Raw genomic sequence first — 57671 nt, 5'->3', positions numbered from 1 at the left:
TTATGGTATCTATATTATCGCATTCTATTATTTCTTTGATGGTAGCAATATTAAACCCCATAGCTTTTAACATTTGAATTTGATTTACTTTTTTTAATTGGTCTGCTGAATAAAATCGATATCCACTCTGCTCATCGACTTTTACTGGTTGTAGTAATTCCACTTTATCGTAGTGTCTCAACATTCGTATACTAATGGAAGATAGTTTTGAAAAATCCCCTATTTTAAACATGATTTCCTCCTATAAGTTACATCTACTTTGAAGCTCAACTTTATCTTAAACAATGACATTGTGTGAGGGTCAACTATTTTTAACGATTTAAATAACAATTTAACATGTTATATTTATATAATTAAAAACCTATATTCCTGTTTTTATGACTACTGCAATTGACAATCCATCACTAGTTATTTTTCTCAAGACATTCATAAACCGCTATCATATCTCGTTTATCCAACTCACGTATGCGATTAAAAATTGGTATTTGTCCAACAGCTTCTGTTAATAAGCTTTCATTCACAACATCACTTACTTTTCCAGTTAACCACGTTTGTACATCCACGCCCTCAACAACTTCTTTTAACCCTTCGTCATTAATACCACTTGCATTACAAGTTACACATGGAATTGTTAGTTTAAAGACACCATCATGTAGATTATCTTCGGTTATCACTTTCTTACCTTTACAAAATGGACATGGATTACTCTTTTTAATTTTATTAATTTGGGTAACTAATTTTTTGTATCCAAACGCTTCGTATACATACGTAAGTTTTTTATATTTACCATTTGTGAAATACTTATCTATAATGGTTTCTCTCGTTTCATAAACATTAGGGAAATCACAAACAGTTACTTGATTATTAACACTAATGGATTCGATATTTCCTTTTATTTCACTCCAGAATGGTAAGACATTTTGTAACACCATTTCATAGTTTGAAAAGCTTGCTTGTTCTAATTCAAACATTTTCAATGCAACTTGTGCTTTTCTTGGCAATAAAGAAACATCTTCCGTCAATACCATATCGCCACCAACAATAGACTTCAATTTAACAAGTGCCGGTAAATCACCAACTGTTTTCAATACTTTATTAATAGGCTGATTGATTATTTCACGAATATCTACGTTACCAAATTTAAGTGGCTTATGATGATTTAAAACCGTCCCCTCACAAATTGGACATTTCATCATTTTTTTTGAACTCTTAATTTCTTCTTTAATAGGTGCTTTTGAAATAACAATATATCCACCAATAATTGTATTAAACCCTACCCATGTTCTGCGTGTCTTTCCTTTTTTATCATAAAATGATTTTTCAAAATATCCGTACCAAAACGTATGCTTTTCTTCTTCTGACATATCATTATAGCTCTTTGACAAATCGTGACCAAGCTCATTTTTTATTTCTTCGAATAGAAATTCTATTTTTTCATGCTGATAAAACTTTAATACCTTCATGATTTCTGGATCGAATAGCCCATCCCAAAATGGAACACTTTTATCTTGAATGGCAATATCTTTATCAAAAACTTCAATTTGAAGACGTCCAGAACAAGATGGACAATGATTGTCCTGTGAATAGAAATCAAAACTTCTCGTATCTTTATTAATTGGATGAGCAGCTACAATATGATTAATTAATCCACCAATCTCATATAAGAAACTATATTGACTATATAAATGTCTTTCAAGATCAATAGCAATAACAGGTGCGATTGTATCAGATTCATATTCACCATAAATTAACCTAGCCATTGATGATAAACTTTTTAAAATACCGCCCTTATAAACATTTTCGGCATTTTTAAAATAGTTAATATGATTTTCTTCTAAATAGTGAACTCCTTTTTTCTGCTTAAGCATTGAAGAGATATTTATTTTCTCTGTGCTATTCACATTACTTTTTTGACGATAGTAATCCTCATGATTAACAACATCCAAATGCTCTACAGATTCATTCTGCCTTTTTCCAAAATCAACTATATAATCAGAGCTTTCTAACATGTAACGATTATGCTCAATCATAATGATAGAAACTGATTCATCTTGCAGAATACCTCTAATACTATCGATAAATTGATTTAAAATATTTTGTGATAAACCTTTTGAAGGCTCATCAAAAATGAATAATGTATGTGGATTTCTAGTGTTTGCAAATAATTCCGAAACTAAATGAACACATTGAAACTCACCTGTCGATAATGTTTGTGTTTTTCTCTCTAATGTTAAATAGCCAAGTCCTAATTTAATTAGTAGGCTCAAACGTTTATAAGCGATATCTTCATTTGGAAGTTCATCAATAATATCCTCAATCGAGCGCTCAAAAATATCATCAATGTCTTCACTATACTTTGTTAGTTTCTTTTTAATATCTAGGAAAGTTGCTACAGTTGATCGACTTGTAATTGATTGATTTCGGTCTTGTCCCACCATAACTAATTTATCTTTTGGATATCTTTTCAAGAAATCTGTAGCTAGACATTCATTGACAAGTGTAGATTTCCCACATCCTGATTCTCCTGTAACCGTTACAAGCCTGTTTTTAGGAATTTGAAACTCCTCCATTTGGATATTACGGCAATATAAATCATAGAATGTATAATATTCTGTTGGTATTTCTTTATTTCGATCCCACAGTATTGACTTTGGTCTTGGTGATTCTTTCACAATTTTCCCGCCATATTTTCCGCTACCAGGTCCAAAGAACAATTGCTCATCAGTTGTATCTAGTACCGTATCTGAATGATCAATAAGCCAAATTTGATTTTTACACCCTAATCGTTTTATCTCTTCTAAAATTTGTAATAATGTTTCATGATCAAGTCCAACTGAAATCTCATCAATAATAATTACAGCATTTTCACTTACTGCCATGAATTCAGCCAAATAAAGTCGTGTTAACTCTCCACCTGACAACGTACCCATAATTCGATTTAATGTTAAATAACCAATGTTCATATTAATAATATTTTGCAGTATATGCTGTTTTTCTTCACTAATATTTAATTCTTTTGCTAGTGAAAGAATAGATTCAACACTTAAATCATTAATATTTGAAATTGAATGTGGCTTGGCCAACAAATCAATTTCATGTTGTTCAATTTCTTCACCATAACGTTTTCCCTTACATTTTTTACACTCAACATTTTTTGTAGTACCACGGCCTTTACAACCAGTACACCAGCCTAATTGATTATTAAATGAAAAGACCTCTGGAGAAAGATTAAATACTTCAGCAAGTTTTTCCCGAACCTCTGTAAAAACACCAGTATGAGTACCAATCGTTGAACGCGGATTAGACGAAATCGATGATTTTCCTAGAAAAAGTACTAAAGGCATTTCTTCCATCTTAATGGCACTAAAATTTGTTTCCATAATGTTAGGAAATAAATATTGATATTCAGCCTTTGGTAATAAAGAAACTAATCGTTTTTTTGATTCTTCACCAATTGTTTGGCAAAAAGTTGTTTTACCCGATCCAGATAAACCAGCAATTCCAAACGATTTATTAAACGGTATAGTTGCATCTAATTTATTTATGTTATTAGCAATTAATTGATTTACTTTCATATTAACCTCTATTCTTATTTATTCACAAAAGCATTTTTACAATATAATAATTACATAATGAATATTACCTATTATGCAATTATCCTCTCACTTCATGAATCTTATCCTTGTATATTTCAAACCATTGTTGCCATTCATCTTTAGAAAATCCTTTCTCTTCTCCTTTTAAAACGTAAGAAAAAAGATTTAAACAAATATGCCAACCAGCTATATCTCTCGGTGTATGATCTGTTAATTCATGAATGTACTCTTTAAGAAGTAACAAAGTACCATTCTCCTCTTTATGTATTTCAAATCGGACACGGTCTTTATCCCAAGTAAATTCAAGTACTGAGTTTAGTTTACACTCTAAAATATCAATGTTTATGAATGAACCGTCCATCATGTCGAACTTTATTATTCCACCAGTTTTAAGGCTTTCAATCTGTAAATTGGACATCCATTTTTTCAGCTTACTGTTTTCTGTTAATACAGACCAAACTTCCTCTACCGTATATGGAAATTCGCGTTCAAATTTTACAATATATCCATCAGTTAGTTTCCCAATTTCAGCTATCATTTTGATTGCCTCCTTATATAGAATGTATGTTCTCACTTCATTTTACACGAATATAAATATAAAATAAATATTTATAACAACGAAGTGTTAATTTAAAGTGAATGGTGCTGAGAAAAACTTAAATATTTTCTAAATCGAGTTATATAATATTGAAAATTAAATATAGATTTACGTACAAATAAAAAAAGACGCATTTGCGACTTATGAAATCATAGGATTAACTCCTTTTTTTGTTGAATGATTAGCGCTTAATCGCATCGACAATTAGCGATGGAAAACCAAGTTTATCGCCTTTATTTCTAGAATCATACCTTTTCGAACGGAAAATAACACCGTCGTTTGCATCCCATTCGTTGTAATAAAACCGACCATTTTCATCACAATATTCAAGTAAAACTACCTCGAATCCAGCAGTTTCAAACATTTTCGTTAATGTTATATAATTATGAACGATTTTATGACTTGCTGCTGGATGATCTTTCGGACCGGGGCCCCCTATTTGAACTATATTTTGATATGCCTCATCCTGAAAGAATGCATCAGGGACTCCGCACCGAATATGACCAGATGGTTTTAAAAATTCATAACAAATTTCAGCTGCTCTTACACCTTCTTCAAAAGTAAGGTGTTCCCATACATGCTCAGCTAAAATAGCTGAAATAGAGTTGTATTCAAATCTTTCTTCCCACGTAGCTTTATCTAGTAAGTTAAGTTCATCTTCTTGCGTTTGAATCCAACCTGGATTATTATTAAACACTCCAGCTCCGACAACTACTTTAATTTCGTCTTGTTTTATTGCCACCATGTTCACCTCTTAAATATTTTAATTCATTAATATATTCTATGTTTACTATTATCCTTCCTCCTTTAACAAATTTAGTACCATGAGTCCAGTACAATACCGAACTCATGTCCTAAAAACTCTCTAACGTAACGATCTGTCTAACTCTATAAAATTAGTTCATAATATACGATTTTTCTTACAGAAATATAGCACAGCAAACATTAGCATAATACCAATTACGTAAAAAATTGTTGTTCCGCTCCCACCAGTATTAGGAATTACCCAATTATTCTTCGCATTTTTCACTGTTATTTTTTGTGTCTTTACTGCTTCTGTAATTTCTATTTCTATTGGATCCCTAAGTAACATGTATCCGTTCGGTGCTTTTATTTCTTTAATCGTATACTTTCCAATTGCTAATTGGTTGGAAATCACCTTTCCTTTTTCATCCGTTATTAATCTACTAACTTCTTTCCCTTCTTTATCTAACACTTGAAATACAGCGCCTTTTAGCTTTAATTCACTATCCATATCATCAACTTTCTCAATTTCAAATTGTCCAGTCGGATCTGGTAATTTCTTATTTCCTATTTTAATTTCTACTACTGCATCTTTTTCTACTTTTACAGTTATTTTTTCTTTTAATAATTCGTAACCTTTAGGTGCTTCTACTTCCACTAAGGTATAGTTTCCTATTGCTAAGTCTTTTGATATTACTTCTCCTTCTTCATTTGTTACTAGTTCTCCAACTATTTTTCCTTTTGAATCTTCTATATGAAACTTTGCTCCCACCAATTTTTTATTATCATTATTACTATCAACTTTTTTTATTTTTACTTTTCCAGTACTAGGCTTGTTCCAATGTTGCCAGTTAAATTTGAAATTGTGAAATTCAAATCCACCAGTTTGTTGTACAGCGCCGACAAATGCTTGTCCGTTAATCGAGCCGCCTTTTGTTTCTAATACAGCATTTGGGGCAAACACACTCCCAACGACACCATATCCCTCTGTTGTAATTTTTTTCGCATTTGGAAAAACCCAAATCACTTTCCCGTATAGCTCAGTAAACGGGGAATTAGAAGAATATGGTTGTGATGTAGGAATTATATCCGTAGCCCTTCCAATATTGTTCGTGTCATATAGAATAGCCCCATTTTTAAATGTAACCTCTGTTGCATCCGAATACATAACAATAAAATCTTTGTCCTTAGCACTCGGTAAAAATACATCTCTTATATCTAAATTAATTTTCCCTGTCAATTCTGATGAAACATAAATATTAGGATTGTTTATATCTTTTCCGATTCCATGACTCATATTTGGAATTGGGGTATTTGTTTTATATTGACCTGCATTTTTACTGACTTGGTTCACTATATTGCGAAATTCATTAAATTTCGCATCAATTTCTAGTTTTTCTTTATAAACGATACGATCATAAGAGGATTGTATGATGCGATCTGGATCACTCTCTTTTGTCATTACGACTATTCCGTTTTGAATGATAAAAGATTCTTCTCTTGATTTCTTAAATTTTCCAGACAATAACAAGGACGGATATCCCTCATCAACCCATTTTTCACCTACTATATTAGATGTTCCCGCTGCAGCACCTACAATTGTATACCCCGATGCATCCATATCACCTTGAACTGCAATTGCTCCTTCAATGTCGCCACCTATTGCTTTATGGTTACCAAAGACAACAGCATTATAGCGCGATATATCACCTAGACCTTCTAAGTTTGTCGTGGATCCATATACTTCTTTTGGTACATATATGACAAAACTTACACTTAACATTAACAAAACAATAAAATGAATACTTACCAGCTTTAATCGTAGCCTCAATTCCTTTGTTCCCACCTTTACCGTATTTTTTCTATAGTCGAATAAAATGAAATTTTTATTAATGATGATTTACTTCAATCCCCTATATACCTTCTTTACTTATCTCTGAATTTACGGTCCCACTTCCCATTAATGCAGGATAAATACATACATTCTATCGAGTAAACCTTTTCTTATAAATTACGACTAGAAACACACATAACAATAGGATTGGAACTATTACAGTCCACTTATTAAATATAAATATCTCTGTACTCACTTTTTGTTTTTCTTTCTCGTTTAACTCAACACGCACACCTCGAACTAGCAATCTATTGGTGTTTACTCCATAAGGCGTACACGTAATTAAAGTTGTATAATCTTTATTTTCTACAATTTGTAGATCGTCCGTTTCGTGTGGTAACACTACTTTAATTTGATCTACTTTATAAGCAAGAACTTTGTCTAAAGAATGAATATAAAAAAGATCTCCTTCGCTCAACTTATCTAAATCTGTAAATAATTTTGCTGATGGTAAACCACGATGCCCTGTTAAAATAGTGTGCGTATTTTCTCCACCTATCGGGAGCGAAGAAAAATCTAAATGACCTATCCCGCGGCTCAATACTTCCTCAGATGTCCCTTGATAGATTGGCAGTTTTATATTAATTTTGGATATTTCAATATACCCCATTACATCTCCTAAATTTAACGCATCAGCATATGCTTGATGATTACTTTTTTTTTCAGAAAATGGATCAGTAAATGTTTTCGTGGAAGTGTGAACTTGTTTATTATATTCGGCTGCTTCTTTTTCCCTACGTTCGACTTCTTTCTTTTGTAGCGCTTTGATCTTCTTATCGTAAGAGCTAATCTCAGAATAATGTGCACGAGTCGCCAACCAATTACTAATAGTAGGATATAAAAAAACACCTAATCCAAATAAAAAAATACCTCCCAAAACAAGATTTCGTTTCATATTTCCACCTCTGTATATGCTTAAATATCGAAAAGAGGGAAGCATTTTGCTTCTCCCCTTTTCCCATAGTTACATGTTTCTAAAATCTTAATTATTAGCAAACTTTTTTCTAAAGAAAACAAATGCCGCTGTAACCATTAACGTAAGGCCTATTACAGTAAAAAGAGTCGTTCCTATGCCACCCGTTACCGGAAGAACCCATCCACTTTTATTATTTTCAATCGTTAATTTAACCGTTTGATTATTTTCGCTAATCTTTACATCAATGGGATCTTTTAATAATTGATAAGAAGCTTTTGTACCATCTTCTTTTGTATATGTTGGTGCTTTCGTTTCAAAAATTTGATAGTCTCCATATGGAATGTTAGACCATTTAATAACACCATTTTCATCTGATACACCTGTTACTTCTTTTCCTGCTACAACAACTATTTTTCCATTTTTATCTTTAAGTACAAACTCTGCACCTTTTAATTTATTCTTATTAGCACCATCAATTTTTGTTAACTCAATTATTCCAGTTGTCGGAACAACAACTACAGGTTTAGATTCCTTTTTTCCAATTACGTCATTTTTATTTGTAAAATCAATTTTTGCTGTATTTAAAATTTCCGAACCAGATGGTACTCCTTCTTTTACTTGAGATTTAATTTGCAAATGAAATTCTTTTTTACCATCTAATTTTGTGAAATCTTTTACTGTAGCTGTTACTTTTTGACCTTCTATAGCTACCTCTACAATGCTTGCATTTACTTCTGCTCCATCAATTTTCACGATTGGCTTTCCTTGAATCACTAAACGATTATCCAAAGTATCTGTTACCACATATTTTTTGTATTCCTTAATGTCTTCTGGAATTAATATTTTAATATCATAATTATAATTAGTTAACGGATTGATTGGTAACGCTTCCAATTTTCCGTTAATCTTTTTATCAATTATTGGTTCTTCATAGTTTTTCACTTCTAATTTAACTACTGTACCAGAAGTAATAGTTCCATCTTCATTAATTGTTCCGGAGTTCTTAACAAAAAACTCACGTTTAGTTGGATCTATTACATAGCCTTTCGGAGCTTTTGTTTCTTGGAAATAGTATTCTCCATACACCAATCCTTGCACGCGAATATGACCATTAGCATCTGTTGCTAACTCTTTTTTCACTTCTGTACCGTCTTTTTTAAATAAAGAGAATACTGCACCTGCTAATGCTTTTTCATTTAAACCAGTTTTTATTAAATCCACTGCACCACGTTTAATCTCATTTTTTGGATACATGTGAACATCATAGTTTAGCACCTTACCCTCTTTATTCGTTAATGGAATATCCACTGTATACGTATTGGGATTTAGATTCACATGTGGAGGTCCTGCCACTTCTTTCACCTCATAACGTCCTAGCGGAAGATCTTTTAATACAGCTTGTCCGTTATCATCTGTTACTACTTGATTTGGAGTGGCTCCCAATACAGGTTTCACGTCTTCTTTTACGATTTTCCCATCGTTTGAAATTTTTTCAAAAGAAGCAACCCTTTTTACTTCAAACGTTACACCTTTTAATGGTTTCGCATCTTTTGGCACCTCTTGATTTGCAGAACCGTCACCTTCTAGTCCCTGTGCTCCATCTTTTTCTTGTTCATACTTATGAATCGTTAAAGTACCTTTAGATGGTGAATCCGCCTTTACTAATACACTAGACCATGTAGAAAATGTTAAGAAAAACAATAAAAGCACACTAAATATTTTTTTCATTTCTCTTATCCCCTTTACTACTTCTATCATTTTAAAAATCTCTTTATTACTATTACCTTCTTAAAAGCAATAGTGTGCCAAGTATCAGATTTAAACGAATAACATAAAACATAGTCGTCCAACAATCCATTGTTTACAATCACTTATTCACTTTTCTTATCTTCTATTATTACGTTGTCTCTCCACATGATATATGTAATTTTCTCCCCTAAATTACACGTATATCCCTATTTCAAGAATCATTACATTTGTTACATAATAGCTTTCACCGCTAATTTCGACTATTCACTTACTGTCAATCTATTCATTTCTCACTTCCTATCCCTATTTAAAATCCAATCTTAATCATTTTTTAATACATATAAGTAATAACCAACAAATAAGTGTGACGATTCATATTTTACGTTACTGTCCAAAACTATTACCTGTATATTCAAATAATATGTGCTATTCATGTTAAATTATGGTATTATTCTTAGAAGTTTATAACTTTTATTTATATTTTTTATTGATAAAGGTTTTCCGTATCTACTTATGAAAAAGGAATATATGTTTATTTAACTATTACGCATAACTGTAAGGAGGAAGAATATGACTAAAAAACTCAGTCTAGTTGAGATAGAGTACATTTGCAATATGTTTTTTCAATCTTTCGAAATTCCAGTTTGTTTTTTAGATTGTAACAAAAATATTCTTTTAGAATTTAAATCAAAAAATGATTCACATTCGTTATATACATCAAAAATAGAAGAGTTACATATGCTTTTTCAGAGAAATGATACATATAATTCCCCCATCTTCAGAACTCACGAATATCTAGGGCACTTTATTTTAATTCACATAAAGAGCGATTATATGGTGAACGGTACTCTTATTATTGGGCCCTTGACACATGTGAATTCTTCTACAAGTAAAGCGGATAGTAACCTTAATTTTATTCCAAATTATAAAAGAACAAGAGACCATTATTTTTCATTGTCAGTCAAAGATCAAAATTTCTTTGTAAATATAGCGATATTGTTCTATAACATTCTCTATAAAAAAAATTCAGATGTAAGCACCTTTTCAAATAACAGTGACTCACTTCATATAAGTCATAGCAGCATCTTAAACGAAGATGTATATATTTCAATGCAAAAAGACGAATCCATTTATCATAATTTATATATAGAGCAGCAACTACTTAGTTCTATAGAACACGGGGATAAAGAAACCGTACTCAAATATTATTACGAATTCCAACAAGAGACTCTTTCATCTTTATCTTCATTCCATCAATTAAGACGTCATAAAAACATTTGTATTTCATCCATCACGCTCGCTACTAGATATGCGATAAAAGGGGGACTTCCATCTGGGATTGCTTACAAAATTTATGATTTACATATTCAAAGAACAGAAGATTTAAAAGACAAAGAATCTGTTTGGGATTTATTAAAAAATGCTTTTTGTACCTTTGCAGACCGTGTAAAGGCACAAAAAACACAGCAACATTCACAGACTATTGCTATTTGCAAAAACTACATTTTTAAAAATATTTACAATCCAATATCTGTTAAACAAGTTGCTAAATTTGCAAATGTGAATTCAGATTATTTATCTATATTATTTAAAAAAGAAGTCGGTATTTCATTAATTGAGTACATTCAACGTGAACGAATCGAAGAAGCAAAGAAATTATTAACTTTCACCACCTATCCTTTATCAGACATATGCGCTTCGCTTAATTTTAGCGATCAAAGTTATTTCACTAAAATTTTTAAAAAATTCACCAATGAAACACCTGGTAAATATCGGAAATCTCATGTTGTCATTTAGAGTGAAACTTCCATTAAAACAAAATGTTTTCAGTAACTCATCAATGGCAGATTAGAAGCACTCCCAGATTCATGAACTATAGGATTTATGCTTTTTCCAAACCAAAAAACACGTTACCATTCTTTTATTTTAATGAGAATAGTAACGTGTTTTTTATGTAATGTAGTTTTGTAGACAGAACATGATTCAACTACAAATTTTTATAGAAGCCAAATGCACCGCTTAACTACTAAAATCTTATTAAGTAAAAAATCCATATTTTGTTTTACTTACTTTCTACTTTATTTCTTTTGAATAATGAACTCTTTTCTTCAAACGAATGATCCCTACTATTATTTTTGTATCTTTCTAAATTTGCGAACAAAAGTGAGTACTGTGCCTGTAATAATCATCAATATGCCGATTGCTGCACTGTTAGTTGTACTTACACCCGTCTTTGGAAGCTCCTTATATGTATATTCTTTTTTATCGCTATTACTGTTGTTTGAGATATTACTCTTATTTTCCTTATTAGCAAGGCCATTAGCTTTGCTAGTTTCTTTATCTTTCACTAATACTTTTTGTATTGCATTTACCTCATTACCCACGGAATCTCTAACACTATATATTATTTCATAAGTCCCAGCTTTAGTTGTATCTATAGTTCCTTCATACGCTACTTTAGAAATAAGGTCACCATCCTCTTTATCCGTAGCTGATACCCCTACCAATGGATCAAATTGATCACCCTCAGTAATTGAAGTTGTAGCAGGTACTTTTAGTATTGGTTTATCATTTTTAACTTCTTCTCTAACTTTGACCGTTACAGTTTGCTTCGCCGTTACTTCATGACCTTTAGAATCTGTAACCGTGTACGTTAATACGTAAGTACCGGCTTTAGTTGTATCTACTTCACCATCAACTTTGATTTTAGAAGTGAGATCACCGTCTTCTTTATCGATAGCTAATACTTCTGCCATTGGAACAAATGAATCTCCTACATGAATTGTCGCTCCAACAGGCACTGTTAATTTAGGTTCTAAATCTGATGTTTCTCCATTTCCCTCTACAATTACAGTCTGTGTTGCCGTTGCATTCCGCCCTTGAGAATCAACAACCATGTATTCCACAATGTATGTACCTAGTTTTGAAGTATCTACATCGCCTTTATGCTTTACTTTATTTGTTAAATCACCATCTTCTTTATCAACAGCTTTTACATTTCTCATTGGATCAAACGTATCACCTACACGTAGTGTAATCGTAAACGGTACAGTTAACTCTGGAGCTTGGTTTTCTGCTGTTTTTTCGTTCTCTTTCACCGTTCCTGTAATTTTTGCCGCATCAAAAGCATTTTGGACTGCTTGAACTTCAATTGAGTTCGCTCCATATTTATTAGTTGCCACTTTAAGGCATGCCAATTTCAATTCAGAGAAATTAGAAGTCATATTTAATTCATCAGTATTTGCATAATAGAAAATATCAAACATTCTATCTTCACCAATACCATTTACATTTACACCGTTATGAGTACCACCTTGTGCCATTAAATACGCAACTTTATTAATAATACTTGAGTTAAAATGAACGCCTCCATAATCCTCTCCATTTAAATCATTATATTTACTATAATCATCCGGATACGGTAGTCCTTCTGAAAAATTAATTGCAGTTGGATTTTTCATATTACGAAAAGTCGATCCAGTTTGTTCTCCTATTGTCCAGTTAAATTCCCCATTATTTATGTATTTCTCTATAGCCGTTCCCATAATATCAGATAATGCCTCGTTAATTGCCCCAGATTCTCCTGAAAATTCAAGGTTAGATTCACTTGATGTAACTGCGTGTGTAAATTCATGACCGGCTATATCGAACGCTTTTACCATGGGATCTCCATATAAAAGCATACTAATGTTATTAATATTAGTACTAAATGCATTCTCCCAATTTTCAGGATCATTTGTTCCTCCAGAATCCCATGCATGTACAACTGAAACTACTTTTTTTCCTTTATTATCAAAACTATTACGCTTATATTTTTCTTTATAAAAATCGTATACCTTTGTTGCTAAGAAATGAGCGCTTACCGCCTTTGGATCATTAAATGTTGTTGAAACACTAGTTGCTAGTATACCAGGATAATAACTTTCTTCATTTGTAATATCTCTATAATTTACATCATATGTCTCAATTCCTTGTCCTCTTGTGTAATCAGCAAGCGCATAATTCCCACTGGTCTGTTTAGAAATACCAAATGTACGAGTTACGCCTAAATCATCTTTTCCTGTTCCAGTTAATGATGTAAAATTGCTAGTTTTATTTTCCTTAACGGATTCAACATACTCTTCACTTATTTTCAAACTTGATTCTTGTACCATATCTTTTAACATTTCACCATTATGAGCATTCACTAAATAAGTTCCAGATACATAATTTGGTGTTGTAGCAGCAAATGTAACTTGATATGCATTGCTAGCCTGCCCATGATTTTCATCAACAAAAATAACTGCCTTAACTTCTGGCTCAGAAATAAATTTAGTATCGTTTCCGTACTTTTTATAAATATATTGTTTTGCTTCTTCTTTTGATAAATTAATAGGTTTCTTTAAATCTTCTTGTGTTAAATTTTGTGCGCTAGCTCCTGAAATGCTTTTAATAATACCTTTTTTATCTACGTGAGCAGTCAACTGGTGGCCATATACTTCTTTTCCTTCATATATTTGTTGCATGCGCACAAGTGTAGTTCCATCATAAGAACCACGTTTTTGAAGAACCTTGTAATCTACTCCTGTTTCTGCACTAACTTGTTTTGGAGACAAAGCATGCTCCGTATTTTCCTTAAGTGCATCTTTCACTACATTCTCTGGTGCCTTTTTTGATGGTTGTGTCAGATCACCTGTACGGAACGAATCCTCTTGAATTTCAACTTGCATTTGACCAGGTTCCTCTGCATGACCTACTCCATATGGTGTTACACTTGTTAAAACGAATCCTGTTGTTAATGCAACTATAGCTATTTCTTTTTTATTTCCCATGATATTTACCTCGTATAAATTTCTATTATTTATATGAAACTGCTAAAATGTATACAATCTATTCCTAACATAAAAAGATGACTTTTGTAATCTACAAAAGCCACCTCTTCAATATGTAATATCCCTAAAATGTTTTTAATACATAATTTCTATACAAACAGAAAAAAGCATTCATTAACGAGCATTTTGCAATACTTTTATTAGGTCATTTATATTTTCAACTTTCTGCTGAAACTGATTAAGTCTGCTATGTAACAATGAAGGATTTTTATCTTCAGTTGAAATAACTTGTTTTAATTCGTTTTCTAATTTATCATACATATCAAAGAAATTATCAAATTCTACACTTACAAGCTCTTCATTTTCGCGATAGAATCTTTTTGCTTCTATATAAGTCATATATGATTTATTTAAAAATCCTAATGAAATTAAATATTTAGAAGTGTTTTCTTGATAAATAGCAATATCACACGCTATTTTAATATCAGAATAAGTCTTTTGAACGAGACAATGCAATTCAAAAATCTTAAACTTTAATCCATTATTCATTTCATCCCCTCCCATCGTATCTATTCTACATAAAATTAGAATATTATACAAAGAAAATTATTAGCATGAAATTGACAATTTAAAAAATAACTTAAGGATAAACAAAATCCCTCTCATTATAAATTATAGTTGCGGAGCATTTACCAACATAACAGCAAAATAAAAAGCGAAAAGAATAAATCTTTCCGCTCTTAGAGTAATAAATACATTTCATATTGCGCTAAAGAATTCTTTTCAAATCCACATTTCTTAAGAAAACCTTCCAGTAAATTATTGTTAGGAAACCCAATTGATAAACTTGATAAATTTAATTCTTCTCTTGCTACTTGTAATAATTTCATCCCAACACCAATATTTCTATAATCTTTGTCTACGAAAATAAAACTAATTTTACCTTGTTTATTTACACATAGAGAGCCTTTTAAGTCATTATCGACATATGCACCATAAAATACATTATTTGTTTTTTTGATATAATCAATATCATTTTGCCAATTTATATGGAAGTTTAACCATTTCTGAATTTCATCTTTAAAAGTTGGAAATTCTAATTGTTTTACTTCACTATCCTTACAATCTTTATTCATTATTTTAGTCAAATCATTTAAATTATAATAAGAAAGATCGTACACTTTTTCATAGCCCAACTTATTATAAAAATGAATCGCTCGGTCATTTCCTACAATGACTTCGAGAAAAAGTTGCTTACATCCATGTTGAATCGCCTCTTCTTTATGCAGTTCAAATAATTTTTGACTTACACCAATACCGCGGTAATTAGGATGAACCGCTAATGTTCCACAGCGCATAGTCTTTATACTTTCATAATCCTTTATACCACCTAGTATTACGCCAACAGGTTTGCCTTCTTCTAAAGCAAGAAAAGAATGTTCTAGCAAATTACCTTCTGGTCCCAAAAAACGTTGTATAAAATCCCCTTTTGAAACTTCCATCTTAATAATGTAATCTGAAAATCCATCTTTAAAAGCTTCATATACTAAATCAATATTTACTTCACTACACCTTTTATATTGAATCATATAAAATTGCCCTCCAACTGCTTATATTAAACTCAACGTGTACCCATATAATATATTCCATCTATTATAAATTTCAGCTCTTAATTTGAAATGAGCGGACATTTCCCTACATATAACTCACTATTGATTTGTTTTATAACAAACTATCTATTATTTACTACATTAACCTCATAAACACGTAAAAAAGCAATTAAATGCTCACATGCTCTTTCACATGCTAGCATTTTAAAGATTTTTTGTTCTTCTTTCGTTTTATCATTTACTTGATCTGAAGCAGCTTTTAAACAGAGAAATGGTTTTTTATTTATTTGGCATACATAGGCGAAAGCTGCTACTTCTTGATCAACTGCCAATGCTCCATATACAGTATGGAGTAAATATCTCATTTCCGAACTACGAATACGTTGATCTCCGGATAAAAATGTACCGAAATGTATCGGATCATACGATCGTATTTTTTTTATTCTTCTTACAAGTGATTTTGTTGTTTCAATAGGTGCTGTTCTACCGTTATATAAATTAAAAACATCTTCCCCTGAACCAGCAGCAGTAACATCATGTTGTATTGCGTTTAGTGCGACTACAATATGACCGTTTTTCACCTTGTTTGATAAACTTCCGCATATTCCTGTCATAAACAACTCATCTGGCTGAAACTCACTAATTAACAATTGTACACAACTAGCGCAGCTTACTTTACCGACACCAGTAACAACTGATATAATTTCCAGCTCATTAATAGTATGAAAATGAAATTCCCAAGCTGCCCTTTTTTCAACACGTTCACTTGGATAATGTTGATGCAAATACGTCAGTTCTGGTTCCCATGCAGATACAATTGCAATACGTTTCATTACACGCTTCACTTCCCCTATTGTCATTTAAATAAGTTATCTATACTTTCTCGTTCATAATCTGGAATCCATTCTTTGTATTTCTTATATGAATCTCGTATTATTTCTTTATTCTTCGCAATTACTTCACATCCTCTATCATCATACATAAACATCACAATATCTTTCTTTGCATTTATGAGAAATACATCTGGATAAGAGATTTCTTTTTTTCGTCCAAATCGAAGATACAGATCAGAAAAATCCTCATGATTAGCAGCTTGTATCAGCGGTTCATATTTAATATCTTCCGCAAGACATTTAAAAGAAAATTGATATGTACAATATAAAGTGAAACTTTAATCAGTGGGGGGTCTTACTGCCCGGCAAATAGCGGGATAAATCTGCTTCTTCATCTTCAAATAAAAACGGTAACGTTTCTTATCTTATATGAAATCTTAAATCTCTTTTCTTAATATATTTATTGTATATATTTATTTTCTGTGGAGTTTTTATGTTTTCCTTTTTAAATCTATAAACATTTGTCACTACAAACACTACATCTTCTTTTGAAAATATGTCTTCAAATAAAAATTTATTATATGTATATAGTTGAGAAAAGTATTCCATATTTAAATCGTCGGTTCCTTCTACAATTTGATATTTATCTTTTCCGAAATCAAAATGTAAATGATTTTCCCACTGAGAATATAAGTAGGGTCCTAATGTAACTCCTGGAAATGTTTGATTCATATATTCTTTTAATTGCATTTCCTTGTCCTTTCTACTGTACAATTCCTTTTAAATCCCAATATGCTTCTTCTAGCCACGGATGTATAACTTTCAATGTATCTTTCCTTTCCCACAAATATGAAATATATACAAAAGCTGCTTTTTCCAAAGATTTTCCCAATCCTTTTTTTATTTCTATTAAATATGGTGGTGTCCCTTTTTGATCCCATTCTATTTTATCTGCAACAAATAATACTAAATCCATCTTCGTTGTATGTTTACGCAACGTTGTATGGCAACAAATTGCATTTAAAATCTCTTCATCTTCGACTTTAAATATTTCTTTTGCGATTACCCTCGATAATTTTTGATGAATAATCATAGGAAACTTTCTTTCCGCTTCCACTATTTCTACACCAAATTCTTCAGCAACTGCAATCCGCTCCTCGTTTGGAAAAATGCCACTAATATCATGTAAATATCCTGCAATTGCTGCTTTTTCTTTATCTACGTGAAATTTTTCTGCAATCTTTTTTGCCTCATTTGCCACACGAATTGAATGTTTATATGTAAACTCTTTATTATATTTTAGTAGAAAAGCTTTAATATCATTGTCTATTTTTCCAGTTGGAGTAAATGAATATATATCATTACATAACATAGAAAATCCCCCTTATAACTAACTTTCATTATAATGTAGAATCTAAATATCCTTGTTATTTTATATTCGTTATTAATCTTTTTACTCCTTTTTAATACGTTACATGAAATTTTATACAGAATCATCGCTACAAGTACATAAATGTTTGATATTATAGTAATGTTGATGATTTGTAAGGAAAGGAACTACACAATGAATAAAAATATATTAATTATTGATGATGATAAAGAAATTGTTGAATTACTTGCTGTTTATTTGCGAAATGAAGGCTATAACATTTATAAAGCTTATGATGGCGATGAAGCATTGCAAAAGGTTTCTACATATGAAGTTGACCTTATGATTTTGGATATTATGATGCCAAAACGAAACGGATTAGAAGTTTGTCAGGAAGTGCGTGAAAATAATACTGTACCAATTCTAATGCTTAGTGCAAAAGCAGAAGATATGGATAAAATATTAGGCCTTATGACAGGTGCTGATGATTATATGATCAAACCATTCAATCCATTAGAATTAGTAGCTAGAGTGAAAGCTTTATTACGAAGATCCTCTTTCCAAAATGCTACTTCGCAAAAGAATGAAGATGGTATTATTCGTATTCGCTCTGTTGAAATACACAAACATAATCATACAGTTAAAGTAAATGGAGAGTACATTAAACTAACCTCTATTGAATTCGATATTTTATATTTACTTGCGAGTAATACAGGAAGAGTATTTAGTTCAGAAGAAATTTTCGAACGCGTTTGGAATGAAGATGGTTATGGTTCAAATAAGACGGTAATGGTCCATATTAGCAACTTACGAGATAAACTTGAAACAGTAATAAATGGAGAAAAATTTATTCATACTGTTTGGGGAGTTGGCTATAAAATTGAGAAATGAAGCATTTGATATATTAAAAGATATTCCTAAATGGAAACTTATTTTTTGGCTTTTATTAGCTATCACACTCACTCCTATTACTGAACTAATTATTTATCGCCTCGTTACGAGTGTAATTGAAAGTTCACTTACTCTAACCGAACTCGGTAAAGAATTCATTCGAATTTTTGGTTATGAAAAGTATAAAGGGATTAAAGAGTCTTTATGGATGATGATTGTATCTTATTTGTTTTTATTTTCTATTTTTTCATCCTATCTTTACATTTTTTATCGTCACGAGAAAAAACTTTATTATGAAACTTGTATAAAAAAAATGATAGAAGAAATTCGTTATATTGCAAATGGAAACTTCAATCATAAAGTTTCTATTGTAAATCATAATTATCTAGAAGAATTAGCAATCGGGGTCAATGAAATTGTTGAACAATTAAAAGTCTCAATTGATGAAGAAAGACAAGCGGAACAAGCAAAAAGTGAACTTATTACAAATGTATCACATGACTTACGCACTCCCCTTACTTCTATAGTTGGATACGTAAATTTAATCCATCATGATAATTATAGAGATGAAGTGGAATTGCGATACTATATTCAAGTCATTTACGATAAAGTAACTCGTCTTAATGCATTAATGAATGACTTGTTCGAATATACACGTGTTCAAAATAAAGAATTAAGCTTGTATTCTGTTCCTATTGATATTGTAGAGTTACTTGGACAATTAACTGTTCAATTCCGCATACAGGTTCAAGAAGCTAATATAGAATGTCGGCCTTCTTTCCCGTCTCAAAAGCTCATGGTATTAGCTGATGGTGACAAATTAGTGCGTGTGTTTGAAAATCTTATTATAAACGCTATCGCTTATGGAAGCGAAGGTCGCTATATTGACCTTACTGCTTATGAAAGTAATAATATGATTACAATTGATATAACAAATTACGGACAACCTATTCCTAGTACGGATTTACCTCATATTTTTGAACGTTTTTATCGCGTTGAGAAATCTCGCTCTACAAACACTGGTGGATCTGGACTTGGATTAGCAATTGCAAAAAGTATAGTCGAATTGCATAAAGGAACAATTGAAGTATATAGTGATGACGAAAAAACAACATTCACTGTAAAACTACTCCCATACAAATGTTAATATTACAAATAAAAAGTTCAATTTCTTACCATATAAGAAATTGAACTTTTTCCATAATTACCCTAAATTTAATAATCCTTTATAATTCTTTAGAAATTCTTTACCTTTTCTTTCTTCCTAATTAAGCATTCCTTTTTACAATACTATTATTGATGTCATAATAGGAGGATCGCTTATGCAATTCTTAAAGAAATTCGCTATTTTATTATTATCTTTTTTTATTACTGCACTTATCGTTTTATATTTTTATCTTTATGTAAATGGTCCGATTATTCAAGCTAAATCAGCTATTTTAATAAATGCTAATTCAGGTGAAATTGTTTACAAAAAAAATGAAGAAACCCCAGTACAATCAGCTGCTTTATCTAAATTAATGACAGAATATATCGTATTGGAGCAACTAAATGATAAAAAGATACAGTTAGATGACTTCGTACAAATAAGTAACGAAGTTTTCCGAGTAGAAACAAGCCCTATACAAGTAACATCGAATGATAAAACAACGGTTCGTGATTTACTTCATGCATTGCTACTGGCAGGGAATAATCGTTCTGCACTCGCTCTAGCAGAACACATTGCTGGAAATGAAGATAACTTTACAGTATTAATGAATAAAAAAGCAAAAGAACTAAAGTTATTACAACCATCTCCATTTCTAAACTCTACTGGAATTAATAATAATACAAATAAACAATCAACTACAACAGCGATAGACGCAGCTAAACTAGCAGCACGATTAGTAAAAGATTTTCCAGATGTATTGAATATTACGAAACTAACCTCTTACCAATTTACCTTCAAAGATTCCCAGGTTTTCAATACGAATAAAATGATATATTCCCTTAATGAAAACATTAAACTTCAAGGTGTTGATGGCTTACAAACTAGTTTTTCAACTAACGGTAATTATAGTTTTGTCAGTACAGCAAAACTTGGAGATACTAGACTAATTTCAGTAATATTAGATGCAGATGAAGAAAACATTTCATTTATTGAAACAAAAAAGTTGCTACAGTATGGTTTTGATCCTTCCTCGTACTCTGCACTCCAAGCTTTTAAAGACGCCCTTACATCTTGGACAATATTGCTTCAGTTTAAAAATTTAATTATACAAACTATAATGATTTTTTTAATCATTACCACCTTAATGTTTTTACATATACGTCAGAAAAAATCCGAGGATTTCAATTAAGAAATCTTCTTATATATAGAACCGACTTGCGCTTGAGATGCAAGTCGGTTTTTAATTCTATCATCCTCTTCCAATCAAATTTGCTGAAACAGGTTGCAAGTTTAACTCCCTCGCCCATATAGATAACTGACCAATATGATGAATTTCATATCCCATTACATGTCTTAAAACCTATGTTTTTTGAGACATACATCCATCTCTGTTTCCTTTCGTTGTATTCGTTTGTTTAGTTTAAATGGGTTAATCTATTAATTCTATTAAATCCAACAATTTAACTATTACACTTTAAAGTTCTACTCATATACTATAGTAGATTACTAGAAAGGAGGCTTAACTATGGATAGTTGTGTTGTATTTGTAAACGGACAACCTTTTTTAGTTCTTTCAGTAGCTGGTATTGAAATTGCTAGATTAGAGATTTCCCTTCAAGTGGCATTAGCTCTAAGAGTGCTTGGGATACCAATCTGTGATTAATTACCAAATTAATAGAAAAAGCGGGCATTAGCCCTCTTTTTCTATTTTCTTCTCATCTTTTTTTAACAACTAACAAAATTTAAATTTTTATATTGTAATGAAAATCCGAAAAATCAATCCATTTTATTCAATAAAAAAGATCAACACCCATACCTCATTATCCGTTTCTAAAAAATTAGAATTCGATTAATTACAAGGAAATTTAAATATACGAACGTTACATAAAATACTTGTTAGAATATCTGTCCTTCACACTATTTATTTCGCCGACGTTATATAATCAAAGCACCAATGATTAACTTTTTATACGGCTTATTTTAAGTGTGCTAGTATTCTAGACTAGATGATCATGACTGCAAAAAAACTTCAAGTTCTCGTTTATATAAATCAGATAACGCTTTCACTTTTTGAATCGATTGATACTCTTTAAATTGCGGTTCTCTATCTTCTTATCCTTGAAGAGCACTAATCCAACTATACTCTACATCTACAATATGAAATAATGTTTCTAACATACCCCCAGTTTGCAAAGTAAATCTTCCTCTGAAGGTTGTTCACACCACTTAAACCAATCGTCTCTTACTTGCCAATTATATTGAAATAAAGTGTACACATTTATCTCTCCCTTACTTCAATTATCCACCTAACAGCATCTGTTATATAATGTGGCTCATCTTTTTGAATATAATGACCACTTTGTTCTGCACTTATTAGTTTATTTTTGTTTGATAATCTTAATAATTCTTCTTGCAATTGTAACCATTTTATTTGTGCATCTTGCGAATAAAAAGCTTTTTTACCAGCAGCTAACACGACGAGTTGAATATCTCTCGTCGACTGACAATATTTATCTGCTTCACCCAGACTAAACATAAACTCTTCATAAGAACTTTCATGTACAAATTGTTTATAGTAAGCTTCTTGAAATTCTGGAGACATGATTGGCAAAAATGCTTCTTTATAATTTTCTGGTGTCGAATCAACCAAAACTATTCCCAACATATCTTCAGGATAAAAATCAGTAAATAAACGTGCATTTATACCACCAAAAGAATGTCCTACAAAAATATAAGGTGGCTTCAGTTGTAAAAGATTTAAGCATGTTCTCAAATCTTTTACCATTTCAGAACTAATACGTTTCTTGGAACTCTTCCCGCTTTTGCCTAATCCAGCCCGATCGTATGTAAGTACCGTACCATATTCCGTCAGTTCTTCAGCAGTTTGATTCCATGCCTTCGAATAATCACCATAGCCTGATTCCAATATAATAACAGGCTGCTGCTTCTTTCCTTGGAATATTTTCGTATACATTTTAAAATCAGCAACTTGTATATATTCCTCTATACATTTAACCATTGACAATCACTTCTCTTCGGCCAAGTTCCTCTACAGCGTGATTAATTATTTCACTTACAGATAAAGAACCATCCAATATGATATCTGAATTCGGCTTAACAGTATGAATTGCCTCTAAATAAGCTTTTCTCGCATATGTCATGTAATGTTCCAAATCATTATGTATTTCATCTATTGTACCTTCCTTAAAATCTCGCAAAATCCTTCTAGCCATCGCAATATCTAAAGGCGTATCAATAAATATAGTTACATCAATGAATTTTCGCATCTCACTATTTAAGTATGCAAAAGGATAATCTACAATAATATAGTCTAAGGTATTATTTTGTATAAGTTGCTCAATATCATGAATTAATGGTGTTAATACCCACTCGTTGTAATTCGCCCCATCATCAATCCATTTACAAATATCAGCAGGAGAGTTATCAAATGTATAACTATCAAAATATAGAGCTTTTGAGTTTTTAAACTTATGCTTTAATCTTTCTGTAATTGTAGTTTTACCTCCCCCCGAAACAGCTGCAATTGAAATTATTTTTGTTTTATTATCCACTATACCCACCAAGCCCCTTTGTTAACATAATATAATTATAAATTACTATCGTTGCTACTTCTTCTATTCATATTCTAACATACTCATTTCCCATAAATTCCAATACGTTTCTCCTACTCTTTTTGACTCTCTTAATAAGCCTTCTTTTACAAACCCTATTTTTTCGTAACATGAAATGGCCGATGTATTAAAATCATACACACCAAGAGTTACTCTATGTAGTTTTAATTCGTCAAAAGCAATATGAAGTACTGCTTTCATCATATGTTTTCCTATAGAACGTCCTCTCATCTTCGTATTACCAACTAATACTTTTCCAATTCTAGCGGACTTATTAATATTATCTATTTGCCCAAGCGAAATATGACCAATAACGTCTGAAGTCTCTTCATCTACCACTTTGAAAGCGAGTGTATTTGCACTTTCTATATACTTCTCTAATTGCTGTTCGTCTAAAGGGAATGTGAATGCATTTCCTGACCATTGTATTAGAAATTCTTCGGAATTAATCCAATTTATTAATTGTTTAAAATCAGATTTTTTAAAACTTTCTAGTTTAATCACTTCCTTGCTCCTTTCGTACATCATGCTTTATAACCTCAAACTTATTTCTATATAAAGAATATATTCTCCTTTTATATGAAATTAAAATAAAGCCATTCATGTGAATGGCTTTACAAAAAAGCAGCATAATTATGCTTTGTTTGCTACATCAATACCATTAAAATCAAAGTCAGCAGTAACCGTTGTAACAGGTGGGAAAATTGCTTCAATTTTACAAATGGAAATAATTACTCCAACCGATCCAGGAATAGCCGCAAGCCTAACTACATCACAACTTACAGACGAAACAGTACCTACATAAGTACGTCCCTCTGTATTAATTTGAACTGTTCGATTAATTAATTTCTTAAGTTCATCTCTAATTCCTTGTACACAAGAATTATCACATTTCTCATGCTGTTCTTTTTTACACTCTTCGAATACTTCCCAACAATCATCTTGTTTACATGTACACTTCTTTTTACAATTATTAAATCGAGAACCCAATACCTCACCCCCTAATCCTTTCTATTAGTAAAGTATGTCCACTAGCTTAAAAGGGTACGAGGCAAACACATAAAAAGAAAAAAACAAACAATTGTACCAAACTTTCTTTTCATTATTCATTATAAAAACAGACTTCTCCTAATTAAAAGCTTTTTAATGAGCGGCCGTGAATTTAGTCCTACTCCATTTAATGTTTAGACACCACTTTCTAAAACAAACCTTTTTTCTTTTAAATAAGACGCCCCTTAAAAACACACTAGATTTTCCCATTAACTCACATATATATAGACTTTATTTGTGGATTTCCCATTTTTCATTGTGAAATATACATTTAAAAAGCGTACTTGAAAATAAGATATTATTTGTAATCAGAACATTTTCTTCAACAAGTGTTTATTGAAAAATACCATAACTAGTAGTAGTTCTCTCCACTTTCTCTTAAAAATTAGCATAGTTTGTATGAATTCTATATCGAGTAGAAGACACTCTATCATATAAAGATAAAATAGTAGGTTAATAAACAAGCCATTTTTTTATTAAAACATAGAATAATATGAACACTATTGAAAGGAGGTAGAAATAAATGTCCTGGAAAAATGATTGCTGGAGTTCTCAGAAAAAGCATTGTTGTGATGATTGGTGGAAATCTAAAGAAAAGCATCATTGTGATGATAATTGGAGTTCTCAGAAAAAGCATTGTAATGATGATTGGTGGAAATCTAAAGAAAAGTGTCATCGTGATGATGATTGGAGTTCTAAACGAAATAAGTGTCGTTGTAAATGTTTCTTTATTTGTTGCCATTGTAAAAGAAAAAATTGGTAATATTTTTAATGTCAACGTAAAGGAAAGAATATGTCTTTTGGAACCAATCGGGCTTTTCCGGAAAGTTGATCCCTCACCTACTTCCTTGCTTTCGCTGAATTTTTAGGTGGGGGCATTACTGCCCGGCAAATAGCGAGATAAATACTAGAATGTAATATATAAAAAGCTGACTGCTTATAGTCAGCTTTTTATATATTAACACGTAAAGGTTTGAACAGACATATAAGCAGTCACGCTTTGTCATCACCTTGTTGTTGTAAATTAGTATTTCTCCATTGAATAGACATTCCATAATATCGTATTTTGATAAAAACTAAAAAACATACTTAACACTAATAGTAAAATTTTTCTTCTTCATCAACTTCACTTCTTCTCTTTTTATAAACATAAAAAAGGAGCTCTATTTATATAGAGATCCTTTCTAATTTTATAATTTACTAGACTGTAACCCCTGAATAAACGGAACTACTTCAGGATTTACAAGTGATGATAAATCACCTAATTCTTTTCCTAAGTAAGCTGCTTTAATAACACGGCGCATTACTTTAGAATTACGTGTTTTCGGTAAATCTTCTACAACGTGGATGTCTTTAGGACACAACGCTTTTCCAATATGAGAGTTTACTAAACTCATTAATTCTTTCTTTAATTCCCCTGTGAATGTTACATGGTCTCTTAACACTACAAAACAATGACAAACTTCACCTTTTACTTCGTCAGGTACACCAATTGCAGCAGCTTCGATTACATCGTTATGTTTCACAAGAATAGATTCATATTCAGCAGGTCCAATACGTTTACCTGCAATATTTAACGTATCGTCTGAACGCCCTGTGATGATATATTGTTCACCATCGTAAATGACCCAGTCACCGTGGACCCATTTATTTTCAAAACGCGACCAATATGTGTTTACGTAACGTTCATCATCTTCCCAGAAGCTTTTCGTCATACCTACCCAAGGTTTCTCTAAGCATAATTCTCCGACTTCATCTCGAATTGGTTTACCTTGATCATCCAGTACGACAGCTGCCATTCCTGGTAAAGATGCGTTAAAACTAATCGGTGCTATTGGCTTAATAAGAACATTACCGAAAATCCCACCAGAGATTTCAGTTCCACCTGAGTAGTTACAGATTGGGACATTTCCTTTTCCAACTGTTTCAAACAGCCACATCCATGGATCAGGATTCCAAGGTTCTCCTGTTGATGCGAATACTTCCAAACTCTTTAAAGAATGTTTATTGACATACTCATCACCTTTTGCCATCAATGCTCGGATTAACGTTGGCGAAATACCTAGATGAGTAATCTCATATTTATCAACTGTCTCCCATAACCGGTCTGCTTCTGGGAAGTCTGGAACACCTTCGTACATAACCATCGTTGCTCCATTAATGAGTGAACCGAATAATAGAAACGGCCCCATCATCCAGCCCATATCAGTTACCCATAATACACGATCACCTTGTTTAATATTCATTCCAAATCCTGCATCAAAAGCTGCTTTCAAAGGAAATCCTGCATGCGTGTGTACTGTTCCTTTCGGCTTACCAGTCGTTCCTGATGTATAAATGAGCATTAATGGATCATCACTTTGCATTTCCTCGGCATGTATGAATGGTTTTTCTTTTTCTAGCGTACTCCACGAAAAATCATAGTTATGTGGTGTAAAATCATTTCCTGCATGACGAACGATAACAACTTTTTCAACAGTTGGGCAATACTCACAAGCTTTATCTACTTCATCTTTTAAAGAAACAATTTTACCGCGGCGTGAAAATCCATCTGCGGTAATAATCATTTTTGAACCTGCCGCTTGCACACGTGTCATGACTGCATCAGACGCAAAGCCTGAGAATATTGGTGAAATAATTGCTCCGATTTTCATTACAGCTAGCATCGCAACAACTGTTTCTGGAATCATCGGCATATAAATTGTTACACGGTCACCTTTCTCAATACCCGCGTGTTTCAAACCATTTGCAACACGACTTACCCAGTTGTCAAGCTCTTCATATGTAAATGATTTTGAAGTTCCATTTTCCCCTTCGTACTGAAGTGCTGGCTGTATTCTCGTCTCTTCATCCGCAAGCCAGCGGGATAAAGCTGATTCTACAACGTTACATGTTCCGCCATTATACCACTGTGCAAACGGTGTACCATTTTCTAAATCTAACACTTCTGTATAAGGTTTCATCCATTGATAGCCTACTGCCTTTTCTGCCTCTCCCCAAAACCAAGCTGTTTCCTCGATAGATTTATTATAAAAAGTTTCATAATCTTCATATCCCAATGATTTCATCCAACCATATAAACGTGTTTTTTCCTTGTACTCTTCTGTTGGAAACCAAACTGCTTGTTTCAATGTTTTCCCCTCCTTAACTTTTTGAGCAAGAAAGCCCTAAATAGGGCTTTTAAACTGGATATACAGGATGTTTACGATCCGTGAATACTTGATATTTACTCATATACATTTCGAAACGTCCTTTTAATTCTTCACGTAAATTGTTTGGATGAACAATACCATCAATCACCATCTCTGATGCTAAATGATAAATATCAATATCTTTCTTATACTCTTCACGTTTTTCAGCAATGAAGCTAGCACGCTCTTCTTCTGGTAAAGCTGCAATTTTATTTGCATATACAGCATTAACCGCAGCTTCTGGACCCATTACCGCAATAGAGGCTGTCGGTAATGCCAGGCAGCAATCTGGTTCAAATGCTGGACCTGCCATCGCATATAAACCAGCACCATATGCTTTACGAACAACGATAGAAATCTTCGGTACAGTTGCTTCACTCATTGCAGAAATCATTTTTGCACCATGGCGAATAATACCAGCACGCTCTACTTTTGTTCCAATCATAAATCCTGGTACATCCGCAAGGAATAATAATGGAATATGATATGCATCACATAAATTAATAAACTTAGCAGCTTTATCAGCTGAATCATGGAATAATACGCCGCCCTTCATACGCGGCTGATTTGCAATAATACCAACTGGCTTACCATCAATACGTGCTAAGCCTGTAATTAGCTCTTGAGCAAATAATTTTTTTACTTCATAGAATGAACCTTCATCAATAACTCTATTAATGAGATCTTTCATATTGAAAGGAGCATTTTGATTTTCTGGAATGATTTGTTCTAACGTTTTATCGAATTGTTTCGGTTCTTGAGGTGTAACCAATGGAGTCTTTTCTAAGTAGTTATTTGGAAAATATGAAATGTATTGTCTTGCTTGTGTAATCGCATCTTCTTCTGTCTTGCATAAAACATCTCCGCATCCTGATACAGAGCAATGCATACGAGCTCCGCCCATCTCTTCTAAAGTTACCTTCTCACCGATAACCATCTCAGCCATACGAGGAGATCCTAAATACATAGATGCATTTCCTTCTACCATCATTACAACGTCGCAAAAGGCTGGAATATAGGCACCACCAGCTGCAGAAGGTCCAAATAATAAGCATACTTGAGGAACTTTACCTGATAATTTCACTTGATTATAGAAGATTCTTCCTGCACCACGGCGCCCTGGGAACATTTCTACTTGATCTGTAATGCGCGCTCCAGCAGAGTCGACTAAATAAAATAACGGAACACGTAGTTTTTCAGCTGTTTCTTGAATACGTAAAATCTTTTCAACTGTGCGTGATCCCCATGATCCAGCTTTTACAGTAGAATCATTGGCCATTACACATGCAGTACGACCATGTATTTTACCCGTTGCCGTTACAACGCCGTCCGCAGGTAAGCCTGTTTGTTCACAGTTAGCAAATAATGCATCTTCTACATATTCGCCATTATCAAATAGAAGCGCTAAACGATCTCGAACAAATAATTTTCCTTTTGCTTTATTTTGTTCATGATACTTTGGTGCGCCGCCTTGTTTAATCGTTTCAACTCGTTCTTCAAATGAATTAGATTGTTGTTTTTGATCTAACATATTTACTCCCCCTTATACGTTGGTGTGCGTTTTTCCTTGAATGCTTGTAATCCTTCTAATCTATCTTTCGTATGGATTACACCTTCATACGCTTGTTTTTCCATTTGTAATCCGGTATGTAAATCAACTTGAATACCATTTGAAATTGCCTCTTTTGCTAATCGAACAGCAATAGGTCCATTACTAGCAATTTTCTCTGCTATTTCAATCGCTTTCTCTTCAAGTAAATTAGCTGGTACAACAAATTCTACTAAACCATATTCTTTTGCTTCTTGCGCTGAAATACGTCTACCTGTATAAATTAATTCTTTCGCTCTACCAACACCAATTAATCTCGGTAAGCGCTGTGTACCACCCGCTCCTGGTATAATTGCAAGTGTCGTTTCAGTAAGACCAAGACTTGCAGATTCAGCAGCAATTCTAAAATCACAAGCTAAACTTAATTCCGTACCACCACCAAGTGCGATTCCATTTATAGCAGCAATAACTGGCTGTGGTAATTGTTCAACCATCTCCATAGTCGTGCGAATCATACTAACAGCATGGCGAACTTGTTCCTCATTCATACCAGCACGTTCTTTTAAATCAGCACCAGCACAAAATGCTTTTTCACCAGCACCTGTTAGAATAACTACACGCGTATTGGACTCTTCACTTATTTGAGTTAATATGTTTTGTAACTCTTCTAATAACGCTAAAGATAATGAGTTTGCTTGTCTTTCACGATATAACGAAATCTTTACAACGTGAGGTGTTACATAATCAACTGAAATGTTTTGTAATTGTAGCATCTTCTCACCTACTTATCGTTTTATGTTGAAGCGCTCTATACACATGACTCGGTAATTGGATATTTAGCTTACTTTGAATAAATTGACTAGCTCGCAATAACTTTTCTTCGTCTATATTCGTTTGAACTCCTAATTTATGGAGCATATGTACTAGGTCATCAGTAGCAACATTACCTGATGCTCCTGGTGCATAAGGGCAGCCCCCGAGTCCACCACAAGAACTATCAAATGTTGTAATACCGTATTCTAATGATTTAACTACATTTGCTAGAGCCATTCCATACGTATTATGAAAATGCATGGCAAACTGCGAAGCATCATACTTCTTTAATAGATGTTCTAATACTTGTTCTACTTGTAATGGATTCGCTACACCGATTGTATCCCCAAGAGAAACTTCATAAATGCCGTATGAAAATAGTTGATTACATAATTCGTCAACTGCTGGGACACTTATATCCCCTTCATAAGGACATCCAAATACAGTAGAAACATAGCCTCTTACCTTTTTCCCTTCGAATAATGCCTGTTTTGTTATATCTTCGATTACAACTAACGCTTCTTTAATCGATTTATTAATATTACTTTTATTATGAGATTCACTTGCTGATAAAAAAACATTCACCTCATCTACATTTTGCAAAAAAGCTCGTTCCAAACCATTTTGGTTCGGAACAAGCGCAGCATATGTAACATTTGGATCCCTTTTCAGCTCAGAAAACACATCATTTGCATCCGCTAATGCTGGGACCCATTTTGGGTGAACGAATGAGGAAACTTCAACATACGACAATCCTGCTTCTGTAAGTAGTTGAATCCATTTTACTTTATCTTTTGTGCCAACAATCTTTTTTTCATTTTGTAAACCATCACGTGGTCCTACTTCTTTAATGACAGCAAAATTAGGTAGTTTCAATTCGCTTCCCCCTATATCTCCCTATTCAATTTCTAATAATACATCTCCTTCATTTACAAAATCGCCTTCTTGCACATTAATTTTCATAACTGTGCCGGCTTCTTCTGAAATGATTGGAATTTCCATTTTCATAGATTCTAAAATGACGACATCCTGCTCTTCCTCTACTGTATCTCCTACTCCTACAACAATCTTCCAAACGTTTCCTGCCATCGATGCGTATACTTTCGTCATCATTTTTTCCCCCTTAATATTGTTAGATCTTATTTTTTAACGAGTTGTTTCGTTACAAAACCCGTTGTATAAATACCCTCTTTGAACACTTCGTCTTCCAAAACTTGCAGTAGCATTGGCGTGTTCGTTTTAATACCTTCTACTTTTAATTCTTCTAGAGCATCATGTAATTTCGAAATTGCTTCTTCACGAGTCTCGCCATGTGCAATGACTTTCGCAATCATTGGATCATAGAAAGGTGTAATCGTTACATGATTTTCTAAGAAGTGATCAATTCGTACATTTGACGGTAATGTTAAATCTGTAATTTTCCCAGGTGACGGGAAGAATGTTTTCGGATCCTCTGCATAAATACGAGCTTCAATGGCATGACCACTACGTTTTACATCATCCTGAGTAAATGATAGTTTCTCTCCACTTGCGATAAGGAGTTGCTGTTCTACAAGGTCTAATCCCGTAATTTCTTCTGTCACTGGATGCTCTACTTGTAATCTCGTATTCATTTCTAAGAAATAGAAATTTTTCTGATTATCTACAAGAAACTCAACTGTACCTGCATTTGTATAGCCAAGTGCTTTGGCAGCTTGTACAGCAACTTCTCCCATCGCCTTTCGTGTACCTTCATCTAAAAATGGTGAAGGTGCTTCTTCGATTACTTTTTGATTTCGGCGCTGTACCGAACATTCACGCTCCCATAAATACACTGTGTTACCATGTGTATCTGCTAAAAGCTGAATTTCAATATGATGCGCATCTGCTATATATCGCTCTAAATACATTTCTCCGTTACCGAAGAAGTTTTGCGCTCTTGTTTTATTACTTTCAAACGCTTTGGTGAGCGTTTGCTCAGTTTCCATCAACTGCATACCAATGCCTCCGCCGCCTGCGGATGCCTTAAGCATTAATGGATAACCAATTTGTTTTGCAATTTCAATTGCTTCTTCAGCAGTTTCAATATTTGTAGTAATACCTGGGACTACTGGTACATCTGCTGCTTGCATTGCGATACGTGATTCAATTTTACTTCCCATCTTCGTAATGATTTCTTCTGAAGGACCGATAAATACGATTCCTTCTTCTTTGCAGCGAACCGGAAAAGACGGATTCTCTGATAATAAACCATAACCCGGATGAATCGCTTCTGCATTTGTCTTCTTAGCTATTTCAATAATTTTTTCAAGGTTTAAATAACTTTCTTGAACACGCGGTCCACCTACTAAGTAAGCTTCATTTGCCATCTTCACATGAAGGGCATTTTCATCTGCTTCAGAATAAATAGCAACAGTGCGAATGCCAAGTTTTTGACAAGTTTTCATAATACGAACAGCAATTTCCCCGCGATTCGCAATTAATATTTTTTGAAACATAGTGATTCCTCCTTTTATCTACATCCTAAATGTCTAGCAATTACGAGACGTTGAATTTCAGAAGTTCCTTCACCAATTTCTAATAGTTTCGCATCACGAATATGTCGTTCAACTTCATATTCACGCATATAACCATATCCACCATGAATCTGTACTGCTTGATTCGCAATACGGCTTGCTGCTTCCGATGCAAATAGTTTTGCCATTGCCGCTTCTTTGCCGAAAGGTTTATCGTTATCTTTTAACCAAGCTGCTTTATGTACTAAATTGCGTGCTAGCTCTACTTCAGTCGCCATATCAGCTAATTTAAATTGAATCGCTTGGAAATTAGAGATTGACTTTCCAAATTGTTGACGTTCTTTCGCATATTGTAATGCACGTTCAAAGGCTGATTGCGCAATACCAACTGCCAATGCTGCGATTGAAATACGCCCTCCATCAAGTGTATATAAAAATTGTTTAAAGCCTTTATTTACATCACCAAGAATATTTTCTTTCGGTACACGAACGCCATCAAGTACGATTTCACAAGTATTAGAAGCGCGAACACCCATCTTATCGTAAGGACTTGAAATCGTTAATCCTTCACTCGTAGTAGGCACGATAAATGCAGAAATACGTTTTCTACCATTCTCTTCAATACCGTTGACAGCGGTTACAATAATTGTATTTGCATACTCTGCGTTTGTAATCCAACACTTCTCACCACTGATTACATACTCATCACCATCTAATACCGCTTTCGTTTGAGTACCACCTGCATCTGATCCAGCATTCGGCTCCGTTAATCCGAAGGCACCTAATGTTTTACCTGACGCCATTGGAACTAAATACTTTTGTTTTTGTTCTTCTGTACCGAAATAATAAATTGGAGAAGCACCTAATGAAATTGTTGCAGCATAGCTTAAACCGGTGCCACCACAAGCGCGACCAATTTCTTCAACTGCTAACGCATACGATACCGTATCGCCACCTGAACCTCCATATTCTTCTGGGAATGGGATGCCTAATAATCCTAGTTCGCCCATTTTTTGAAATGTTTCATATGGAAACTCTGCAGTTTTGTCATAATATACAGCTTTCGGTGCGATTTCCTTTTCAGCAAAGTCACGTACCATTTCTTTAATCATTTGTTTTTCGCGAGTTAGAGTAAATTCCATTCCGCTACACACCCCTTATCGAATATTGAGTTTCGACAGCGTGCGAGTTTCTACTACAAACATAACAACTTAAAAGACAAGAATATTAGTTAGACAATTGCTACAATTCTGTCATAACTTAATTTTAAAACAGATTCTGTACTAATGCACAAAAAAATTCCTACATTGTTCTACAACAACATAGGAGATTTTGTGTCGAATTATGTAATTTATTGTTTAATAATCTCTACCTTTTCCCGAATCAGAAATTTCTACTAATGCTTCAGGGTATGGTTCGAAATACGTTTGTCTTAATAAATACTTTTCATCAAATCGAATAGCCCATGATTTTAATATTGTAAGTAAACTACTAAGTGGTATTTTCTTTTCTGCATACTTTTGTAACAGTTCTATAAAATGATCTTTTTCTTGTTTTTTTAACTTTGTTTTAAAATATCCAAAAATGTGCTCGCATACATTTACATTCGATGTATAACGGGGCGCACGCATAAATAATTCATATAAAGTCTTCTCATAGTTTTCAAATACCACTTCAATCTTTTCATTTTTTTGATTTGCAATTATACGACCTAATTCCTTTTGTTTCACCTGATTATATGCCATAAATAAATATTTATTGTCCGACTGAAACGATACAAGTTCTTTCATATTTTTATTGTGTTTAATCATTTTGTAATATGCGATTGTAAATAACCTTGTAAAGAAATGCTCTCTAATAATAAAATTCGACAATCTACCTTCCTCTTCAATAGGAAGATGCGAAAATTTTTTTACTACTGCTCCGCCAAATAAGCCAGCTCCTTTTCCCTTTGCTGGCGCTTTTTCAAAACCAGAATAAATTTTCACATCACGCGTACCACAACTTGGTGAACGATTCTTTAAAATAAAACCATCCACATCCGGTATCGTTTGTAAAAAGTCATTTGAAAACTGCTCCATTTTTTCAGTTACATCTTCTCGTGTCGACGGTTGCACAAGTCTATTCTCACCATTTTCTTCTACAATTCGTATCGTTTCACGAGGAGTCCCCAATCCAATCTCCACTTCTGGACAAACAGGTATAAATGTAACAAATGGCTGCAAATTTCGTATTGTTACATCTGGAATCATCTCTCCATTATAACGACAAGCATCAAATTCTAAACATTTACTTACGACGATTGTAGGTTTTGCAAATTGTCGCATCTTATTACCTCCTTATTGCTAGCCCGTATAATATAAATTGTACTAAGATTAACATTTTAAGCAAAGTTTGATTCAGTTATTTTTATGAGAAATATATATCCAATGATATATTAACAATCATTCAACTCTATTTTCTATAAATGTGCGCCCTATTAATGAGGGTTTAGATATTGTGAAATGAATAATACACACATGCTTCGGAGAAATTAATGATTAAGAAAGGAGGGATTGTTATGAAAAAGAAATTATCATCTATTTTAAGTGTTTTAGCACTATCTATTATGTTTTTAGGTACATCTACGCAAGCTGAATACGATGGAAATAATATGAATAGAGTTAATAACACTGATATTTCAACTCGAGTAAATGACAATAACTTAGACAGAGTTAATAATGATGTAAGAACTCGAAATGTAAATACAACAAATGATTTAAATGATAATCGTGATAAAAATAATAATTGGGCTTGGCTTGGTTTATTAGGACTAGCAGGATTATTAGGTCTTAGAAGAAGAGACAAAGAAACACGCTGATTTAGAATGTTTTTAGTAAGCAAGTACTTATTTATCAAAAATATATAATGAAAATAAATCGCCTTTTTAAAGGCGATTTATTTTTACTTAAAAGTAATGTATGTAATTCACACTTCAACGATTAAAATCGTGGAGTTAATCCATACAATATAAATTGAATCGTATTTTCAATTTCCGCTTCATCATTCCATTTTTCTTCAGGCAATAATAAAAATCGTGTTAATAATAAACCTAATACAGCTGATAAAGTAAGACGTAGTACGGAAGATGGTGGTATCTCAATAATTTCCCCTTCTTCTTGAAATTTCACAATCAACTTTTTGAAATGTGAAAACAGTTCTGTTTCTACTAATTGCTGTATTTCATTTTTCAGTTCTAGTTGGAATGGCACCTCTTGAATTAATATTTTTATCATAGGAAAGTGTTTTTGAGCAAATTTAAACCTATTATGAATTACAACCCTTAAAAGTCCTTCGTATGATTCATAATCCGATTTAAATATTTCTTTTGCAAAGGTTTGTACGAAAAATGGTGCAGCGAACTTAGTTAAAGTTGGCATTACGACCGCTAGTAATAAATCTTTTTTTGTTTTATAGTAGCGGAAGATGGTTCCTTCCGCTACACCAGCACGCTTTGCAATTTCACTTGTTGAAGTTGAAGCGTATCCTTTTTCTCCAAACATATCAACAGCCGCCTCTAATATACGCATTTGACGTTCATTTCGTTTATCCGTATTAGTTGCAGCTATTAATTCCTCCAGCCAATCCTTCTGCATTTATAAAGCTCCTTTTTGTCATTATTATATTTTGCGATGTTTCTTTAAAGCAAATACATTTCCTACTGCAAATAATAGTGAAAAAAGTAATAATACAGTAAGATCTAATACAATCTCTGTAAACCCTTGATTCCGAATCATCACTTGTCTCATTGCGTCAGCGCCGTATGTGAGTGGAAATACTTTCCCTAACATTTGTAGATTCATAGATTCCATTGGAAACAATCCAGAAAAGAAGATTTGTGGCACAATAACAAGCGGTATAAATTGAATCATTTGAAACTCATTATTTGCGTATGCCGATAAAAACGTACCTAATGTTAGTGCAGTCAAAGAGAGCATACATGTAATAAGTAACGTTAGCCATATGGAGCCAGCTACGTATAAATCTAAAATATAAACGGAAAAACTTACGATAATAATGGATTGTATAAAGGCAAAGATTCCAAAACCAATAATATAACCTGCGACTATTTCCCATCTTCTTACTGGGGTGGATAATAACCTTTCTAGCGTACCACTTAAACGTTCTCTTACGAAAGATACACCTGATAATATAAATACAAAGAAAAATGTAAAGAAACCAATTAATACAGGACCAAGCCCATCAAACATCGTAAAGTCTTTAGAGCCATGTAAATAATTTACTTCAGGTTTCATAATCGATACATCATTCTTCTCTGTGCTTTTTTGCAATACTTGAAGTACAGCACGATTTTTTGACGAATCACTACCTTCCAACAGAAGTTTCATTTTTCCATTCTCTATTCGAAATACTGCATCTACCTTTTGTTTTTCCAACTCAAAAATCGCCTTTTCTTTACTGTATTCATAAATTGACGCTTCTTGATTTTTCATCACTTTTACTATTTGAGCGGGCATATCAACAACAGCAATTTGCGGTATATAGTCTTTTTGTGTAAACACTAGCGATAATAGCCAAAGTAATAACATTGGTGCCCCAAACATCATCGCTAACGAACGCTTATCTCGAAAAAATTGGCGAATAATACGAATGATTACACCAGTAACTCTCATGATGACACCACCTCTTCCAACAAAAAGACATCTTCAATCCGTCCAGATGACACGCGTTTTTTCAATTCTTCAGTTGTTCCAACCGCAACTAGTTTCCCTTCTCTAATTAATCCTAGACGCTCACAAAATTCAGCTTCATCCATAATGTGCGTCGTTACAATAATCGTTGTGCCTTTCTTTTTAAGATCATAAAATTTTTCCCAAATCGTTTTTCTAAGAAGCGGATCTATCCCCACTGTAGGCTCGTCTAAAATTAATATTTCTGGTTCGTGAAGGAGTGCTATTGCTAATGATAAGCGTTTTTTCATTCCACCTGAAAATTGTTGTACTTGCTTTTTCATATACTGTGACAATTGTACAAGTTCAAAAACCTCTGCAATTCTTGTCTTTTTACGTTTTCCCTTTAGTCCATACATCGTTGCTATAAAATCTGCATTTTCATATGCTGACAATTCTTCGTATAATGCATCCGCCTGGGCCATATAACCAATTCGTTTCATTTCATTTAAATTAGGCATATTAGTATTATTAACAAGCACTTCACCTTTCGTTGCCTCATTAATACCTGCAATCATTTTAATGAGCGTTGTTTTCCCCGATCCAGAAGGTCCAACAAAACCAAAAATCTCTGCTTTTTCAACTTGCAATGAAAGATTGTGTAACACTTCTTTTTTTCCAAAACTTTTTGATACAGTCCGTAAAATAATTGAAGGTTGTTGCACGTTTCATCCTCCTTTTCTAATAAAAATGAGTGAGTACTCACTTTTATTTTACTCTTGCTTAATTATATGTCAAACTTCGTTGATTAGTATGTATGTTCAATCACCGATATTAAACAATGAAACAGAGTCGACATTAGAATTTCATTTCCTAAAGTCGACTCTGTTTCATTTAAACTATAAATTTCACTTTACGTTTTTAAATTCATATACTTCCGAATTCTAGCAACGTCTAAAGAATATTCGATAACTAATTGCTGTAACGGTAAAATAACTGTGTCAGGATATAAATGTGCATATTGTAATGTTTCTGCATATTTTTCTAACCTTTTTTCTAAATACTTTATTATTTGATCAGGATGACTTACTAATAAACATTTACAATAATAATGGATTTGTTCCTCAATCGCCGTGTATTCTTCAATTTCATATTCTTTATGCATGTGTACACCCCTTTAAGTTTTTTATATGAATTACTTATCACAATTTTCACTCGACAAATTTTAAGTTTTTTGATTATTTACACTATAACAAACACTGAGGGTCAAATTTTGTTACTTTATGTAACGTAGAAAATTTTTAACAAAATTGTAATGTTTACTCCTGCAAAATACAGAAAGCCCCTTTACTCATTTTTATATAAAAAAAATCGTACAGCTTAATTTAGCTGCACGACTACAATTTCTGGCCTATTCAAAATCCTTTGCGGAATGATACTATTTCCTAATCCTCTACTCACTACCATTGATGTATTTTGTTCTACATATAAACCCGCTGTATATTTAGGTAAAACACCTTGATTTGGAGCAACTAATCCACCGATAAATGGCAATCTAACTTGCCCTCCATGAGCATGTCCCGATAAAACCAAATCCAACCGCTCATTCGTATATTCCTTTATAAATTCAGGCCTGTGGGATAATAATACATTATATTTATCTGGCTGCATTTCAATTTTTGCTTTTTTAATTTCATCTATTATAATATTTCCTTCATCACGGTTTCCAGTACCAAACTCTGGATCATCAATACCTAGCAAGTTTATCTCTTGCTCACCCTTTCGAATGCCTACATGTTCATTCCTTAAAACATTGACACCATATTTCTTCAACTCTTTTTCTAAACTGTTATACTTTCCAGACCATTGTTCATGGTTTCCTGTCACAAAATATACAGGATACTTCTTTACCATTTCTCGTATTAATTGCATACTAACTTCTGCATCGTATGATTTACTGTCAATTAAATCACCCGTAATTGCAATAATATCTGGGTCTATACTTTTCATTTTTTGAATTAACACATCTTGATTATCGCCAAATTTTTTATTGTGTAAGTCTGAAATTTGTAGAATTTTATACCCTTTAAAAGAGGATGGTATTTTACTAGAGGTTATTTTAATCTCAGTTATACTTATTAAATTGTTCTGTAAATATAAAAAGATTGTAAAACCTACTAATATACAAATAATCATTACAATTCTATTAATCTTCTTTTTCATATTTTCTCCTTTACATTCTCATCAAACACTTCTATATGCTAACTGAATTATATTATACTTTCTTGAAATTTATTTAAATTAATAAAATAATACAGTACATGAAATTTCATATGAGATATGTCATATATATTCGTTATATTTTTACTTTTACCTTTTTAATAATAAGAATACAAAAACGACTCTTATCACACGAAAAGAGTCGTTTTCTAACTTTATACTTTTAATACTTTCATGTTAAAAATGCGAAAACTAAAATACTATTACCTAAGAGCCTTAACTATAACTTTAGTTGCCTCTGCAATGAGTTGATTATCATAAGTTGCCTCTTTCTCATCTTTACTAGATAAAATTGCGATGATAATTGGTGCTCTATTTGGAGGCCAAACGATAGCAATATCATTTCTTGTCCCGTAACTGCCAGCACCTGATTTATCTCCAACTACCCAGTCAGTTGGTACGCCTGCACGAATAAGTTTGTCTCCTGTAGCATTTCCTTTCATCCACTCTGTAAGAATTTTACGTTTTTCAGCAGGAAGTGCATTTCCGACCGTAAAAGCTTTAAGATTCGTAGCAATAGCTTTCGCTGTACTAGTGTCACGAATGTCTCCTGGAATAGCTTCGTTTAATTCTGTTTCAAAGCGATCAGACATAGTAATCCGATCCCCCATATGCCTAAGCGCTTTTTCATATCCTTTAGGTCCTCCTATTTTATTAAATAAAATGTTCCCTGCAGTATTATCACTTGAACGAACAGCTGCCTCAGCAATTTCTCCTAGTTTCATTCCAGTATCTACATGTTTCTCTGTAACAGGTGAATAATCCACTAAGTCTTCTTTCGTATATGTGATTACTTCATTTAATGAATCAATTGAGTTTTGCTGTAGTAATACTCCTGCTGCTAAAGCCTTGTAGGTTGATGCGAAGGCAAATCTTTCGTTAGATCGATAAGAGATTGTTTGATTTGTACCAGTATCAATCGCATATACACCTAATCGAGCATCAAATTTTTTCTCAAGTTGAGAGAACTCTTTATGCGTCGCCTGATTTTTATGTTTCACTTGTCCAGTCTTTTCTTTCGCTTCAACTTGCAGTGCCCCTCCTGTAAAAGCTTCTAGGCTTGTAAGACTTAAACCTAATATACCAACGCATATTCCTATTTTTAGCATCCTCTTATTTTTCAAAATCATCATTCCTTCCAAATTTTTAGCACCTTTTTATACGTACACATAATAGACAATCACCGAACCAAATTTGTTCCATAAACTGAAAAAAATTTTATAGCTAGTATGAGAGTTATTAACAAAATAAGAGATAGTAGCTATGATCGCCGCTATCTCTTATTTCACATTTTATTTTTTTCTTATAAATGGCTTTATACAAACAGGTTCTCTTCCCTGAGAAAAGTATCTTAATTTTGCTTAGAACTACCTGTACTAGTAGATTCACCATGTATACGTTGCTGTTTCAAATCAAAGTATACATCTAAAACTTCCTTTCCAATTATAGAATTAATTCCATTTTTATCATCATGAAGCCATGGAACTACTACAGAAAATGCTACTTCTGGATTATCATATGGAGCATATCCAATTAACGTTAAGTTGTAACATTCCATACGTTCTCCTTTTGCATTTCTGCCAATCGGGTCATCTCCACCATATACAGTTTGGGCTGTTCCTGTCTTTCCTGCTGGTTTATATGGCGCGTTTTTGAAATACTTCACGCCAGTTCCATCACCTTCTTGGAATACCCATCTAAACCCTTCTTTTATCCGATCAATATGTTCTTTCTTCATATCAATTCGATTTAATACGACAGGCTCTATGGACCGTATAACTTTGCCAACCTCTTCTTTTATTGATTGTTCTCGTATTTCTTGTACAATTTGAGGTTGCATTCTATAACCACCATTCGCAATCGTTGAAATATATTGCGCTAATTGCAACGGCGTATACGTATCATACTGACCGATAGAAAAATCTAGTAAAAAACCAGGTTGACTATCTACTTTTCTCGTTTGTCCAATTATTTCATTCGGTAAATCAATACCTGTTGGGACACCTAAACCAAATTGCTTGAAATAATAGCGCATCGTATCAAATGCTCCTTGTTTAATATCCAATGAGCCATTTGGTACGTAATTAACTCCCGCAATTTTTAAAGCTGTCTGGAACATGTATACATTCGAAGATACTTGTAAAGCTCGTAAATCATTAATATTACCAAATCCGGATACATTCCACGATTTTTTAGCTTGTGTACCTTTAAATTTCATCGGCGCGTCATAAAATTGATCTCCTGGATGTATTGCCCCTGTCTCATATCCAGTTAATAAAGTAGCACCTTTTACAGCTGACCCTAGCTCATACGAAGTTGTCATGTTACCTAACGCCAAATCCTCAACCTCTATTTTCCCTTCTTTTTCTACAATCTTTTTGCCTGCCATAGATAAAATTTGTCCGTTATTTGGATTTGTCATGACAACAAAAGCTCGATCGAGCAGTGGCTCTGAACTCTTAAAAGCTCTCAAGTTTTTCTCTATACTTTCTTCCACTTTCTTTTGTAATTCCATATCAATCGTTAATGTTAAACTATTACCACTTTTTCCTTTAGAGATTATTTCTGTGCTAACAATGTTTCCTGATTTATCAGTAATATTTTTCACTTCTTCTTTTGTGCCGTGTAATACATCTTCATATCGTTGTTCAATATAACTTTTTCCAACACGATCATTACGGTTATATCCACGTACTAAATAAGAATCTAAATTTTCTTTCGGTAATCCTTCTTCACTACTCGTAATATTTCCTAAGATAGAACGAAATAAATTACCATTTACATAATTACGTTCCCAATCAACAGTTGCATCTACTCCTGGAAAATCCCCAAGATTTTCGCTTATCCGCGCATACTCTTCATCTGTTACATCTTTTTTTATAATTTGTGGTGTTAGTTGATAACCTGAACTCATTTTACTTTTAATAGCTAACACCTTTAAATCTTGTGCTGTTAATTCTGCTAATTCTACCTCTGTAACGCGACCTCGTCTTAAGTCTTCTATTTTTTTATCTAACTCTTTCCCCTCTATACCCTTTTCTTTAAACTTTTCTATATCTTTCTTAGTAATCTTTGTCTCCGCACGTTTCGAATTCAACTGCATCCAAAAATCTTTTTTATCGATATCTGTTAATTTATTTATATCTTGTTCAGGCATTTCAAGTACTTTCGCCAAGTCATTTGCTGTTTTTAAAATATCTTCATTCGTAATCCCCTTTCCCCTTGTATACGTAATTGTGCGAAGAGATTTATTATTAACGACTGTTTTCCCTTCTCGATCTAAAATTTGTCCACGCGGAACTGGAATACTAGTTATTGCATTTTGACTACTTTCCACTTGGTTCTTATAAGCCTCTCCCTCAACGATTTGTACTTTTCCTAGCTGCATAATAATAGCTGAGAATAGTACAAATATACAAAGGAACATTATATTTAATCGAATAGATATATATGTCTTCTGCTTCTTGCCTTTTTGTTCTTTCATAAATCCTCCATTTAATTCTTTCAGGAATTGCTACAAATACTAAAAGCATTCCTTCTATATTAGATACCGATAATCGGTTATAAATATCGCCTCAATTTTTTGCTTAATCCTTGTAAGCAACCATTCCTTTTCGTTTAGCTACGGCATTAATAACTCTCCCTTCTTGTTTTCTCTCTATTTTTTTGCCGCTTGCATTAGAAGTGCTAAACTGTATAATGACTCTTATTAAACTTACATATAGACTTGCTAGTAAATTTTCATGCTAATTATTCCTTTCTTCATGCTTTAATACTTAATAGACAACCTAAACAATAAAGTTGTTCCACATTTACAAAAAAATTAATTAAATATAAGATGAAATAGGCTACATAAGGGAGGGTTATATGTTACATACAAAAAGATGGAGATTTTTTGCGGTTCTTTCTATTGTAGGTTTGATTTTACTAATTTTATTAAAAATCAACTTCATTTCAATTACTATCGCAACTTCTTCAGCTGAAAGAGGAAAGATTTTTGATCAAAATGGTGTAATACTAGCTACAAATAAGAAAGTTAAGTCTCTATATTGCACTTCTAATGATGAAAAGTTATCGAAACAAGATACATCAAACACATTAGCTTTTTTTAATCAATTTTCAAGCGAGTTTCAACATGATATTTCTACAGAGAACATAAAATCTCAATTACAACAATCTTGTAAAAAGCAGACTATGAATGATATACCGTTATACTCTGATATAACTGAGAATGAACTTGCATTCATAAACAAAAACAAACCCAATAATGTAATAATTAAAGATGAATGGATTCGGTATTATCCTAAACACGAAATTGGTTCACAAGTAATTGGGTATGTAGAAAATGACCTTAATTCAAAGCATATGGCTGTTGGAAAAAGCGGGATTGAGCTGCAATATGAAAATGATTTAAAAGGAAAACCAGGTAAAACTCTTATTTTTAAATTGAATAATAAAAAGTTCTTATGGAACATTCAAAAAGTACAAAAAGGAAAAGATGTACGGCTAGCTTTAGACTCTGAGTTGCAGCAAAAGGCAGAAGAAGCATTAAGATCGCAAATTAAGAAAACACCTGATGCTAAAGCTGGTTATGCTGTAGTGAGCGATGCAAAAACTGGCGCGATTTTAACTATGGTCAACTCGGCAGTTTTTGATCCAAATATATTAAATACACATGTATCTTCTAGAAAAGAAAATATTAAATCTCTTTCGCAAAATAAAGCGATTCAAAAATTAAAGTATGGTGAATCTTATGTAAATATGGCTTCTACTATAAAACCACTTACTATTTTAATTGGATTAAACGAAAAACTTTTTCAACCCGAAGATACTTATTTAGATAAAGGTACTTTTCAGTATGATAATCAAAATAACATTACGAATGCACCTGGAACACCAACAGGTGAGATTACACCGAGGCAGGCTATCATTAATTCATCTAACACATTTATGACAGCAAAAGTAGCTCTGCCCTTATTCAACCAAAATAATGGAAATATAGAAAAAGTGGCACATATATGGACAGATTATTTAATGCAATTCGGCCTACGTTCTAAAACCGGGATTGATTTGCCCTTTGAAGAAGACGGACAATATGAATTCCATCCATCTAATAAATTTGAAAATGGGATTTCTGCTTTATTAAATGCCTCTTGGGGAGGAAATGAAGTGCATACTCCTCTTCAACTCGCTCAATATGCAGCAACATTGGCAAGTAAAGGTGATAAATATAAACCTCAAATCGTAAGTACGATTATTGGTCAAGATGGTAAGGAAACAAAAAAGTTTAAACCCATTTTAGAAAGTTCAAATCGTTACCCGATGAACTTTTGGAGTGTCGTGCAAGGTGGAATGAGTCAAAATATAGAGGAAATTAAAAAGTTGCCCTTTGACGTCGCAGGTAAAACAGGTATTACAGGTTTTCCAAATGAGCAAGAAAGAATGATAAATCATTCTCTTTTCATTGCATATGCTCCTACTGAAGATCCACAAATTGCTATTTCTGTCGTTATTCCTGGCAGTAATTCCGAAAAAAACATTGCCGCTCTCGTTACATCAGAAATTTTAGAGTACTGGAATACTCTTCAAAAAGAGAATAAAAACAAAGAGGAAGGTTCATTAAAGTGAACCTTCCTCTTTTACCATATAGAATCTATATTTATTATCTTCCATATACCTTCATTATTCTTTTCGAACATAAATGAATATTTAATATCAGTTAAAACGTACTCTTTCTGTACATATCCAGTATTACCGTTAATTGTCGATATTTTTATATATCCATCATTCTGCACTTTTTCTGGAATCCAAGCTTTTACCATTTCATTAGATACTTCATATAAAACTTGTGATTCTCGCTTTGGTTCTGCTAAAATTTTTGTTTTATTTCCAGTAACAGTTGCATATATAAAATGTGCTTGCTTTGGTTGGTTACTTTCCGTCAATCCACTTGGTACTTTATATACTTGCTTTGTATCATTTGCAAACTCTCCCCCCATTGTAAGGGCGACTTGCAACTCATGAAAAATATCTTCATCAAACTTCAGTTCATCCTTCTTATAACTCTTCCCTTTAAATAGAACTTCATCATTTAACGCTTTGTACAGGTCATTTTCATTTTTTGAGTTCGTACTTTGATATAGTTCATTCATAAATTGTTTTAATGATGGATCTTGAGCAGACTCATCTTTTGTTTTAGGCTTAATTTGAGTACTACTTTGTACTGGTGATTTATTATCATCAAGCCAAGGTTGTTGAACAATGAAAAATAACATTGTACAAACTAAAACAACTACAATAGGTAATGCTTTTTTACGAAATGGTCTTTTATGTTTTACAAAATCCACTTCATTATTTTCGTATATAGACTGCTTTATTTTAGAAATAAATTCTTCTTCATCTTTACGATTCTCCATTGGGCCTTTTTTTATTTTTCTATACCAGTCAGGATTTTGTTTATTGTTCATCACTACTACCCTCCCCTATTAATTTTGAAACCTTACTTCTCGCTCTACTTAATCTCGATTTTACAGTTCCAATGGATACTCCTAATGTTTCAGCCATTTCTTCATATGATAATTCATATTTTGCGTCCAATATAATTATTTCACGGTGCTTTTTAGGTAGTTTTAATACAACCTTCCACACCTCATTCATCTCTTCTTGGTTAAAAAATTCTTGTTCTGCTGACAGGGATTGCTTATCGTCACTAAAAAATCCTATTAAAGATATCCTTTTAAAATAGGAGGATTTCAAATAGTTTATTGCCGTATTTCTTGTGATTTTTAAAATCCACGTTTTAATAGATGACTCCTTTCGAAATGAATTCCAATTTTTAAACACCTTTATAAATACATCTTGCGTGATATCATCTGATAAGTGTGGATCTTTCGTAATAATAAATGAATAATTCCATACATCTTGCCAATAGTCTTTTATAACATAGTCCAGCTCATCATGATTACACTTTTCAATAAACGTCTGTTCCATTTCCACACCTCAAACTTATTTGAATAAACATAAAAACTGCCCTCACTTTTATTATGGTTTCAATATATAGACAAGATACAAGTTTCATTTGTTCCATTGTTTATCTTTTTTCAAGCAGAATAATACTACTAAAAAACAAGTAAAGCATACAATGATAAAATTCTACTCATGAAAATCTGTTTTTTGAATTTAACGTAACACTCCACTTGTCCATTTCAATTTGCTATACTCTTTCTATTTACCATTAGCAATGCCAACTTTTCAGAAATGAAAATTAAGATAAGGTATTAACTTTCTAGAGTCGCAGCAAAAAAGCATTCTCGATTAGAAAGAATGCTTTTTTGAAATTTAATTGTTCTATATTCCCCCAATTTATATCTTTGAGTTAAGCAAACATGTAATAAATGTAGTCAAAAAATTCACCTTATAATTAAGTATTAATTCTGAAATACATGTTTTACTTTTTCACCTGGAACGTTACTTCCTCCTCTTCCTTTTACATCTTCAATCATCATGGTAACAATCATGTCTGGCGCATTTGCATCGAAAGCTGCGAACCATCCCAGTTCTTTTCCGTCTGCTTCTTTAGACTCTTTCAGTTCTGCTGTACCAGTTTTACCAGCAAGCGTAACACCATCAACCTTTGCAATTCTCCCTGCGCCATCAGGGTCATTAATGACTTTGATTAATGCACTCTTTAATATGTCTTGATTCTTTTTAGAAACCACATTTTCTTTCCAATTCCCCGCTACTTTTGCTTCTTTTAAAAGATGTGGCGACGGAATATTCCCTTCATTCACAATCGGTGCATATGTTAATGCTAAATGAAGTGGTGTCATTAATACTTGTCCTTGTCCATAGCCTGTGTCTGCTAGTTGGATATCGTTTCTTATCCCATCTCTTGCAATGATTGAAATAGGAAATTCGTATTCGATTGGTAATTTTTCATGAAAACCGTATTTCTTCAGTTCATTTACATACTGATCTTTTCCTATTTTCAAAGCTTGTTGAGCAAAATAAATATTATCAGAGTACTTCATTGCCTTATCAAAATCAATTGGACTTGCATCCTTCACACGCGTTACATAGTAATTTCCCCAAGATGAATCTTTTGTCCACTTCAATCCTTGAATTTTAAATTCTTCCTTCGGATTTATTGTGTTTGTTTCCAAACCAATTGCACCTGTGATCGTTTTAAATACGGAACCTGGTACAATTGCTTGTGTAAAGCGATTCGTCATTGGTAGTTTCGAGTCGTTACTCCATGCTTCTCGTTGGGCTTTCGATGCTCCTCTAACTATTATATTTGGATTATAAGCAGGGCTACTTACAAGTGCGATTGTTTCACCTGTTTTAGGATTAATCGCTGCACTAGACCCTGCTTCAGTTTTCATCTCATTAAAGATTTTTTCTTGAATTACAGCATCAATTGTTAACGTAACATTTTCTCCTTCTTTTGCTTCTTTTTTTGCTACGTTTTTAATCTCTTTCCCATTCTCATCTTCTATAAATACGCGTCCACCCTTTTCACCACGCAATTTATTTTCTAACACTTTCTCTAAACCAGTCTTACCTACTAAATCATCTGCTTGATAACCTTGTTTTTGAAGTGATTTTAACTCCTCCGCATTCACCTTTCCTATATATCCAGTTAAGTGTGCCGCTACTTCACCTAATGGATACGTACGAATATTTACTGGGCGAGATGAAACTCCTTCTAATTCAATATAATCATTCTGTCTGGTTCCCTCTTTTAAAATACCAATTGGTACAAAGGAGTCTGGTTTTATCCATTTTGCTGTGAGTTTTTGTTCGACCTCTTCTATAGACATATCAAGTAATTGTGCTACTATTTCTTTCGTTTGCACTGCTGTTTCGCCTAGTTTCTCTGGAATAATTCCAACCTCAGTTGCTTTACCATTCGTTGCAAGCCCTTTTCCATTTCGATCATATATTTCTCCGCGTTTTCCTTGCTCTATTTGCATACGTACTTTGTAATCTTTTTTCATACCTGGGAAGATGAAGTCTGGTGTCCAATCTATTTTCCAAGACTCTTTATCTTTCGCAAGTTTTGTTTCATGGATGAATGAAACTGGTCCTACATCCGTATCCATCTTAACTTCAAAAAGAAAAAGCTCTTTATCTTTCGTATTCTCTCCTTTCATTTTAACTTTTAAATTATTAGCTCCAATCCCCTCATAGATTTTTTGATATTTTTCTGTGAATTCTTTTTTAGAAATCGATTTTTTGGCATGATCTGATAAATGATCATACATATTTGCAAACTTTTTATCATTCCATAAATTAATATATTCTTCAAATGCTTGTTTTGGCGGTTCGTTTTTATTACATCCTACCAACATAACTGCGAAACAAATGAAAAACAGCATCCATAATTTTTCCAATTCAATCTTCTCCCTTAATTAAAAATCATTATTCCTTTCTTAATTTATTAAATAAAAAATGTTTCAACGCTTAATAGACATTGTAAGTAATGACATTGTTCCATATTTACAAAAAAATTAATATCTATGTTCATTTTAATACAAAAAAGCAGGCATAAATATATGCCTGCCTTCCGTTCCCAAAATCAATTACACCTAAAGTAATGTGTGGTTAACCAAATCCAGATACTCTTCTACACCCTATTTTTTACTTTTCTAAAATAATTTCTGCTATTTCATTAGCATATTTTTTACAGTCAAATCCATCATAGTTACTTAGTACTACAACAGTCAAATATTCTTTTGGAAACCGCATGAAGTGTGAACGATAACCTGCCCAGCTACCTGAATGTTCCAAGTATCGACGGTTAAAACCTTCTGCAAGCCTTAGCCCAAAAGCATAATCTTCATTGTCAATAATCGTCTCGCCAGTTGGAGAAATTTTCGGACCTATTTCGCTCATTCTTTTAACAAGTTCTTTTCCACCAACGGTGCCTGTAGTTAAATTTTCTCCCCATCTTACAAGATCTTCAACATTTGTATGAACTGCTCCATCACCTGTATGTTCCCAAGGGCTTTCATAGACCATATATGCTCCTTGTTCATTCTTTGAATACCCTTTAGCAATCGATATAGTAGTTGGGTAGCAATCCACAATTGCTGTGTCTTTCATGTATAAAGGATCAAAAATACGTTCTTTTGCAAACTGACGTAGGGACTTGCCACTTACCTTCTCTACCACTAGTGACAATAAAAAATATCCTGTATTGCTATACTCAAATTTTGTGCCAACTGGGAATCTTGCAGTTTGATGATTTTTAAGGTGTTTTAGCGATTCTTCCACAGTTAATATATCAGTAAATTTAATATTTTCTGCTTGAGCCAATTCCATATAATCAACTAGTCCACCAGTGTGATGAATTAAATGTCTCAATGTTACAGGTTCAGCATATGCACCTATAGAAGGGACAAATTTTACAATTGAATCATCTAAACTCAATTTCCTCTCTTGTTCTAAGAGTAATATAGAAAATGCTGTGAATTGTTTAGAAACTGAGGCTATATTAAAAACGGTTTTGGTAGTTATGGGTAGATTTTTCTCTATAGAAGCTAAGCCAACTGCACCTTTATACGTTACTCCGCTATCAAAACTAGCAATATATGCAAAGCCAGGAACTTTTGGTGAAAACTTTTTTAATAATTGTTTAATCAATGTATGCGTCTTTTCATTATATGTATTATTCACCTCAATCACATCCCCTTCCCTTTAAATAATTAGAAATATATTATCCTGTTATCTTTTTCAATTACACATCTTACTTCAACTCAAAACAACATATTTTATATTTGACTACAATCAAGCACCTTCACACTGATTTCTTTAGTTTCTAAATTCTTCTCTTTATAGAGAGCTTTAATTTAGTGAGTACTATTATCCCCGAATTTACGAAATTCCCTCTTTCAATTCTAAAATTACTCATGGCAACTTAATAGATATTTTCTAAATTGGGTCAATAACATTTAAATCAAAGATGTTATTGACCCAAATACCTATTTTACTTTTAGATTTAGAACCGATGTACTAACAAATATGAAAACTATTTACCAGTCCTTTGTAAAGATAGGTTTCAATAAAACATTCATCTACCTTAAACCTTGTTTCAAATTTAGTTATAGTCTACAAATTTTATAGTCTTCGTCTATAGTGTTTTACTTTTTCGATATGAGAATTCAAATAACCTTTTTAAACAACTTTTTTCACAAAAAAGCAGAGGCGTTCCAAATCTTTATTTTTCATTGTAGTTTCAAATGTGGGATTGGGTAGTGATGTCCTGCATCATCTGTAAGTTCCCCATTAACTTCAGCTAACTAGTTCAAGTGAGAGAGTCATGAAAGTAATCCTATATCTTTTGCCTTTTGTACTGCTTCTTCTCGATTTTTAACTCCTAGCTTCTCATAGAGATTGGAGGCGTAATTTCTTACTGTTCCGTTTGACAAGTAAAGTGTCGAAGCTATTGTTTTATAACGGCTTCCTTGTGATAATAGTTTCAAAATCTCTAATTCTCGTTTCGTCAATCCATACTCTATTCCAGCTGATCGTGATTCAAATAATCCTGTTTCTTCATTTTCTTCCCACATCCTATGGAACAAGTCATGAGTAATCATCGTGCCTCCTCGATAGACTAGACGAATTGATTCAGCTAGTTCACGCGCATCTATGGATTTCAGTACATATCCATCCGCACCATTTCGTATGATTTCTTTGGCCCTTTCTGTATTCTGGAAGGTTGACAGAATGAGTACACGAATGTCCGGCCATTTTTTCTTAATCATTTTAGTTGCATGAATCCCATCCAGATTTGGCATCTCTAAATCCATTAATACTACATCTGGTTTTAGTCTCTCGCACAATTCCAAAGCCCGTTCTCCATCTTCAGCCATTCCCACTACTTGTAAATCCTCCAGTCCACCCAAAATTGTATGAAGACTTTCTCGGATAAAAGAATGATCATCGACAATACACAGACGAATTTGTTCGTTAGCCAATTGTACTTGTTTCGGTAAAACACATGAAATTAATGTCCCTTCCCCTTTTTTGGAATAAACAATGACTCTTCCTTGTGACTGACTTACACGCTCTTTCATTGCAGTTAATCCAAAGCCATCCTTCCACTCTTCTACCCCACAGCCATTATCCTGTACATCCAATCTTATCTGTTGTGGTTCAAAATGAAGTGACACAATGATTTCTGTGGAATGCCCATGGCGAACAGCATTTGTTAGTGATTCCTGCAAGCTCCGATATAGTGTCATTTTTGATTGTTTGGAGACTATATACTCTTCCCCTATTATTCGAGTACGTACATTTACTTTTGCATGTTTCTTAAATTCCTCTGTCAATTGTTGTAGTGTGGTAGCTAAGGGAAGCGACTCTTGTGATAAATCTAATTGGTGTAAATACAGTCTTACTTCTTCCATACTGTTACGGGCCAATTGTAATAATGAATCTAGCTGCTGCTCTCCTTCTTTAGACTTTAATTCCATACGCAATGTTTCCATCCCCATAATAATTGAAGTATAGGAATGTCCCATCGTATCGTGTAAGTCTTTTGAGAGCCTATCACGTTCCTCCAGTAATGTAATCCGCTCAACTTGGGATACGTACTGTTCCAATACATGTTTCTGGTTCCGAATTATTTCACTTTGACGGTAATTAATAGCCAGTAAACGAAAGAAAGAGCCCATAGCAAAAGCTAAACTGAGTTGTAGGATGATTACCCATAAATCTGTCACTTCGGAAAATATCGCAATGAGCAACGGGAACAAAATAATTGTGATAGGACCCGACCAGCGGTAAGATTTATGAACGCTATTTGCCGCAATCATAAAAGTGGGCATTAAAAAAGCAAGATACGCTAACGGAAATAATAAAGTTAAATAGAAACAAACTCCGCCAAATAATATTATTTCAGTAAATAAATAATAGCGATAACTGAACATTAAACAAATCCAAGGTACTGAAAATGAAACGACTTCCCAAAGGATTATGATCCAAAGTGGTACTGTCAAATGATCTTGTTGTTGGATAGTCGTTGATATCAATGATAGCCAAACAATAAAGCGTATACAAAGTAAGGCCCAATCATACCAAAACCATAGTTTTAAAGTCTTAAACAAATTATCACTCCTTTATAGCTTTAAACATGAAACGCGTGTACATTCCAATAATTCGAACTAAGTCGTTTCCAATAAGATTATGTATCCAGATGAGAATGAAACCAACAATCATGACAAAAATTGCTGTCTCCCATGAATTCACAGCAATGCCCAATAAGTATATATTAAAATATTGAAAAAGTAAGGGGGTAACGATACATACTATTGGCATTACATACAGTAAAACAGCACATATAAGACTCATTATTCCGACAAAAATTTTCTGCATGAGCCAAAAAATAGCCCTCCAGTTGCTATTATTAAGGATTATATCCCTCATTATAATCCATTTATCTCTCTCCTCTTTTTTTCTTGGTTCGAATAGATCTATCGATATATCTGTATAAACTTTCGTCTGGATACGTTCATACTGAACAAACGTCTGAGTTGTTTGTAGTACCCACGCTAATAAGGGAATACCCAAAAAAATAATCGTCATTACTAATGCAAATGTAATGCTGATCAGATAGAAACAAAAGTAAAAAAAACCGGATACAAAGGTAAATAACAAGAAATAAAAATCTTGCAAAGTTTTTTGAGCTGACGCTTTCATCATTAAAATCTCTCCTCCTCATTCATTGCTAATGTGTTAAAAACTACTTTTTTAATCCTAAGTATTTTTCTGTCACATACGTTAGTGTCAAAATGTCACGGTTTGTATGACATAACCATCAATACAGCCTTATTTACTCAATTTTTGTTGTTCTTTATAAACATGACAGAAGTTTACTATCGACTATGACTCGCCGCTTGTTATACTCTGTTCATACGCTAATTCTTTATGTTAAAGATAAGATTGTGTTCCCAATCTTATCTTTTTTCTTTGCAAATTTTTTGGTACAAAAAAGGAATCCTTATAATAAGGATTCCTAAAAGAAACGACGTACCCTAATCAATTTCTTAATTTAGTTCATCACACGTATAAAGTAAACTTTAATCAGCCCTCACCAATCAGTTTTTTACGGGCAACCCACCTAGCCTAACTTCTTTGTTTTCGATGCATTTTGAGGTTGAGCTCTTATTGTCCGTTAATGTGGGATAAATTCCTTAGTTCCTCATTTTATCTAATTAGGGAGAATTTTATTTTGTTAACTTAATGTTAATGTGCTTCTATCCCACATCGTCTCTAATTTGAAAACATTTATTTCATCTAATAATCCTTTAATAAAATAACCTAACTGACATTTCTAAACAACACTATTGACACTTAACACTATCATCAATACTACACTTCGTTGAGCCACATTATTACAAATTTATTGATGTAGTTGAGATGGACTCACTTTTTGAATTTGAACAAGTATATCAAACGCTTTACCTAATGATATATCAACAGTTTTTGGTATATCAGGCCCTTCGGTAGTTATTCCAGCGAAAATTGGATGTTGTTCGTTTAACCAAGTTTTTGTCACGCCGTTTGCCTTACGTAAATCAATAAAAAATTGATCTTTTTTAACTTGTCCAAAGATGTAGTTATAACTGCTTGAATCATCTGATTTTAATGTTCCATAGGGGCCAAATTCACCATCGCTATTCTTGACATTATATTGCCCTTCATAAACTGACGTTCCAATAGATACGTACCGTTTTCCATAATATTCTGCTAAATGCTGCCCAGCTACTTTAGGATATATAAAAGGCAGCATATTTGTTTTCGAAACGTGTCCATTATGTCCCCATACAATCGTTTTTCCTAAATGTTCTTCAGTCCACTTCGCATTTTCATACATTGCAATATCATGTTTCAAATAAAAATCCGATGGTTTATCAGGAGGTGTCGCTAACATTGTAGTAAACTGTTCAATAATACGAGCATTTTGCTTTATCCATGCAAACTCTTTAGATTTTCCATTTAAATAGCTTTTATTTTCCTCTAATAAAGCACTAATTTGTTTAGCATCTAAAACATACTTTTCTTTTTCTTCTTTCGTAAGGCTTTCAAAAGTATTCATATCCTTTGTTACAGGAATAAGACCTTTTATCTTCTCTTCTACTCTAGGCAACAGTTTTGAATTGTTCGCTTTAATATATTCTATTATATTATTATAAACATTCTCGTTTACTGATTGAATGTCCATCCCGATGATACGTACTTTCGATTTATGTTTTGGATTAGCATTATATTGCCGAATCCAATCAAGTAAAGCTAGCATTTCTTTCGTCTTAAATGTAGGTGATAGATGTTGGCTTGGGTTTCCCTTACCAGTAAGAACATATCGATCAAGTTCCAAGGCCCTATCCCATCCCTCTTCTAAAACTAGATTGGTAAAGCCCTTTTCAGATACTAAATAATTAACAATACGGTGTTTCATCGTAAAAACTTCATGAGCCCCATGCGTAGCTTCACCTAAACCTACAATGGAAGCTGAACCTACCATATCCTTAAGTGGTTTCAAATCATTAAGAGATGCAGTTGAATTAGTTGTTTTTAAAGGCTTTGCATGTGCTTCTAACCATTTCGCTATTTGATTTGTATTGTAGGGAGCTGTAACAGAAACCTCTGTTTTCGAATCTGCATAAGTATTTCCTACAAAATGAGTCATTGTTATAGCAGAAGCAACAATTGCAATAATTATTTTCTTTTTCATAAAACCCTCCTGAAATACTTACTTATTAGTTTTTTGACATGCTCTAAGGATCCCAGTTTAAACTATTAACCCCCCTATTACTGTTAAGATACATTTATTCTAATTCCTAAAACTCACTTTTTATCTGGTTTTCCTTTTTACCTACTTGCTAAATTCAGCAAGTAAAATACTTTTAAATGGATCAGGACTATCAGCTTTAAAACTGTTCAAATTGACGGCCAATGTATGCTTACCTCCAAGTGTGCCACCAGCAAAAGTGGTAAACCCTGGAACAACCCCCCTGTGTCCCCATACCGAGTCACCGTTCGGAAGCTTAGTTTCATAGATTCCAAGACCATATCCGGTTCCCTCTCTATTTGTAGGAACTGTAGTAAGCATTTGTTTTAATTGCTGTTCCTTCAGTAATTTGCCACCTAGTAAGCAAGAGAAGAATTTGTTTAAGTCATCAGCAGTAGAAATGATATCTCCATCCGAGCTACCTGGGTTAATATAAGTAACGTCTTTTAGCTCACTTGCTCCGTCTAGTTGGAAATAGCCACGGGCATGCTTGGTGCCTGGAATCACGCTTGAATTGCCAGGTAGGAATGTATTTGACAAATCAAGCGGTTCAATAATCCGATTTTCAACCTCTTCGGCATAACTGTTGCCAGTTACTTTTTCAATAAGAATCCCCAGTAATACGTATCCTGTATTTGAATAAGACCAACCCTTTCCTGGGGCAAAGTCTGGGGGAAGTGAAATCCCCATTTTGACGAATTCTTCAGCCCTATACGATTTTTTTGTATCCGTAATATCAAAGTCTTTTGAATTTGTATAGTCAGCAATACCACTTGTATGATTCAATATTTGCCGGATCGTAATCTGGTTACCATCATATCCGTTTCCTTGAATAACACCAGGTAACCATTTTTCAATGGAGTCGTCTAGATTCAAACGGTTCTCTCCAGATAATTGAAGTAGAACTGTTGCAATGAACGTTTTCGTCACACTGCCAATGCGAAAGCGAAAATCTGCTTTCATTGGTTTCTTAGTTCTCAGATCCGCTATCCCAGCGGCATAACTCCAAGTTTTACCCCCCTTAGAAATTTGAGCGAGTATTCCCGGGTATCCAAGTTGCAGTTCATCTCGTATTGCTTTCTTAACGGAAGTACGATTGTTTTGCGTACTTGTTTGTAACGAACTAGATACATTTTGCGTAGGTTCTGCTTTTACAATTGATGTTGGTGTTATGTATAACAGGGAACTTCCAGCTATTAAAAGTGATAGACTTGCACATGTAATTTTACTGCTTGTTTTCATAAAGCATTCCTCTCCTCTATTTAAATTGTATTGATGGTTGATAGCAATGTCATATGCTAACCACACAGCTATCAACTCTCCCAATGATAAAAGTCAACACTGAATTTGCAATCATCTATGCACCAATTATTTCTACAAACAACTTTCTGACCTAATAAATGATTAATTCCTCTTTTTCAGATGTATGTTAACCTCTGTAATTTCTTCTTTTCTTCCATAGAGTTTTGTTAATGAATTTGTTTTTATATAAATATATAGTATCTATTCCCCCTCTCGTTCTTCTCTACATTTTGATCATACACAATGAAAATCTCTTTTCTCTTACTCCTTTCTTACAAATTCCTTACGCTCAAAACCACTTCTATAATTCGGTGGTTTTTATTTTAAGAAAAACTCAGTTCTATTAACTTGATAGGCTAGGGTACTGCCACATGTCCATCAAATTAGGAACCTGCTTTACCCCAAATGTAAAAAAACGTTATCCTTTCCTATGATTCTAGAGAAAGAATAACGTTTTTCATGTTACGGAGGATTTTGTTTTATTAGCTTAACAGCATTTACTACCTTAATTTTAAAAAAACTTTAAAATTAAGGTATTTTTTGAACCAGAAAAGGATATTTTCAACTATAAAAACTATGACAAAATTTATCTATTTTTCCTTTTTGCCTACTTGCTAAATTCAGCAAGTAAAATATTTTTAAAAGGATTAGAATGACTAGTTTTATGGCCATTCAAATTGATGGCCAATGTATGCTTGCCTCCAAGTGTGCCTCCAGCAAAAGTAGAAAACC

General features: G+C 33.1%; 47 protein-coding genes and 4 pseudogenes (1 of these 51 running past the window's edge). 8 read left to right on the top strand and 43 right to left on the bottom strand.

The genetic code is table 11. The features are described 5' to 3' along the window. The 7 genes from ACS2QP_RS06460 to ACS2QP_RS06430 form a co-directional block, all read right to left on the bottom strand. Positions 1-232, bottom strand: the 5' portion of a protein-coding gene (locus tag ACS2QP_RS06460) for a MerR family transcriptional regulator (protein ID WP_438882244.1). Its footprint begins 581 nt before the window's first position; 232 of the gene's 813 nt are visible here — the first part of the coding sequence; its start codon is at positions 230-232; the stop codon falls past the left edge of the window. A gap of 172 nt (positions 233-404) precedes the next feature. Then, on the bottom strand, positions 405-3575 hold the full coding sequence (locus ACS2QP_RS06455) for an ATP-binding cassette domain-containing protein (protein ID WP_438882243.1): 3171 nt from the start codon (positions 3573-3575) through the stop codon (positions 405-407). A gap of 79 nt (positions 3576-3654) precedes the next feature. Further along, positions 3655-4134, bottom strand: a complete 480-nt coding sequence (locus tag ACS2QP_RS06450; protein ID WP_078421660.1) for an SRPBCC family protein — start codon at positions 4132-4134, stop codon at positions 3655-3657. A gap of 241 nt (positions 4135-4375) precedes the next feature. Continuing rightward, the gene (locus tag ACS2QP_RS06445) at positions 4376-4939 is read right to left on the bottom strand and encodes a class I SAM-dependent methyltransferase (RefSeq protein WP_000225721.1); all 564 of its coding nucleotides are present in this window, start codon (positions 4937-4939) and stop codon (positions 4376-4378) included. 156 nt (positions 4940-5095) lie between these two features. Then, entirely contained in the window at positions 5096-6769 is a 1674-nt protein-coding gene (locus ACS2QP_RS06440; RefSeq protein WP_438882242.1) for a SpaA isopeptide-forming pilin-related protein, read from the bottom strand. 154 nt (positions 6770-6923) lie between these two features. Continuing rightward, a complete protein-coding gene (locus tag ACS2QP_RS06435; RefSeq protein ID WP_103622070.1) occupies positions 6924-7727 on the bottom strand; it encodes a class C sortase in 804 nt (267 codons plus the stop codon). Positions 7728-7814: 87 nt separating this feature from the next. Next, positions 7815-9476 carry a SpaA isopeptide-forming pilin-related protein gene (locus ACS2QP_RS06430; RefSeq protein WP_438882241.1) on the bottom strand — a complete coding sequence of 554 codons (1662 nt, stop codon included), beginning with the start codon at positions 9474-9476 and terminating at the stop codon, positions 7815-7817. Positions 9477-10067: 591 nt separating this feature from the next. Here ACS2QP_RS06430 and ACS2QP_RS06425 point away from each other — a divergent pair. Beyond that, on the top strand, positions 10068-11294 hold the full coding sequence (locus ACS2QP_RS06425; protein WP_438882240.1) for a helix-turn-helix transcriptional regulator: 1227 nt from the start codon (positions 10068-10070) through the stop codon (positions 11292-11294). A 332-nt stretch (positions 11295-11626) separates the two neighbouring features. Here the strand turns inward: ACS2QP_RS06425 and ACS2QP_RS06420 are convergent, their stop codons facing one another. The 6 genes and pseudogenes from ACS2QP_RS06420 to yqeK form a co-directional block, all read right to left on the bottom strand. Next, on the bottom strand, positions 11627-14308 hold the full coding sequence (locus ACS2QP_RS06420; RefSeq protein ID WP_438882239.1) for a M4 family metallopeptidase: 2682 nt from the start codon (positions 14306-14308) through the stop codon (positions 11627-11629). A 174-nt stretch (positions 14309-14482) separates the two neighbouring features. Next, on the bottom strand, positions 14483-14857 hold the full coding sequence (locus tag ACS2QP_RS06415; protein WP_332283183.1) for a hypothetical protein: 375 nt from the start codon (positions 14855-14857) through the stop codon (positions 14483-14485). A gap of 191 nt (positions 14858-15048) precedes the next feature. Then, positions 15049-15897, bottom strand: coding sequence for a GNAT family N-acetyltransferase (locus ACS2QP_RS06410; RefSeq protein ID WP_332283185.1), 849 nt, complete (start codon positions 15895-15897; stop codon positions 15049-15051). 143 nt (positions 15898-16040) lie between these two features. Then, positions 16041-16778 (bottom strand): phosphorylase family protein, encoded by a 738-nt coding sequence (locus ACS2QP_RS06405; protein ID WP_438882238.1) that lies wholly within the window; start codon positions 16776-16778, stop codon positions 16041-16043. After that, a pseudogene (locus tag ACS2QP_RS06400) lies at positions 16775-17501 on the bottom strand (DUF3885 domain-containing protein). The gene ACS2QP_RS06405 and the pseudogene ACS2QP_RS06400 overlap by 4 nt, the downstream one beginning before the upstream one ends. A 13-nt stretch (positions 17502-17514) precedes the next feature. Further along, positions 17515-18123, bottom strand: a complete 609-nt coding sequence (yqeK, locus tag ACS2QP_RS06395; protein WP_438882237.1) for a bis(5'-nucleosyl)-tetraphosphatase (symmetrical) YqeK — start codon at positions 18121-18123, stop codon at positions 17515-17517. Positions 18124-18315: 192 nt separating this feature from the next. On the opposite strand from yqeK, the gene ACS2QP_RS06390 reads away from it, so the two are divergent. The 3 genes from ACS2QP_RS06390 to ACS2QP_RS06380 all read left to right on the top strand — a co-directional run bounded on the left by ACS2QP_RS06390 (position 18316) and on the right by ACS2QP_RS06380 (position 21350). Continuing rightward, positions 18316-19011, top strand: a complete 696-nt coding sequence (locus ACS2QP_RS06390) for a response regulator transcription factor (protein ID WP_001038807.1) — start codon at positions 18316-18318, stop codon at positions 19009-19011. Then, complete coding sequence (locus tag ACS2QP_RS06385) at positions 19001-20158, top strand: sensor histidine kinase (RefSeq protein ID WP_001243312.1); 1158 nt, start codon at positions 19001-19003, stop codon at positions 20156-20158. The genes ACS2QP_RS06390 and ACS2QP_RS06385 overlap by 11 nt, the downstream gene beginning before the upstream one ends. Positions 20159-20333: 175 nt before the next feature. Next, positions 20334-21350: a D-alanyl-D-alanine carboxypeptidase family protein gene (locus tag ACS2QP_RS06380; RefSeq protein ID WP_001160045.1), complete on the top strand. Its 1017-nt coding sequence runs from the start codon at positions 20334-20336 to the stop codon at positions 21348-21350. 60 nt (positions 21351-21410) lie between these two features. Here the strand turns inward: ACS2QP_RS06380 and ACS2QP_RS06375 are convergent. Next, positions 21411-21503, bottom strand: a pseudogene (locus tag ACS2QP_RS06375) (DinB family protein); the annotation flags it as partial. Positions 21504-21686: 183 nt separating this feature from the next. On the opposite strand from ACS2QP_RS06375, the gene ACS2QP_RS06370 reads away from it, so the two are divergent. Beyond that, a complete protein-coding gene (locus ACS2QP_RS06370; protein WP_000376554.1) occupies positions 21687-21824 on the top strand; it encodes a DUF3956 domain-containing protein in 138 nt (45 codons plus the stop codon). A 353-nt stretch (positions 21825-22177) separates the two neighbouring features. Here the strand turns inward: ACS2QP_RS06370 and ACS2QP_RS06365 are convergent. The 5 genes and pseudogenes from ACS2QP_RS06365 to ACS2QP_RS06345 form a co-directional block, all read right to left on the bottom strand. Next, positions 22178-22437: pseudogene (locus ACS2QP_RS06365) on the bottom strand (DinB family protein); the annotation flags it as partial. Between the two features lie 2 nt (positions 22438-22439). Continuing rightward, positions 22440-23180, bottom strand: a complete 741-nt coding sequence (locus ACS2QP_RS06360) for an alpha/beta fold hydrolase (RefSeq protein WP_438882236.1) — start codon at positions 23178-23180, stop codon at positions 22440-22442. Then, entirely contained in the window at positions 23173-23733 is a 561-nt protein-coding gene (locus ACS2QP_RS06355; RefSeq protein WP_053565506.1) for an AAA family ATPase, read from the bottom strand. Before ACS2QP_RS06355 ends, ACS2QP_RS06360 begins: the two co-directional genes overlap by 8 nt. Before the next feature lie 63 nt (positions 23734-23796). Further along, positions 23797-24321 (bottom strand): GNAT family N-acetyltransferase, encoded by a 525-nt coding sequence (locus ACS2QP_RS06350; RefSeq protein WP_332283193.1) that lies wholly within the window; start codon positions 24319-24321, stop codon positions 23797-23799. Positions 24322-24426: 105 nt separating this feature from the next. Continuing rightward, positions 24427-24783 carry a hypothetical protein gene (locus tag ACS2QP_RS06345; protein ID WP_000535577.1) on the bottom strand — a complete coding sequence of 119 codons (357 nt, stop codon included), beginning with the start codon at positions 24781-24783 and terminating at the stop codon, positions 24427-24429. 563 nt (positions 24784-25346) lie between these two features. Here ACS2QP_RS06345 and ACS2QP_RS06340 point away from each other — a divergent pair. Next, entirely contained in the window at positions 25347-25712 is a 366-nt protein-coding gene (locus ACS2QP_RS06340; protein WP_066464229.1) for a hypothetical protein, read from the top strand. Between the two features lie 321 nt (positions 25713-26033). On the opposite strand, the gene ACS2QP_RS06335 is transcribed toward ACS2QP_RS06340, so the two are convergent. The 8 genes from ACS2QP_RS06335 to ACS2QP_RS06300 all read right to left on the bottom strand — a co-directional run bounded on the left by ACS2QP_RS06335 (position 26034) and on the right by ACS2QP_RS06300 (position 35218). After that, positions 26034-27974 (bottom strand): AMP-binding protein, encoded by a 1941-nt coding sequence (locus tag ACS2QP_RS06335; protein ID WP_332283197.1) that lies wholly within the window; start codon positions 27972-27974, stop codon positions 26034-26036. Positions 27975-28023: 49 nt separating this feature from the next. Further along, on the bottom strand, positions 28024-29565 hold the full coding sequence (locus ACS2QP_RS06330) for an acyl-CoA carboxylase subunit beta (protein ID WP_000886744.1): 1542 nt from the start codon (positions 29563-29565) through the stop codon (positions 28024-28026). A gap of 2 nt (positions 29566-29567) precedes the next feature. Then, the gene (locus ACS2QP_RS06325) at positions 29568-30356 is read right to left on the bottom strand and encodes an enoyl-CoA hydratase (protein ID WP_000939818.1); all 789 of its coding nucleotides are present in this window, start codon (positions 30354-30356) and stop codon (positions 29568-29570) included. A 4-nt stretch (positions 30357-30360) separates the two neighbouring features. Further along, complete coding sequence (mvaB, locus tag ACS2QP_RS06320; protein ID WP_438882235.1) at positions 30361-31272, bottom strand: hydroxymethylglutaryl-CoA lyase; 912 nt, start codon at positions 31270-31272, stop codon at positions 30361-30363. Positions 31273-31293: 21 nt separating this feature from the next. Next, positions 31294-31509, bottom strand: a complete 216-nt coding sequence (locus ACS2QP_RS06315) for an acetyl-CoA carboxylase biotin carboxyl carrier protein subunit (protein ID WP_001987345.1) — start codon at positions 31507-31509, stop codon at positions 31294-31296. A gap of 26 nt (positions 31510-31535) precedes the next feature. After that, a complete protein-coding gene (locus ACS2QP_RS06310; RefSeq protein WP_048558513.1) occupies positions 31536-32873 on the bottom strand; it encodes an acetyl-CoA carboxylase biotin carboxylase subunit in 1338 nt (445 codons plus the stop codon). Between the two features lie 14 nt (positions 32874-32887). Beyond that, a complete protein-coding gene (locus ACS2QP_RS06305; protein WP_000397279.1) occupies positions 32888-34033 on the bottom strand; it encodes an acyl-CoA dehydrogenase in 1146 nt (381 codons plus the stop codon). A gap of 216 nt (positions 34034-34249) precedes the next feature. Then, complete coding sequence (locus ACS2QP_RS06300) at positions 34250-35218, bottom strand: YbgA family protein (RefSeq protein WP_001248638.1); 969 nt, start codon at positions 35216-35218, stop codon at positions 34250-34252. A gap of 233 nt (positions 35219-35451) precedes the next feature. Here ACS2QP_RS06300 and ACS2QP_RS06295 point away from each other — a divergent pair, with 233 nt between their 5' ends. After that, a complete protein-coding gene (locus tag ACS2QP_RS06295; RefSeq protein WP_000728157.1) occupies positions 35452-35751 on the top strand; it encodes a WGxxGxxG family protein in 300 nt (99 codons plus the stop codon). Between the two features lie 121 nt (positions 35752-35872). On the opposite strand, the gene ACS2QP_RS06290 is transcribed toward ACS2QP_RS06295, so the two are convergent. The 7 genes from ACS2QP_RS06290 to ACS2QP_RS06260 form a co-directional block, all read right to left on the bottom strand. Beyond that, positions 35873-36526, bottom strand: coding sequence for a TetR/AcrR family transcriptional regulator (locus tag ACS2QP_RS06290; RefSeq protein ID WP_438882234.1), 654 nt, complete (start codon positions 36524-36526; stop codon positions 35873-35875). 24 nt (positions 36527-36550) lie between these two features. After that, positions 36551-37564, bottom strand: a complete 1014-nt coding sequence (locus ACS2QP_RS06285; protein ID WP_326265316.1) for an ABC transporter permease — start codon at positions 37562-37564, stop codon at positions 36551-36553. Further along, positions 37561-38286, bottom strand: a complete 726-nt coding sequence (locus ACS2QP_RS06280; RefSeq protein WP_016081571.1) for an ABC transporter ATP-binding protein — start codon at positions 38284-38286, stop codon at positions 37561-37563. The genes ACS2QP_RS06285 and ACS2QP_RS06280 overlap by 4 nt, the downstream gene beginning before the upstream one ends. 188 nt (positions 38287-38474) lie before the next feature. Next, positions 38475-38726 (bottom strand): hypothetical protein, encoded by a 252-nt coding sequence (locus ACS2QP_RS06275; protein ID WP_000548621.1) that lies wholly within the window; start codon positions 38724-38726, stop codon positions 38475-38477. A 215-nt stretch (positions 38727-38941) separates the two neighbouring features. Continuing rightward, positions 38942-39784, bottom strand: coding sequence for a metallophosphoesterase (locus ACS2QP_RS06270; RefSeq protein ID WP_000727179.1), 843 nt, complete (start codon positions 39782-39784; stop codon positions 38942-38944). Between the two features lie 260 nt (positions 39785-40044). Continuing rightward, positions 40045-40971, bottom strand: coding sequence for a class A beta-lactamase Bla1 (bla, locus tag ACS2QP_RS06265; protein WP_119684194.1), 927 nt, complete (start codon positions 40969-40971; stop codon positions 40045-40047). 221 nt (positions 40972-41192) lie between these two features. Further along, a complete protein-coding gene (locus tag ACS2QP_RS06260; protein WP_153581030.1) occupies positions 41193-43325 on the bottom strand; it encodes a peptidoglycan D,D-transpeptidase FtsI family protein in 2133 nt (710 codons plus the stop codon). Positions 43326-43708: 383 nt separating this feature from the next. Between ACS2QP_RS06260 and ACS2QP_RS06255 the strand changes: the two genes are divergently transcribed. Next, on the top strand, positions 43709-45469 hold the full coding sequence (locus ACS2QP_RS06255) for a peptidoglycan D,D-transpeptidase FtsI family protein (protein ID WP_438882233.1): 1761 nt from the start codon (positions 43709-43711) through the stop codon (positions 45467-45469). A gap of 11 nt (positions 45470-45480) precedes the next feature. On the opposite strand, the gene ACS2QP_RS06250 is transcribed toward ACS2QP_RS06255, so the two are convergent. The 9 genes and pseudogenes from ACS2QP_RS06250 to ACS2QP_RS06210 form a co-directional block, all read right to left on the bottom strand. Next, positions 45481-46308, bottom strand: a complete 828-nt coding sequence (locus tag ACS2QP_RS06250; RefSeq protein ID WP_033696287.1) for an SH3 domain-containing protein — start codon at positions 46306-46308, stop codon at positions 45481-45483. Beyond that, entirely contained in the window at positions 46298-46831 is a 534-nt protein-coding gene (locus ACS2QP_RS06245) for an RNA polymerase sigma factor (protein WP_000438330.1), read from the bottom strand. The genes ACS2QP_RS06250 and ACS2QP_RS06245 overlap by 11 nt, the downstream gene beginning before the upstream one ends. Before the next feature lie 437 nt (positions 46832-47268). Continuing rightward, entirely contained in the window at positions 47269-49236 is a 1968-nt protein-coding gene (locus tag ACS2QP_RS06240; protein ID WP_153581032.1) for a penicillin-binding transpeptidase domain-containing protein, read from the bottom strand. Positions 49237-49483: 247 nt separating this feature from the next. Next, positions 49484-50521 (bottom strand): serine hydrolase domain-containing protein, encoded by a 1038-nt coding sequence (locus ACS2QP_RS06235; RefSeq protein WP_332283211.1) that lies wholly within the window; start codon positions 50519-50521, stop codon positions 49484-49486. Positions 50522-51162: 641 nt separating this feature from the next. Next, positions 51163-52953: a hybrid sensor histidine kinase/response regulator transcription factor gene (locus tag ACS2QP_RS06230; RefSeq protein WP_332283212.1), complete on the bottom strand. Its 1791-nt coding sequence runs from the start codon at positions 52951-52953 to the stop codon at positions 51163-51165. A 4-nt stretch (positions 52954-52957) separates the two neighbouring features. Continuing rightward, the gene (locus ACS2QP_RS06225; protein WP_340438757.1) at positions 52958-53548 is read right to left on the bottom strand and encodes a sensor domain-containing protein; all 591 of its coding nucleotides are present in this window, start codon (positions 53546-53548) and stop codon (positions 52958-52960) included. A gap of 700 nt (positions 53549-54248) precedes the next feature. Continuing rightward, a complete protein-coding gene (locus ACS2QP_RS06220; protein WP_332283214.1) occupies positions 54249-55580 on the bottom strand; it encodes an erythromycin esterase family protein in 1332 nt (443 codons plus the stop codon). 141 nt (positions 55581-55721) lie between these two features. After that, complete coding sequence (locus ACS2QP_RS06215) at positions 55722-56879, bottom strand: serine hydrolase domain-containing protein (protein WP_438882232.1); 1158 nt, start codon at positions 56877-56879, stop codon at positions 55722-55724. A 667-nt stretch (positions 56880-57546) separates the two neighbouring features. After that, a pseudogene (locus ACS2QP_RS06210) lies at positions 57547-57671 on the bottom strand (serine hydrolase domain-containing protein); the annotation flags it as partial.

Source organism: Bacillus cereus group sp. Bce019, assembly GCF_051781745.1.
In the GTDB taxonomy this organism is placed as follows: domain Bacteria; phylum Bacillota; class Bacilli; order Bacillales; family Bacillaceae_G; genus Bacillus_A; species Bacillus_A cereus.
Note: the sequence above shows the minus strand (reverse complement) of the source record. Positions and strands in the feature narration are given on the sequence as shown.

What these genes read in the sequence shown, in the direction of transcription:
- ACS2QP_RS06275 (WP_000548621.1), bottom strand. Translation starts at nt 38,726, where the DNA reads ATGCATAAAGAATATGAAATTGAAGAATACACGGCGATTGAGGAACAA.
- ACS2QP_RS06435 (WP_103622070.1), bottom strand. Translation starts at nt 7,727, where the DNA reads ATGAAACGAAATCTTGTTTTGGGAGGTATTTTTTTATTTGGATTAGGT.
- ACS2QP_RS06285 (WP_326265316.1), bottom strand. Translation starts at nt 37,564, where the DNA reads ATGAGAGTTACTGGTGTAATCATTCGTATTATTCGCCAATTTTTTCGA.
- ACS2QP_RS06225 (WP_340438757.1), bottom strand. Translation starts at nt 53,548, where the DNA reads ATGATGAAAGCGTCAGCTCAAAAAACTTTGCAAGATTTTTATTTCTTG.
- yqeK (WP_438882237.1), bottom strand. Translation starts at nt 18,123, where the DNA reads ATGTTATGTAATGATATATATTCATTTACTCCAACTGGAAAAATAGAC.
- ACS2QP_RS06220 (WP_332283214.1), bottom strand. Translation starts at nt 55,580, where the DNA reads ATGAAAAAGAAAATAATTATTGCAATTGTTGCTTCTGCTATAACAATG.
- ACS2QP_RS06410 (WP_332283185.1), bottom strand. Translation starts at nt 15,897, where the DNA reads ATGATTCAATATAAAAGGTGTAGTGAAGTAAATATTGATTTAGTATAT.
- ACS2QP_RS06260 (WP_153581030.1), bottom strand. Translation starts at nt 43,325, where the DNA reads ATGAAAGAACAAAAAGGCAAGAAGCAGAAGACATATATATCTATTCGA.
- ACS2QP_RS06360 (WP_438882236.1), bottom strand. Translation starts at nt 23,180, where the DNA reads ATGGTTAAATGTATAGAGGAATATATACAAGTTGCTGATTTTAAAATG.
- ACS2QP_RS06445 (WP_000225721.1), bottom strand. Translation starts at nt 4,939, where the DNA reads ATGGTGGCAATAAAACAAGACGAAATTAAAGTAGTTGTCGGAGCTGGA.
- ACS2QP_RS06215 (WP_438882232.1), bottom strand. Translation starts at nt 56,879, where the DNA reads ATGAAAACAAGCAGTAAAATTACATGTGCAAGTCTATCACTTTTAATA.
- ACS2QP_RS06390 (WP_001038807.1), top strand. Translation starts at nt 18,316, where the DNA reads ATGAATAAAAATATATTAATTATTGATGATGATAAAGAAATTGTTGAA.
- ACS2QP_RS06315 (WP_001987345.1), bottom strand. Translation starts at nt 31,509, where the DNA reads ATGATGACGAAAGTATACGCATCGATGGCAGGAAACGTTTGGAAGATT.
- ACS2QP_RS06270 (WP_000727179.1), bottom strand. Translation starts at nt 39,784, where the DNA reads ATGAAAAAGAAGATTAATAGAATTGTAATGATTATTTGTATATTAGTA.
- ACS2QP_RS06455 (WP_438882243.1), bottom strand. Translation starts at nt 3,575, where the DNA reads ATGAAAGTAAATCAATTAATTGCTAATAACATAAATAAATTAGATGCA.
- ACS2QP_RS06250 (WP_033696287.1), bottom strand. Translation starts at nt 46,308, where the DNA reads ATGAACAATAAACAAAATCCTGACTGGTATAGAAAAATAAAAAAAGGC.
- ACS2QP_RS06325 (WP_000939818.1), bottom strand. Translation starts at nt 30,356, where the DNA reads ATGCTACAATTACAAAACATTTCAGTTGATTATGTAACACCTCACGTT.
- ACS2QP_RS06350 (WP_332283193.1), bottom strand. Translation starts at nt 24,321, where the DNA reads ATGATGTACGAAAGGAGCAAGGAAGTGATTAAACTAGAAAGTTTTAAA.
- ACS2QP_RS06310 (WP_048558513.1), bottom strand. Translation starts at nt 32,873, where the DNA reads ATGTTTCAAAAAATATTAATTGCGAATCGCGGGGAAATTGCTGTTCGT.
- ACS2QP_RS06305 (WP_000397279.1), bottom strand. Translation starts at nt 34,033, where the DNA reads ATGGAATTTACTCTAACTCGCGAAAAACAAATGATTAAAGAAATGGTA.
- ACS2QP_RS06295 (WP_000728157.1), top strand. Translation starts at nt 35,452, where the DNA reads ATGAAAAAGAAATTATCATCTATTTTAAGTGTTTTAGCACTATCTATT.
- ACS2QP_RS06380 (WP_001160045.1), top strand. Translation starts at nt 20,334, where the DNA reads ATGCAATTCTTAAAGAAATTCGCTATTTTATTATTATCTTTTTTTATT.
- ACS2QP_RS06255 (WP_438882233.1), top strand. Translation starts at nt 43,709, where the DNA reads ATGTTACATACAAAAAGATGGAGATTTTTTGCGGTTCTTTCTATTGTA.
- ACS2QP_RS06300 (WP_001248638.1), bottom strand. Translation starts at nt 35,218, where the DNA reads ATGCGACAATTTGCAAAACCTACAATCGTCGTAAGTAAATGTTTAGAA.
- ACS2QP_RS06420 (WP_438882239.1), bottom strand. Translation starts at nt 14,308, where the DNA reads ATGGGAAATAAAAAAGAAATAGCTATAGTTGCATTAACAACAGGATTC.
- ACS2QP_RS06425 (WP_438882240.1), top strand. Translation starts at nt 10,068, where the DNA reads ATGACTAAAAAACTCAGTCTAGTTGAGATAGAGTACATTTGCAATATG.
- ACS2QP_RS06415 (WP_332283183.1), bottom strand. Translation starts at nt 14,857, where the DNA reads ATGAATAATGGATTAAAGTTTAAGATTTTTGAATTGCATTGTCTCGTT.
- ACS2QP_RS06370 (WP_000376554.1), top strand. Translation starts at nt 21,687, where the DNA reads ATGGATAGTTGTGTTGTATTTGTAAACGGACAACCTTTTTTAGTTCTT.
- ACS2QP_RS06290 (WP_438882234.1), bottom strand. Translation starts at nt 36,526, where the DNA reads ATGCAGAAGGATTGGCTGGAGGAATTAATAGCTGCAACTAATACGGAT.
- ACS2QP_RS06330 (WP_000886744.1), bottom strand. Translation starts at nt 29,565, where the DNA reads ATGTTAGATCAAAAACAACAATCTAATTCATTTGAAGAACGAGTTGAA.
- ACS2QP_RS06245 (WP_000438330.1), bottom strand. Translation starts at nt 46,831, where the DNA reads ATGGAACAGACGTTTATTGAAAAGTGTAATCATGATGAGCTGGACTAT.
- bla (WP_119684194.1), bottom strand. Translation starts at nt 40,971, where the DNA reads ATGATTTTGAAAAATAAGAGGATGCTAAAAATAGGAATATGCGTTGGT.
- ACS2QP_RS06450 (WP_078421660.1), bottom strand. Translation starts at nt 4,134, where the DNA reads ATGATAGCTGAAATTGGGAAACTAACTGATGGATATATTGTAAAATTT.
- ACS2QP_RS06405 (WP_438882238.1), bottom strand. Translation starts at nt 16,778, where the DNA reads ATGACAATAGGGGAAGTGAAGCGTGTAATGAAACGTATTGCAATTGTA.
- ACS2QP_RS06430 (WP_438882241.1), bottom strand. Translation starts at nt 9,476, where the DNA reads ATGAAAAAAATATTTAGTGTGCTTTTATTGTTTTTCTTAACATTTTCT.